General features: G+C 70.1%; 54 protein-coding genes, 1 tRNA gene, 1 pseudogene and 2 riboswitches (1 of these 58 only partly in view). Of the genes and pseudogenes, 23 read left to right on the forward strand and 33 right to left on the reverse strand.

Going from position 1 to position 55,872, the window contains the following annotated elements; all coding sequences use genetic code 11:
• Positions 1-337: 337 nt before the first annotated feature.
• Entirely contained in the window at positions 338-1,465 is a 1,128-nt protein-coding gene (locus tag IF00_RS0134070; RefSeq protein ID WP_030324856.1) for an ROK family transcriptional regulator, read from the reverse strand.
• Between the two features lie 85 nt (positions 1,466-1,550).
• Here IF00_RS0134070 and IF00_RS0134075 point away from each other — a divergent pair, with 85 nt between their 5' ends.
• On the forward strand, positions 1,551-2,639 hold the full coding sequence (locus tag IF00_RS0134075) for a Gfo/Idh/MocA family protein (protein ID WP_030324858.1): 1,089 nt from the start codon (positions 1,551-1,553) through the stop codon (positions 2,637-2,639).
• Entirely contained in the window at positions 2,636-3,118 is a 483-nt protein-coding gene (locus IF00_RS0134080) for a heme-degrading domain-containing protein (protein ID WP_030324982.1), read from the forward strand. The genes IF00_RS0134075 and IF00_RS0134080 overlap by 4 nt, the downstream gene beginning before the upstream one ends.
• Here the strand turns inward: IF00_RS0134080 and IF00_RS41745 are convergent.
• The 5 genes and pseudogenes from IF00_RS41745 to IF00_RS0134105 form a co-directional block, all read right to left on the reverse strand.
• A complete protein-coding gene (locus IF00_RS41745; RefSeq protein ID WP_051820763.1) occupies positions 3,090-4,580 on the reverse strand; it encodes a choice-of-anchor A family protein in 1,491 nt (496 codons plus the stop codon). The two genes, IF00_RS0134080 and IF00_RS41745, sit on opposite strands and share 29 nt — an antisense overlap.
• Positions 4,581-4,711: 131 nt before the next feature.
• The gene (locus tag IF00_RS0134090) at positions 4,712-5,569 is read right to left on the reverse strand and encodes a fumarylacetoacetate hydrolase family protein (RefSeq protein WP_030324860.1); all 858 of its coding nucleotides are present in this window, start codon (positions 5,567-5,569) and stop codon (positions 4,712-4,714) included.
• Between the two features lie 336 nt (positions 5,570-5,905).
• Positions 5,906-6,616, reverse strand: a pseudogene (locus tag IF00_RS0134095) (YidC/Oxa1 family membrane protein insertase); the annotation flags it as partial.
• 92 nt (positions 6,617-6,708) lie between these two features.
• Positions 6,709-7,005 carry a DUF6412 domain-containing protein gene (locus IF00_RS0134100; RefSeq protein ID WP_030324864.1) on the reverse strand — a complete coding sequence of 99 codons (297 nt, stop codon included), beginning with the start codon at positions 7,003-7,005 and terminating at the stop codon, positions 6,709-6,711.
• A gap of 86 nt (positions 7,006-7,091) precedes the next feature.
• A complete protein-coding gene (locus tag IF00_RS0134105; protein ID WP_037639717.1) occupies positions 7,092-7,631 on the reverse strand; it encodes a winged helix-turn-helix transcriptional regulator in 540 nt (179 codons plus the stop codon).
• Positions 7,632-7,728: 97 nt separating this feature from the next.
• Between IF00_RS0134105 and IF00_RS0134110 the strand changes: the two genes are divergently transcribed.
• Complete coding sequence (locus IF00_RS0134110; protein ID WP_030324866.1) at positions 7,729-9,144, forward strand: MFS transporter; 1,416 nt, start codon at positions 7,729-7,731, stop codon at positions 9,142-9,144.
• Between the two features lie 171 nt (positions 9,145-9,315).
• On the opposite strand, the gene IF00_RS0134115 is transcribed toward IF00_RS0134110, so the two are convergent.
• The gene (locus IF00_RS0134115; protein ID WP_030324871.1) at positions 9,316-10,122 is read right to left on the reverse strand and encodes a class E sortase; all 807 of its coding nucleotides are present in this window, start codon (positions 10,120-10,122) and stop codon (positions 9,316-9,318) included.
• A 63-nt stretch (positions 10,123-10,185) separates the two neighbouring features.
• Here IF00_RS0134115 and IF00_RS0134120 point away from each other — a divergent pair, with 63 nt between their 5' ends.
• The 10 genes from IF00_RS0134120 to IF00_RS0134160 all read left to right on the forward strand — a co-directional run bounded on the left by IF00_RS0134120 (position 10,186) and on the right by IF00_RS0134160 (position 23,906).
• Positions 10,186-11,190, forward strand: a complete 1,005-nt coding sequence (locus IF00_RS0134120) for an SEC-C domain-containing protein (RefSeq protein WP_030324872.1) — start codon at positions 10,186-10,188, stop codon at positions 11,188-11,190.
• A gap of 82 nt (positions 11,191-11,272) precedes the next feature.
• Positions 11,273-11,743, forward strand: a complete 471-nt coding sequence (locus IF00_RS44245; RefSeq protein WP_280922635.1) for a very short patch repair endonuclease — start codon at positions 11,273-11,275, stop codon at positions 11,741-11,743.
• 218 nt (positions 11,744-11,961) lie between these two features.
• Positions 11,962-14,508: a Z1 domain-containing protein gene (locus IF00_RS0134125; RefSeq protein ID WP_030324874.1), complete on the forward strand. Its 2,547-nt coding sequence runs from the start codon at positions 11,962-11,964 to the stop codon at positions 14,506-14,508.
• On the forward strand, positions 14,505-15,530 hold the full coding sequence (locus tag IF00_RS0134130) for a PD-(D/E)XK motif protein (protein ID WP_030324875.1): 1,026 nt from the start codon (positions 14,505-14,507) through the stop codon (positions 15,528-15,530). The genes IF00_RS0134125 and IF00_RS0134130 overlap by 4 nt, the downstream gene beginning before the upstream one ends.
• Positions 15,527-17,509 carry a hypothetical protein gene (locus IF00_RS0134135; RefSeq protein ID WP_030324877.1) on the forward strand — a complete coding sequence of 661 codons (1,983 nt, stop codon included), beginning with the start codon at positions 15,527-15,529 and terminating at the stop codon, positions 17,507-17,509. The genes IF00_RS0134130 and IF00_RS0134135 overlap by 4 nt, the downstream gene beginning before the upstream one ends.
• Positions 17,506-18,402 carry a hypothetical protein gene (locus IF00_RS46535; RefSeq protein WP_209439829.1) on the forward strand — a complete coding sequence of 299 codons (897 nt, stop codon included), beginning with the start codon at positions 17,506-17,508 and terminating at the stop codon, positions 18,400-18,402. Before IF00_RS0134135 ends, IF00_RS46535 begins: the two co-directional genes overlap by 4 nt.
• Positions 18,402-20,159, forward strand: coding sequence for a DNA cytosine methyltransferase (locus tag IF00_RS47880; protein WP_342451063.1), 1,758 nt, complete (start codon positions 18,402-18,404; stop codon positions 20,157-20,159). The genes IF00_RS46535 and IF00_RS47880 overlap by 1 nt, the downstream gene beginning before the upstream one ends.
• A 9-nt stretch (positions 20,160-20,168) precedes the next feature.
• Entirely contained in the window at positions 20,169-21,521 is a 1,353-nt protein-coding gene (locus IF00_RS0134150) for a DNA cytosine methyltransferase (RefSeq protein ID WP_051820764.1), read from the forward strand.
• A gap of 1,266 nt (positions 21,522-22,787) precedes the next feature.
• Positions 22,788-23,567, forward strand: a complete 780-nt coding sequence (locus IF00_RS0134155; RefSeq protein ID WP_209439830.1) for a hypothetical protein — start codon at positions 22,788-22,790, stop codon at positions 23,565-23,567.
• Between the two features lie 36 nt (positions 23,568-23,603).
• Positions 23,604-23,906 carry a hypothetical protein gene (locus tag IF00_RS0134160; protein WP_030324891.1) on the forward strand — a complete coding sequence of 101 codons (303 nt, stop codon included), beginning with the start codon at positions 23,604-23,606 and terminating at the stop codon, positions 23,904-23,906.
• A 55-nt stretch (positions 23,907-23,961) separates the two neighbouring features.
• Here the strand turns inward: IF00_RS0134160 and IF00_RS0134165 are convergent, their stop codons facing one another.
• The 4 genes from IF00_RS0134165 to IF00_RS0134180 form a co-directional block, all read right to left on the reverse strand.
• Positions 23,962-25,230 carry a DUF445 domain-containing protein gene (locus IF00_RS0134165; RefSeq protein WP_030324893.1) on the reverse strand — a complete coding sequence of 423 codons (1,269 nt, stop codon included), beginning with the start codon at positions 25,228-25,230 and terminating at the stop codon, positions 23,962-23,964.
• Between the two features lie 12 nt (positions 25,231-25,242).
• Positions 25,243-26,238, reverse strand: coding sequence for an ABC transporter ATP-binding protein (locus IF00_RS0134170; RefSeq protein ID WP_245234707.1), 996 nt, complete (start codon positions 26,236-26,238; stop codon positions 25,243-25,245).
• 9 nt (positions 26,239-26,247) lie between these two features.
• The gene (locus IF00_RS0134175) at positions 26,248-27,024 is read right to left on the reverse strand and encodes an ABC transporter permease (RefSeq protein WP_078944964.1); all 777 of its coding nucleotides are present in this window, start codon (positions 27,022-27,024) and stop codon (positions 26,248-26,250) included.
• Between the two features lie 88 nt (positions 27,025-27,112).
• Positions 27,113-27,913 (reverse strand): ABC transporter permease, encoded by an 801-nt coding sequence (locus IF00_RS0134180; protein ID WP_030324896.1) that lies wholly within the window; start codon positions 27,911-27,913, stop codon positions 27,113-27,115.
• A 204-nt stretch (positions 27,914-28,117) separates the two neighbouring features.
• On the opposite strand from IF00_RS0134180, the gene IF00_RS0134185 reads away from it, so the two are divergent.
• Positions 28,118-30,382 carry a transglycosylase domain-containing protein gene (locus tag IF00_RS0134185; RefSeq protein ID WP_030324898.1) on the forward strand — a complete coding sequence of 755 codons (2,265 nt, stop codon included), beginning with the start codon at positions 28,118-28,120 and terminating at the stop codon, positions 30,380-30,382.
• 25 nt (positions 30,383-30,407) lie between these two features.
• On the opposite strand, the gene IF00_RS0134190 is transcribed toward IF00_RS0134185, so the two are convergent.
• The 3 genes from IF00_RS0134190 to IF00_RS0134200 form a co-directional block, all read right to left on the reverse strand.
• On the reverse strand, positions 30,408-30,728 hold the full coding sequence (locus tag IF00_RS0134190) for a DMT family transporter (RefSeq protein ID WP_030324901.1): 321 nt from the start codon (positions 30,726-30,728) through the stop codon (positions 30,408-30,410).
• A 33-nt stretch (positions 30,729-30,761) separates the two neighbouring features.
• Positions 30,762-30,830: riboswitch (guanidine-III (ykkC-III) riboswitch) on the reverse strand.
• Between the two features lie 50 nt (positions 30,831-30,880).
• A complete protein-coding gene (locus IF00_RS0134195) occupies positions 30,881-31,219 on the reverse strand; it encodes a GroES family chaperonin (RefSeq protein ID WP_015033852.1) in 339 nt (112 codons plus the stop codon).
• Positions 31,220-31,265: 46 nt separating this feature from the next.
• Positions 31,266-31,586: a DUF3618 domain-containing protein gene (locus IF00_RS0134200; RefSeq protein WP_030324903.1), complete on the reverse strand. Its 321-nt coding sequence runs from the start codon at positions 31,584-31,586 to the stop codon at positions 31,266-31,268.
• Between the two features lie 152 nt (positions 31,587-31,738).
• Between IF00_RS0134200 and bcp the strand changes: the two genes are divergently transcribed.
• The 3 genes from bcp to IF00_RS0134215 all read left to right on the forward strand — a co-directional run bounded on the left by bcp (position 31,739) and on the right by IF00_RS0134215 (position 33,969).
• A complete protein-coding gene (gene bcp / locus IF00_RS0134205; protein ID WP_030324905.1) occupies positions 31,739-32,212 on the forward strand; it encodes a thioredoxin-dependent thiol peroxidase in 474 nt (157 codons plus the stop codon).
• Between the two features lie 121 nt (positions 32,213-32,333).
• The gene (gene proP, locus IF00_RS0134210) at positions 32,334-33,833 is read left to right on the forward strand and encodes a glycine betaine/L-proline transporter ProP (protein WP_030324906.1); all 1,500 of its coding nucleotides are present in this window, start codon (positions 32,334-32,336) and stop codon (positions 33,831-33,833) included.
• Positions 33,834-33,885: 52 nt separating this feature from the next.
• Positions 33,886-33,969 (forward strand) — tRNA-Leu (locus tag IF00_RS0134215).
• A 54-nt stretch (positions 33,970-34,023) separates the two neighbouring features.
• On the opposite strand, the gene rdgB is transcribed toward IF00_RS0134215, so the two are convergent.
• From rdgB to IF00_RS0134235, 4 genes are all read right to left on the reverse strand, one after another.
• Positions 34,024-34,626, reverse strand: coding sequence for an RdgB/HAM1 family non-canonical purine NTP pyrophosphatase (gene rdgB, locus IF00_RS0134220; protein ID WP_030324907.1), 603 nt, complete (start codon positions 34,624-34,626; stop codon positions 34,024-34,026).
• An 8-nt stretch (positions 34,627-34,634) separates the two neighbouring features.
• A complete protein-coding gene (locus IF00_RS0134225) occupies positions 34,635-35,042 on the reverse strand; it encodes a hypothetical protein (protein ID WP_030324908.1) in 408 nt (135 codons plus the stop codon).
• A gap of 63 nt (positions 35,043-35,105) precedes the next feature.
• Complete coding sequence (gene rph, locus IF00_RS0134230; protein ID WP_030324909.1) at positions 35,106-35,837, reverse strand: ribonuclease PH; 732 nt, start codon at positions 35,835-35,837, stop codon at positions 35,106-35,108.
• A 177-nt stretch (positions 35,838-36,014) separates the two neighbouring features.
• Positions 36,015-36,287: a PTS sugar transporter subunit IIB gene (locus tag IF00_RS0134235; protein WP_073914414.1), complete on the reverse strand. Its 273-nt coding sequence runs from the start codon at positions 36,285-36,287 to the stop codon at positions 36,015-36,017.
• Between the two features lie 197 nt (positions 36,288-36,484).
• Between IF00_RS0134235 and IF00_RS0134240 the strand changes: the two genes are divergently transcribed.
• Positions 36,485-37,783 carry a PTS transporter subunit EIIC gene (locus IF00_RS0134240; protein WP_030324913.1) on the forward strand — a complete coding sequence of 433 codons (1,299 nt, stop codon included), beginning with the start codon at positions 36,485-36,487 and terminating at the stop codon, positions 37,781-37,783.
• Between the two features lie 311 nt (positions 37,784-38,094).
• Positions 38,095-39,360: a PTS transporter subunit EIIC gene (locus IF00_RS0134245; protein ID WP_030324914.1), complete on the forward strand. Its 1,266-nt coding sequence runs from the start codon at positions 38,095-38,097 to the stop codon at positions 39,358-39,360.
• A gap of 120 nt (positions 39,361-39,480) precedes the next feature.
• Here the strand turns inward: IF00_RS0134245 and IF00_RS0134250 are convergent, their stop codons facing one another.
• Entirely contained in the window at positions 39,481-40,233 is a 753-nt protein-coding gene (locus IF00_RS0134250; RefSeq protein ID WP_030324916.1) for an MBL fold metallo-hydrolase, read from the reverse strand.
• A 203-nt stretch (positions 40,234-40,436) separates the two neighbouring features.
• On the opposite strand from IF00_RS0134250, the gene IF00_RS0134255 reads away from it, so the two are divergent.
• The gene (locus IF00_RS0134255; protein WP_030324918.1) at positions 40,437-40,943 is read left to right on the forward strand and encodes a type II toxin-antitoxin system PemK/MazF family toxin; all 507 of its coding nucleotides are present in this window, start codon (positions 40,437-40,439) and stop codon (positions 40,941-40,943) included.
• Between the two features lie 159 nt (positions 40,944-41,102).
• Here the strand turns inward: IF00_RS0134255 and IF00_RS0134260 are convergent, their stop codons facing one another.
• From IF00_RS0134260 to clpS, 10 genes are all read right to left on the reverse strand, one after another.
• Entirely contained in the window at positions 41,103-42,053 is a 951-nt protein-coding gene (locus tag IF00_RS0134260) for a PLP-dependent cysteine synthase family protein (RefSeq protein WP_030324919.1), read from the reverse strand.
• 5 nt (positions 42,054-42,058) lie between these two features.
• Positions 42,059-42,337 carry a MoaD/ThiS family protein gene (locus tag IF00_RS0134265; RefSeq protein ID WP_030324921.1) on the reverse strand — a complete coding sequence of 93 codons (279 nt, stop codon included), beginning with the start codon at positions 42,335-42,337 and terminating at the stop codon, positions 42,059-42,061.
• A 92-nt stretch (positions 42,338-42,429) separates the two neighbouring features.
• Positions 42,430-42,546, reverse strand: a complete 117-nt coding sequence (locus tag IF00_RS47885) for a putative leader peptide (RefSeq protein WP_315986240.1) — start codon at positions 42,544-42,546, stop codon at positions 42,430-42,432.
• A 44-nt stretch (positions 42,547-42,590) separates the two neighbouring features.
• Entirely contained in the window at positions 42,591-43,376 is a 786-nt protein-coding gene (locus IF00_RS0134275) for an ABC transporter ATP-binding protein (RefSeq protein ID WP_030324923.1), read from the reverse strand.
• Positions 43,373-44,455, reverse strand: coding sequence for a FecCD family ABC transporter permease (locus IF00_RS0134280; RefSeq protein WP_051820765.1), 1,083 nt, complete (start codon positions 44,453-44,455; stop codon positions 43,373-43,375). Before IF00_RS0134280 ends, IF00_RS0134275 begins: the two co-directional genes overlap by 4 nt.
• Positions 44,456-44,806: 351 nt before the next feature.
• On the reverse strand, positions 44,807-45,796 hold the full coding sequence (locus IF00_RS0134290; RefSeq protein WP_030324927.1) for an ABC transporter substrate-binding protein: 990 nt from the start codon (positions 45,794-45,796) through the stop codon (positions 44,807-44,809).
• 42 nt (positions 45,797-45,838) lie between these two features.
• Positions 45,839-45,972, reverse strand: a riboswitch (cobalamin riboswitch).
• Positions 45,965-46,393 carry a M67 family metallopeptidase gene (locus tag IF00_RS0134295; protein ID WP_030324929.1) on the reverse strand — a complete coding sequence of 143 codons (429 nt, stop codon included), beginning with the start codon at positions 46,391-46,393 and terminating at the stop codon, positions 45,965-45,967. (Overlaps the previous riboswitch by 8 nt.)
• 123 nt (positions 46,394-46,516) lie before the next feature.
• Complete coding sequence (locus tag IF00_RS0134300; protein ID WP_030324932.1) at positions 46,517-47,944, reverse strand: amino acid permease; 1,428 nt, start codon at positions 47,942-47,944, stop codon at positions 46,517-46,519.
• 333 nt (positions 47,945-48,277) lie between these two features.
• Entirely contained in the window at positions 48,278-48,859 is a 582-nt protein-coding gene (locus IF00_RS0134305; protein ID WP_030324934.1) for a DUF2017 domain-containing protein, read from the reverse strand.
• Positions 48,859-49,164, reverse strand: a complete 306-nt coding sequence (gene clpS / locus IF00_RS0134310) for an ATP-dependent Clp protease adapter ClpS (protein WP_030222252.1) — start codon at positions 49,162-49,164, stop codon at positions 48,859-48,861. Before clpS ends, IF00_RS0134305 begins: the two co-directional genes overlap by 1 nt.
• A gap of 111 nt (positions 49,165-49,275) precedes the next feature.
• Here clpS and IF00_RS0134315 point away from each other — a divergent pair, with 111 nt between their 5' ends.
• Together IF00_RS0134315 and IF00_RS0134320 are read left to right on the forward strand one after the other, a co-directional pair.
• Positions 49,276-50,604 carry a nicotinate phosphoribosyltransferase gene (locus tag IF00_RS0134315; protein ID WP_030324935.1) on the forward strand — a complete coding sequence of 443 codons (1,329 nt, stop codon included), beginning with the start codon at positions 49,276-49,278 and terminating at the stop codon, positions 50,602-50,604.
• 111 nt (positions 50,605-50,715) lie between these two features.
• Positions 50,716-51,315, forward strand: a complete 600-nt coding sequence (locus IF00_RS0134320; RefSeq protein ID WP_030324936.1) for a nicotinamidase — start codon at positions 50,716-50,718, stop codon at positions 51,313-51,315.
• A gap of 29 nt (positions 51,316-51,344) precedes the next feature.
• Here IF00_RS0134320 and IF00_RS0134325 read toward each other — a convergent pair whose 3' ends face one another.
• Together IF00_RS0134325 and IF00_RS0134330 are read right to left on the reverse strand one after the other, a co-directional pair.
• Positions 51,345-51,656, reverse strand: coding sequence for a hypothetical protein (locus IF00_RS0134325; RefSeq protein ID WP_030324937.1), 312 nt, complete (start codon positions 51,654-51,656; stop codon positions 51,345-51,347).
• 133 nt (positions 51,657-51,789) lie between these two features.
• Positions 51,790-54,228 carry an immune inhibitor A domain-containing protein gene (locus tag IF00_RS0134330; RefSeq protein ID WP_030324940.1) on the reverse strand — a complete coding sequence of 813 codons (2,439 nt, stop codon included), beginning with the start codon at positions 54,226-54,228 and terminating at the stop codon, positions 51,790-51,792.
• 333 nt (positions 54,229-54,561) lie between these two features.
• Between IF00_RS0134330 and IF00_RS41750 the strand changes: the two genes are divergently transcribed.
• Positions 54,562-54,840: a hypothetical protein gene (locus tag IF00_RS41750; RefSeq protein WP_037639724.1), complete on the forward strand. Its 279-nt coding sequence runs from the start codon at positions 54,562-54,564 to the stop codon at positions 54,838-54,840.
• A 57-nt stretch (positions 54,841-54,897) separates the two neighbouring features.
• Here the strand turns inward: IF00_RS41750 and IF00_RS44250 are convergent, their stop codons facing one another.
• Both IF00_RS44250 and IF00_RS0134345 read right to left on the reverse strand, forming a co-directional pair.
• A complete protein-coding gene (locus IF00_RS44250; protein WP_030324944.1) occupies positions 54,898-55,683 on the reverse strand; it encodes an RDD family protein in 786 nt (261 codons plus the stop codon).
• Positions 55,684-55,793: 110 nt separating this feature from the next.
• Positions 55,794-55,872 carry the 3' portion of an RDD family protein gene (locus IF00_RS0134345; RefSeq protein WP_078944958.1) on the reverse strand. 1,481 nt of this gene lie beyond the right edge of the window, so 79 of the gene's 1,560 nt are visible here — the last part of the coding sequence; its start codon lies off the right edge, out of view; its stop codon occupies positions 55,794-55,796.

Below are 55,872 nucleotides of genomic sequence, written 5' to 3' on the forward strand. Positions count from 1 at the left end.
TGTCGGGGGCGGCCTGCGCCGGGGCGGGAGCCGTCGTGGGGGTCGCCGGGGGGGCCGGTGCGGCCAGGGCGGGGGACGCCAGGGCCAGGTGGGCCGTCGCGGTGACCGCCAGTGCGGCTGCCGCGGTGAGGGCGCGGGGGCTGCGCGGTCGCAGGGGGGCGGATGCCATGGGGCCGGGCCTTTGCTGCTCGCGGACGTACGGGGCGGCCGCGACGCTGCCATGCCGCAGGGGCGGGGGCCGGGCAGCGACACCGGGTCCACCCCCGGACGGCCCGGCCGATCCGCCCGATCGGCCTACTGTCGTACCTACCGCTTTACCTCTCTGCCTACTTCCCGACTACTTCCCGAAGATCGGAGTGAGGACCAGCCACGCGGCCCCTTCCGCCACCGTGTCCCGCTCCCCCGCCACGCTCACCGGGGCCGGCAGGCCGAGCCCGGCGAGGACCTCCCGCACCCCTCCCGCGAACACCTCGGGCGCGGCGAGGACGAGCCTGCCGCCGAGCAGGACCTGGTCGATGTCGAGGAGCCGTACGACGTTGGCCGCGCCCGCGCCGAGGATGCGCGCGGCCCCGGCCGCGTCGCCGCGCGCCACCGCCGCGAGGCACAGGACCTCCAGACAACCGCGCCCGCCGCAGCCGCACGGGGGACCGTCGAGCTGGACGGTCTGGTGGCCGAGCTCGCCGGCACCCGTCCTGTCCCCCCGGAGCGGCGCCCCGCCGAGGACGAGGCCGGCGCCGAGCCCCGTACCGAGGTGGACGTACGCGAAAGAGCCGGGGGCGGCGGGGCGGACGGCGAGGCCCAGGGCGGCGGCGTTGGTGTCCTTGTCGAGGACGACGGGCAGTCCGAGGCGCCGGGCCAGCTCCTCGCGGACGGGGTGGCCCTCCCACTCGGGGAAGCCGGTCACGCGGCCCGGGACTCCCGCACGGTGGTCGAGCGGCCCGGGCATGGCGACACCGACGCCGAGGACGGAGGTGGGGGCGGGAGCGGGGGTGGGGACGGCGGGAGTGAGGGTGGGGGTGCGTTCGTGCGCGGGTTCCCGCGCGGGTTCGACGGCGCCGGCCGTGGGGCCGGACAACAGCCCCCGCACCTCCTCCGTCACCGCGTCCAGGACGGGCCCCGCGCCCGCCCCCAGGTCCAGGGCGCGCGTGCGCCGGGCGACGACGGTGCCCGCGAGGTCGGTGAGGAGCGTGGTCAGCTCGTCGCGGTCGAGGTGGACGCCGACGGCGTACCCGGCGGTGGGGACGAGCCGCAGGACCGTCCGGGGTTTGCCGCCGGTCGAGGCGCGGTGGCCGGCCTCCGTGGCGAGGCCCTCGGACCGGAGCCGTGCGGTGATCTTGCTGACGGCCTGCGGGGTGAGCCCGGTCCGCTCGGCGAGCTCGAGGCGGCTGATCCCGGTCTCGTCCGCGGTGCGCAGCAGGTCGAGCACGAGCGCCGCGTTGGGGCTGCGCAGGGCCGGCACGTTCACTCCACCACTCCGATCAGGTCCGCCTTCACCTGCCCATTGTCGCTGTCGCTTGCACTTTGGCAACAGCGTTGCTTAAGTGGCGTTCATGACTGGCACCCCCCGCACTCCCCTCCGCGTCGGCCTCGTCGGCTACGGCCTCGCGGGTTCCGTCTTCCACGCCCCGCTGATCGCCGCGTCCGAGGACCTCGTCCTCGCCGCCGTCACCACCGGCAACCCCGAGCGCGCCGCCGAGGCCCGCGCCGCCCACCCGGGCGTCCGGGTCGTGGCCACCCCCGAGGAACTGTGGGCGGACGGGGCGGCGGACGAGCTCGACCTGGTCGTCGTCGCCTCCCCCAACAAGACGCACGTCGCGATCGCCACGGCCGCCCTGGAGGCGGGCCTGCCGGTCGTCGTCGACAAGCCGCTGGCCGGGACCGCCGCCGAGGCCCGAGCCCTCGCGGTCCTCGCCGAGGAGCGGGGCCTGCTGCTCTCCGTCTTCCAGAACCGCCGCTGGGACAACGACTTCCTGACCCTCCGCCGGCTCCTCGACGAGAAGGCGCTCGGCGACGTCCAGCGCTTCGAGTCGCGGTTCGAGCGCTGGCGCCCGCTGCCCAAGGGCGGCTGGCGCGAGTCCGGCGCGCCGTCGGAGATCGGCGGCCTGCTCTACGACCTGGGCAGCCACGTCGTCGACCAGGCCCTGGTCCTCTTCGGCCCGGTGGTCTCCGTGTACGCCGAGTCGGACGTACGCCGGCCGGGCGCCGAGGCCGACGACGACACCTTCCTCGCCCTCACCCACGCGAACGGCGTCCGCTCGCACCTGTACGTGAGCGCCACCACCGCCCAGCTGGGCCCCCGCTTCCGGGTGCTCGGGCAGCGCGCGGGCTTCGTGAAGTACGGCCTCGACCCGCAGGAGGCGGCCCTCCGCGAGGGGCTGCGCCCCGTGCCGGGCACGGTGTGGGGGATGGAGCCGGAGGAACTGTGGGGCCGGCTCGGCTCCGGCGAGTCGCCGCTCACCGGCGGCGGGACCCCGGTCGAGTCGCTGCCGGGCGACTACCCGGCGTACTACGCGGCCGTCGCCGCCGCCCTGCGCGGCGCCGGCGAGAACCCGGTGACGGCGCAGGAGGCCGCGGCCGCGCTCGACGTCCTGGAGGCGGCGAAGCGGTCCGCCCGCGAGGGGATCACGGTGACGCTGTGAGCGCCCAGGAAGTGAGCGAACTGGAAGCGCAGGAGGCCCGGCTGGTCCTCCCCCGCTTCACGTACGAGGACGCCTGGACGCTCGGCGGCCTGCTCGTCGGCATGGCGCGCGAGCGCGAGGCGCCGGTGGCGATCGACATCCGGCGCGGGCCGCAGCAGCTCTTCCACTGCGCGCTGCCGGGGTCGAGTGCGGACAACGACGCCTGGATCGACCGGAAGCGACGGGTCGTCGAGCGGTACGGCGTGAGTTCGTTCCTGGTCGGCGCGCGGTTCCGCGCCAAGGGGACGACCTTCGAGGCGTCCTCCCGCGTCGACCCCGACCGGTACGCGGCGCACGGCGGCGCGTTCCCGGTCGCGGTCGAGGGCGCGGGCGTGATCGGCTCGGTCACGGTGTCGGGACTGCCGCAGGCCGAGGACCACGCCATGGTCGTCGAGGCACTGGAACGCCTGCTCAGCTCGTACGCCTCCGCCGCCGGCTGACGAGGACGAGTGCGCCGCCGCCGAGGGCGAGACCGACGGCGGTGGCGCCCATGACGATCTTCCCGGTGCCGGCGCCGGTCTCGGAGAGTGCGCCGTCGGGGCCGTGGTGGCCGCCGCCGTCGTCGCCGTAGCCGCCGTCACTGCCCCCGTTGTCGCCGTAGCCGCCGTCACTGCCGCCGTTCGCCGACCCGCCGGTCGTGTGATCGGTGTGGGTGGGCGTGGGCGTGGGGTCGGTCGGGGTGGGAGTCGGGTCCGTGGGAGTCGGGGTCGGCTCGGTCGGCGTCGGGGTCGGGTCCGTAGGTGTGGGCGTGGGGTCGGTCGGGGTCGGCGTCGGGTCCGTGGGAGTCGGGGTCGGGTCCGTCGGCGTGGGTGTGGGCGTGGGCGTGCCGCCCCCGCAGGACGGCAGGTCGCCGTTGAACGGATAGGCGTGGAGCTCCTGGCCACCGCCGCCGGTCGTCTCCGAGGCGTGCGTCAGGTTGCCGGTCGTGAAGAAGCGGCCGTTCATGCCCGGCATCGTGATCGTCGTCGTGCTGCCCTGGTCGCCGATCAGCACACTGCCCGCGAACTGGGCCGTGCCCTCGAACCTGACGGTGGTGGCGTCGGGGAAGTTCCAGAGCACCCGCTCGCGCAGCCCGTCCGGCAGCTGGTTGATGTACGAGTCGACGGTGCGGTCGGCGCCCAGGAGGTTGACGAGGACGGTCGCGCCGGCCGGGATCCTTTCGAAGCGGATGCCCTGCTGGCGTCCGCCCATGGTCTCCAGATCGAACGCGACGTTGAAGACCTGCAGCTTCGACGTGCCGTCACCCGTGAAGACGGTCTCGCTGTTGTGGTTGACGGCGGTGCCGGTGGCGGGGCGGGAGGCGCCGTTCACGTACGCGTAGCACTGACTGGCGTCGGTGAGCTGATCGCGGAGCGCGGTGTACGGGGCGGCGGCATCGGCGCTGTGCACCGCGGGCGGGGCGACCGTGCCGGAGAGCGCGCCCCCGTACCGTACGACGCCGCTGACCGAGCCCTCCTCGGCGAGCAGGCGCTGGCCGGTGGCGACCGTCAGGTTCCTGCCGACGGTGAGGAAGTCGGTGCCGTTGTCCGGCGGGATGCGTGAGCCGACGCCCGCGACGCCTACGTTGTAGACGCTGGACGCGCCCGCGCGCTTCCTCATGTCGAAGCCGCCCAGGACGACGACCTTGCCCTCGGCCTCGGCGGCGGCCTCGCGGACGAGCATGTCGCCGCCGACGTAGACGTTGATGTTGTTGTCGCGGTACTTGACGGTGCCGCTGCCGATGTCGGGATACGGGCCGGTCGGGCAGTTGCCCGGGAGGCAGGGGCCGAGCCCGCCCGGCAGCGGGTCGGCCCAGCTGTTGACGGCGAGCGCGCCGACGAGGGCAGTGGTGGCGACGGTGGAGGCGGCGATGACGGCGAGACGGCGCCGGTCGCGTCGTCGTTCGTGCGTGAGGGGTTCCATATCCGGCAATATGCAAAAAAGGGTATGAAAAAGGCGACGCCCCACGCGGGGCGTCGCCGTTTTCCGTCTTCCCGAGTGCCGACTGCCGACGTGCGGCCGCCGTCTTCCCGCAGGAAGCACGCGATCGGGGGTCAGGCGCTCTTGAGCTCCTGCCGCTGCCGGCCCAGGCCGTCCACCTCCAGCTCGACGACGTCGCCGGGGCGCAGGTAGGGCTTGGGCTCCGGCTGCCCCATGGCGACCCCCGCGGGGGTGCCGGTGTTGATGATGTCGCCCGGGTAGAGGGTCATGAACCGGCTGACGTACCGGACGACCTCGGCGACGGGGAAGATCTGGTCCGAGGTGTGTCCGTCCTGCTTGAGCTCGCCGTTGACCCAGAGACGCAGGCCGAGCGCCTGCGGGTCCGGCACCTCGTCGGCGGTGACGAGCCAGGGGCCGAGCGGGTTGAACGTCTCGCAGTTCTTGCCCTTGTCCCAGGTGCCGCCGCGCTCGATCTGGAACTCGCGCTCGGAGACGTCATGGGCGACGGCGTACCCGGCGACGTGCGCGAGGGCCTCCTCGTCGGTCTCCAGGTAGCGGGCGGTGCGGCCGATGACGATCGCGAGCTCCACCTCCCAGTCGGTCTTCACCGAGCCGCGCGGTACGAGCACGGTGTCGTCCGGGCCGACGACGGTGTCGGCGGCCTTGAGGAAGACGACGGGTTCGGCGGGGGTGGCCTGGCCGGTCTCGGCGGCGTGGCCGTGGTAATTCAGCCCGATGCACACGACCTTGCCGATCCGGCCGACGGGCGGGCCGACGCGCAGCCCGGTGGCGTCGAGCGCGGGCAGCACGCCGGCGCCGGCGGCGGCCCGCACCCGGTCGAGGGCGGAGGCGTCGGCGAGCAGACTGCCGTCGATGTCGTCGACCAGCGCGGACAGGTCGCGAAGCGTCCCGTCCTGGTCGAGCAGGGCGGGACGCTCGGCTCCCGGCGGGCCGACACGCAGCAGCTTCATGGACTTCTCCCTGTGGTCGAGGCGGGCCCGGGAAAGGGCCCTGAGGTACCCCGGCCGATGGAGTGCGGCCATCGGAGGATTGGTCGATCCTCCAAGACATCGGGTCACTCTGCAAGACCCCGTTCAGCCACTGGACCCTTACGCACGAGTAGCAAGCGGCGCCCGCCCCTTCTTCACACCCTTCGCCGCACCCTTCGCCGCACTCTTCGTCGCGCCCTTCGTGGCGCCCTTCGACGCGCCCTTGGTCGCACTCTTCGTCGCGCCCTTGGCCGCGCCCTTCGACGCGCCCTTGGTCGCACCTTCCCTCTCCTCCCCGTCCCCCTGCTCGCCCTTCTCGCCCCGACCGGGGTGCTCCCGGAAGAGAAGGGTGCGCTCGACGGCGGTCCAGGTGGTGCTGGTGACGACGTAGAGGGCCGCGGCGAGGGGAACGACGGCGACCGTGATCAGGGTGGCGAAGGAGAGCAGCGGCATCACCTTGGCGATGGCACCCGCGCCCGGCGTGGGCTGGCCCAGGTCCAGGGGCTGGGCGGCGAGCTGCGCCTTCGTACGCCGGTACGTGTACGTGGCCACGGCGGCGACGAGCGCGAAGAGGACCAGGTAGACCCGGCCGGCCGGGCCGAAGGGGCCGCCGTGCGAGAGGGCGTCGGCCCAGTGGTCGCCGAGCGGGGCGGCGAGAAGGGCGTGCCCGGCCATCCGGTCGCCGGCGAACAGGTGGTACATCAGCAGGAACGCGGGCGCCTGGAGCAGGCTGGGCAGGATCCCGGCGAACGGCGAGACCTTCTCCCGCGCGTGCAGCTCCGTCACCGCCTTCCGCAGCCGCTCGGGGTTCTTGGCGTGCTTCTTGCGGAGCGCGGCGAGCTCCGGCGCGATCCGGGTGCGCGCCTTCTGCCCGCGGGCGGAGGCCCGGGACAGCGGGTGGACCGCGAGCCGTACGAGCATCGTGAAGAGGACGATCGCGGCGGCCGTGGCGGTGGTGGCGAAGAGCGGTTCGAGCAGGGCGGCGAGCCGCTCGACCAAGGAGCCGAAGGCGGAAAGGATGACGGACATGGGGGAGCCCTCCGTGGGGTCTCGTCGTGCCGGGGAGATGTCGTTCTCGGCATGACGGATCCGCGAGAGGCAGGTCCGGTGTGGGGGTGCTCCTACGCGGCCGTCGGGAGGGGACGGCCGGGAGCGCGGGGTCTGCGCCGTCCCGCGGCGTCGGGATCGCGCTGGGGCAGGAAGGCGGTGCGCCGCTCGCGGTCGCGGATGGCGGTGCGCACGGCGGTGGGCGGCACGGCCGGGGCCGTACGGGCTCCGAACAGCGCGCAGACGACGGTGGTCGCGGCGAGCGCGACGGCGGCGGAGACGCCACCGCCGTCGGAGAGCAGCAGATCGGCGAGCGCGAGGAGGAAGAACAACGGCGCGAGTACGCGCAGGACAAGACTCCTGGTCGTCATTCCGCCACCCCCTCTCCCGCGTACACGTCGTTGCTCACCGAGAGGACGTACGGAGCGGCCCAGGAGTTCCCGCCCCCGGGCCGTGTTCAGAGTTTCGCGTGATCCAGGGCGACGAGGAGCCGGCGGGGTGCGAGCAGGGCGCGGCCGACCGGGTCGGCGGGGTCCCGGTCGAGCCCGTCACCGGGCCGCATCTCGACGTCGGCGGGCGGTACCGGGACGCGGCAGGCCGGGCACTCGCCGTACGGGCCGAGTTCGGTGCCGCAGTCGGCGTGGTGGAAGTGGCGCACCGCCACGGCTCCGGGAACCTCGGCCCGCCCCCAGGCGCCGAGCGAGCGCAGGACGGGCCAGAGGGCGAGTCCGCGGTCGGTGAGCACGTACTCGTCGCGCGGGGGCGACTCCTGGTAGCGCCGCCGGTCGAGGACACCGGCCTCGACGAGGGCCTGGAGGCGGGCGGCGAGGACGGCGCGGGGCGCGCCGAGGTGCACGAGGAAGTCGTTGTAGCGGCGGACGCCGTAGAAGGCGTCGCGCACGACGAGCAGCGTCCAGCGCTCCCCGATGACTTCGAGGGCGCGGGCGATGGAGCACTGCTGGTGGGCGTAGTCCTTGCCGAGAGCCATGGAATTCATCGTACCCAATCCAGGTTCACTGAATGAACCTTCCTGGTACCTTGACCGTCTCGCACCGAGTTCGTTCACCGAACCGACGGGTGGAAAGGTCCCCGCCATGCCCCAGCCCGCGTCCCCCGCCCACACCCACATCCCCGCCCCGACCCACGACCTCCGCACCGGCACCCGCACCCGCCCCGGGGCCACGCTCGCCGTCACCGCCGCGGCCACCGCCGTCGCGCTGATGAACTACACGGCCCCGATGCTCACCCTCCCCGACATGGCCGCCGCCTTCGGGACCCCGGTCTCCGCCCGGGCCTGGCTGCTCAACGGCACCCCGCTCGGCCTCGCCGTGCTCCTCCTGGTGGCCGGCAGCCTCGCCGACGCGCACGGCCGCCGCCGCGTCTTCCTCCTCGGCACCCTCGCCCTCGGTCTCACCACCGCCCTCGGCGCCTCCGCGGGCTCCACGGCCACCTTCACCGCGGCCCGCATCGCCCAGGGCGCGGCGAGCGCGGCGGTCCTCGCGGGCAGCCTCGGCCTGCTGGCCCAGGCGTACCCGGCGGGCCGGGACCGGATCAGGGCGACCGGGATCTGGGGCGCGTCCGTCAGCGCCGGCATCGCACTGGGCCCGCTCCTCGCGGGCGCGCTGAGCCTGGTGGACTGGCGGCTCGCGTACGAGGTCCTGGGCGCGGCGGCACTGGTGGTCGCGGCGGCGGGGGCCCGCCTGCCGAGGGCGGACGAAGCACCCCCGGCCGGCTCACGCACCCGCCCCGACCTCGCGGGCGCGACGGCCCTCGGCCTGGCCCTGGCGGCCCTGCTCACCGCGCTCACCCTCGGCCGGGACGGCTGGCTGCGCCCCCAGGTGGGCCTCCTGCTGCTCGCCTCGCTCGCCCTGACGGCACTGTTCGTACTGGTCGAGCACCGGAGCCGGACGCCCATGGTGGATCCGGCGCTGCTGCGGCGGCCGGCCTTCCTGGCGTCGACGCTGGGGGCGCTGTTCACGGGCCTGGCGGTGATCGGCCTGTTCAGCGTGGTGCCGGCGCTGCTCCAGGGCGGCGGGGCGGGTGCCGGGATGTCCCCCCTGGGCGCGGCCTGGCTGTTCGTGCTCTGGTCGGGCACGGCGTTCGTCGTGGCCCTGCAGGCCCGCCGGCTCGCGGGCCGTCTCTCCGCCCCGTACCAACTGGCCCTGGGTTTCGTCCTGTCGGCGGCGGGGGTCCTGGCCCTGCTGGGCGGCCTGGACGGCCCGGCCGGCTCCTGGCCCCGCCTCCTCCCGGGCCTCCTGGTGGCCGGCGCGGGCAGCGGCCTCCTGAACGCCGCCCTGCCGCGCCTCGCGGTCGACTCCGTACCGCCGGAGCGCGCGGCGATGGGCTCGGGCGCCAACAACACCGCCCGCTACATCGGCTCCTCGGCGGGCGTGGCCCTGATGCTGGCACTGGCGACGGCGGGCCCGGACACGGCGGTCCTGGTGGCGGCGGCACTGGCCCTGACGGGCGCGGGACTCACGCTGACGCTCGGCCGAAAGGGCTCACGCTGACGCGCGGACGACGGCGGCGTCGGTGAACTCCTCGCGAGACGCGACGACGGACACGGCGAAACCAGCGGAACTGGCGACCCGTCACCCATAGGGCAAGGGCGCGGGCGACGACAGGAGTGACCGGCGTCGCCCCGCACAACCGGAGAACGGACATCACCCGGCCAAGGGTGACTACGGGACCAGCTTCGCCCAGACGACGAGCCGGTAGGCACTGCTGAACTCGGGGGTGCAGGTGGTGAGGGTGAGATAGGCGCCGGGGGCGTCGTACCCGTACGAGGGCGAGACGATCGACCGCGGCACGGCCCGCACGACCCCCACGTCACGGGGAGCGGTCCGGGGCAGGATCCGATCGACGCGATAGGTGTACGTGGCCCCCCGGGTCCGCACGGAGATGACATCCCCCCTGGCCAGCCGGTTGATGTACCGGAAGGGTTCGCCGTGGGTGTTGCGGTGCCCGGCGAGAGCGAAGTTCCCGGTACGGCCGGGAGCGGCGGTACCGGGGTAGTGCCCGACGTACCCCTTGTCGAGGACGGACCGCTTGGAGACGCCGTGGGCGACGGGAACGGTGAGGCCGAGGCGGGGGATGCGGAGGACGGCGAAGGCGGCGGTGTCGCGCCCGTCCGGGACGGAGCCGGCGGTGGGACGACGGGCGGGACCCTCGGAGGGGGCGACGGGCTCGACGGAGGGGACGCCGGGACGGGGAGGACCGGACGGACCGCCGGTACCCGTGGCGGCGGCAGGGGCGGGAGGAGAGATGTCCCACTCCCCCCACTCCCGCTCAAGGACACGCACCTGCTGAAGGGCCTCGGCGCGGGCCTGCCGGTTGGTCCACCAGAGCTGGTGCACCACAAGCAGCAGAACGACAACGCCACAGGTGACGACGGTCTCGGCGGCGATCCACAGCACGCGCGCACCGGTACGGCGCCGCCCTCGCGACTGGACGACGACCGGCACCCGCTGCCCCACCCTGACCCGCACGCGGGGCACGATAAGCGCTGAGGCGCCAACTCTCCAGGCCCGTACAGCAGTACGGTGGAGAGCATGCGCCCCGACACGCCTGCCGCCCACACCACCGAAGCCGAGCGCCTGCTGCGCACGGCAGCGCAGTACCCGGGAGACCGGGAACCCCTGTACCTCCAGGCCGCGGCACACCTGGAACTGGCGGGCGACCGCCAGGCAGCGACGGCCCTCTACGACACGCTGCTCTCCTCCTCCCCCACGAGCCCCCTCCTGATCAGGTCGCTGAAGGCGGCGAACCTGTGGGAGTACGGCCACGAGGCGGAGGCCCGCGCGATCATCGAAGGCGTCCGGAGCGCACGGCCCACGGACGCGGCACCGTGGGAGATCGCGGCGGAGACGCTGGAGGCGCACGACGAACTGGAGGCGGCGGAGAAGACGCTGACGGAAGCGGCGGCGCTGCTTGTCACGTCCGCGGAACTCCCCCACGCGACGCAGTCGCTCCTCACGACCCGCCACCGCATCCGCCGCATGCTGGCCCTGCCGCACGACGACTGGGACGACCAGGCGGACCTCCTGCACACGGCGGACGTCCCGCTGGACGAACTCCACGACCCGAAGCGCCTGTGGTCACTGGGCTCGGAGGACCCGGCGGAACTCCAGGCGGAGATCACCCGCCTCCGCTCGGAACTGGGCACCTACCGCACGGCCCTCTCCCGCCCGTTCCCGGTGGCGGTCCTGCACTGGCCGGAACCGGAACTGGACGAGCTCCTCACGGCGTACCCGGAACTGGAGGCGGAGTACCCCACGTACCGCGCCCACCTGACGGACATCGAGGCCTCCCTCCGAGAACTCGCCCAGGCGGGCACCCCGAACCTGGGCATCGTCCGAGCCACGGTCCCCTCGTACGAAGCCTTCGCAGCCTCGGAATCCACCCACCCGTCGAACGCGGACCTGCTGCCCCAGTACGCGACGACCCTGGCGGCCCGGGGCCGGGCTACGGGGTGGCCGCCGGCACGGGGCGAGGGGTGCTGGTGCGGGTCGGGGAATGCGTATGGGGAGTGCCACGGGCGCGAAGTGCAGGAGTAGGTCCGAGGCGGCACCCCTGCCTGGGGCTGGATCCCAGGCACGTCTGTATCGTGCGGCGGCATACTCGACCATGAGGGATCAGATGACCGGCGACTCCGTAGCCAAGCTCCCCGAAGGCTCGTGGGCTTCGAGCCCGGGGACCCGCCGGAGTATGCAGTCGAACAAGGGCCGCGACACCAAGCCCGAGCGGGCTCTGCGAAGCGCAGCTCACGCCCTCGGTCTCCGATACCACGTCTCCAAGCGGCCGATTCCGGCCATCCGGAGGACCGCAGACCTTGTGTTCACCCGAGCACGTATCGCGGTTTTCCTCGACGGCTGCTTCTGGCACGTATGCCCTGAACATTTCACCGTCTCGCGGACAAATCCGGAATATTGGGCGGATAAGGCCGAGAAGAACCGGGCGCGCGATAGACAGACAGACAGACTCCTCCAAGAAGCCGGATGGGCTGTTCTCAGGGTGTGGGAGCACGAGGACCCTCTTCAGGCGGCAGCCCGACTGAAGGCGCTCTACGATCACCGCATCGCTACTGAACGTGACAGAAACATGCGTTGAACGGCAACGGATCCATCGTGTTTCAGCCACAGATCGGTCGCTTCCATACCAGCTGTGAGACCGATGCCCTTTTTCATGAGCCGCGACACCCAATAATGTGTGACCTTGAACAAAGGTGACGTGCCGGCACTCTGCTCAGCAGATGCCCCCCACGACGTCGGAGCGCCCCTGGGTTCATTCGACCTCAAGCGCACGAGACAGGGGAGCGGTCACTGCCCATGACCGATGCATTCAGCGGCATGTACGACACATTCAAGGCTCTCCTGGACTCGTTCCCCCCTTCGGAAGCGGTCAAGCGACTGGAGCAGCTCGGCATCGGCGCGGAGATCATCCAGCAGATCCGAGACCGTCACGAGCAGCAGACCGTACGCATCAAGGAGCTGGAGGAGCCGCACGCGGTCGTCCTCGGCAACCGCGACACCTGGTACACCGGGCCGCATGCCAAAGACAAGTGCTGGCCTGCGATCGTCGACACCCTGCGCAAAGACGGATGGCCGGAGGACCCCGCCATCAAGTCCTTGGACGATTCGTCCACCCGCGTCGTCTCCTTGCTGAACCACCCCAAGGAGAAGTCCTACTCGACACGCGGGCTCGTCGTCGGGTACGTACAGTCGGGCAAGACGACCAACTTCACCTCCGTCATCGCCAAAGCGGCCGACCGAGGCTACAAGCTCTTCATCGTTCTCGCCGGCGTCCACAACGGGCTGCGACGACAGACCCAGGCACGTCTGGTGCAGCAGCTCGTCGAGCCGAACGCCGCGATGTGGTCGCAGTTGACGGGTCTCGACCGGGACTTCACTCCCCAGGAGAACCCCGCCTCCTACTTCGGCAAGAGCAACGGGACGCGCGTGCTGTGCGTGGTCAAGAAGAACGCGACGGTGCTGCGCAAGCTCTTCCGGTGGCTTGAGGCGGCGTCCGACTACCTCAAGGACTGCCCGACGCTGATCATCGACGACGAGGCCGACCAGGCGACGGTGGCGACCAAGTCGATCAATCCACTGATCCTGAGCATCATGAGCACCCTTCCGAGGTGCGCATACGTCGGGTACACCGCCTCGCCCTTCGCGAACCTGCTGATCGACCCGGGTGCAGAAGACCTCTATCCCAAGGACTTCGTAGTCAACCTGCCCAAACCTGACGGGCACTTCGGCACCGAGGTCCTCTTCGGCCGCTACGCCCTCGACGGCGAGGACCCCGAGCAGGTCGACGACGGCCACGACATGATCCGATCCGTACCCGAGGACGATGTGCCCTGTGTGCGCCCCATGACGAAGGCGGACGCCGAGGGATTCGAACCGGTCATCACGGACACCCTGCGGACGGCGATCGAGTACTTCTGGCTGGCCACCGCAGCACGGCGTGTTCGCAGCACTGGAAACCAGCACAACACGATGTTGATCCACACCAGCGTCAAGACCACCGTGCACGACAGTTTCCGTAGACCGCTCGAGCACCTGCGTGATCGCACCGCCGCGTCGCTGTCTGACAGCGCCCTCCTGCTTCGACTGCGCAGTCTTTGGGATCGCGAGACCGCCCAGGTTCCGGCTGAGGAATTCGGAGAGACCAAGGTTCCGTTCGAGGCGCTGCTGCCTGAGCTGCCCGAGGTGCTCAAGAGTTGCCGCATCATCATGGACAATTCGAACAGCGAGTATCGCCTGGACTACGAGAACGGTCCGGTCACCGCGATCGCAGTGGGCGGCAATACCCTGTCTCGGGGTCTGACCCTCGAAGGCCTGTCGGTCAGCTACTTCGTTCGGGCCGTTTCGGCGTACGACACCCTGCTTCAGATGGGACGTTGGTTCGGCTTCCGGAACGGGTACGCCGACCTCCCCCGGATCTGGATGACGGACGAGCTGGCCGAGTGGTTCCGGCACCTCGCCACCGTCGAGACCGAAATGCGCCGCGACGTCGACATCTACATGACCGAGGACGAGACTCCACTCACCTTCGCGGTACGTCTGCGGACACACCCCGCCCTCCGCGTGACGGCGGCGGCCAAGATGCGTGATGCCGTGACGGCGGCGTCCTCCTACGGCGGCAAGCGTGTCCAGACCCACTACTTCCACACCGACAGAGAATGGCTGCGCGGAAACATCGACGCCGCCCGTGATCTGGTGGGTGCCTCGGTCGCGAACGCTGTCACGGCGGAGGAGAGGCCCTCGGAGGGCCGGTTCGTTTATCGCGACGTGCCCTACGACCTGGTCGTCGACTTCCTGTCCTCCTACCGATTCCACGAGCAGTCCCCGGAGAACGATGCCGAGCTGCTGACGGGCTACATCCGGAAGCGGGTCTCGGCGGGATCGCTACGCCGGTGGAACGTCGCAATCGTCGGCAACCCTCGCGGCGAGGACTTCGAATTCGCTCCCGGTGTCTCCGTGGGACGCAACACTCGCGCGCGACTCTCCGTGCCGAATCCGACCCCCGGTCTCGCCGACATCAAGACCCTGATGAGCCGCCGAGACGCCGCAGTGGACCTCGACGGGGACGTCTCGACCTTGAAGGAGAAGGGCATCATGGATCGCCGCCGTGCCGAACTCCCCGACACCGGCCTGCTGGTCCTCTACCCGATCGACAAGGTCTCGGCGCCGAGCCCCTCGAAGCTGAGGCGTGAAGCGTTGAACGCCGAAGAGCACGTCATCGGCGTGGGCCTGGTCTTCCCGGCTCCCCTGTACGACAGCACCGTCGAGAAGTACATTTCGGCCGATCTGTCGAAGATCCGCATCGAGGACGAGGACTACAGCATCCTCGACAGCGACGACGCATGAGCGAGGAGATACTGCGGAGTCTCGTCGAGGAACGCTGGGCCGCACTCGAGGCCGAACAGACCACGGGTGAGCGCCGCCTCCGCGTCTCTCACCTCCCGATCGTCGTCGAGCACGACAACCCACTGGCGGTGGCCGTAGACCATCACGGATTCCGCCATGTCCTCGTACCGATACCGGCCCATCGCCGAGTGCGGCCCGGACTGGACGGGCCTGCGCTTCAGCTGCGCAAGCGCCCGCTGGAGGATGACGAGACCTACCAGACATACGCGGATCTTGCATGCCTACGCAGCGATCTCAACGATCTCTTCACCGAGCTGTGCGTCGACGTCTTGGGCACTACCGAAGAGCATCCGGAGAATCCACTCAAGGCCCTCCATCATGTCCTCGACCGCTGGAAGGAACTCTTCCGCACTCAGGACAGCCCTCTGAGCGGCGAGCAGCTCGCCAGCCTCTTCGGTGAACTCACCGTCCTCTGCCACCTGTTGGAGATGGATCCGAGTGCGCATCGCCTATGGCTGGGGCCTGAGCGTCATCGGCACGACTTCTCATCCGGGTCCACGGCCATCGAGGTCAAAACCGGCACCGCCACTGGGCGAAGGCCTCGCATCCACGGACTCGGCCAGCTCGATCGGCCGAACGACGGGTCGCTGACCCTCGTTTGGTTCCGCCTGCAGCCCATACCCGGTGGCTCTCTCGGTGCCTCCGTAGTCGAGCTTGTCGATCGGGCCCGCAGTCTCTGCGACGACGAGGGCTCGCTCCTCGAACTGCTCGCGACCGCCGGGTACCGCTCCGCGGACGCCGATCGCTACTGCGGCGCGCGGTTCCTCATCGAGGAGGAGAGGTGGTATCAGGTGGGTCCCGGCTTTCCCGGCCTCACAACCGAGGCCCTCGTGGAGGCGGGGCTGTCGGTGTCCGTCCAGAACGTCGAGTACACGATAGATCTCTCTGGCGACATCCCCGCTCCGATGACGGACGACGAGGTGTCACGAGTGATCGACGACATCGTTCAGGAGGTGCGGTGATCGAGCCCCGCTGGTTCTCCCAGCCGTACCCGCCGGAAGGGGCAAGCGCCGCCGAAGGCATCCGCAATCAACTCGGTCGCCCTGAGCTGGACCTGCTCACCATCCTCGTGCGTGAGTCGGCTCAGAACAGCTGGGACGCCCGCTCCACGACATCCACGGATCCTGTCGACTACCGCATCGACGTGTCCACCGTCGGCCCCGCCCACATCGGCACGTGGCGCGAACTCCTCCTCGCGGGCGCACCGGCGAATGCAGACGAATTTCCACTGCGCGACACGATCAGGCATGGCTCGGTCCGACTCCTGTCCGTGTCAGACCGTGGGACCCGCGGACTGGGGGGCCCGACCCGCGCCAACGACGCCGTAGGGAGCGATCGGGACTTCGCCTCGTTCATTCGCAACATCGGGGAGCCCCGTGACACGGCTCTGGGCGGTGGAACCTACGGCTTCGGCAAGGGCATCTTCTACCTGCTCTCGAAACCAGGGACGATTCTCGTCCACACGCGATGCCGCACTCCACACGGCGAGCTTGAGACGCGGCTCATCGGATGCACCCTCTGGAAGAGCCACGTGGCAGTCCAGAACGGGGCGAGCCGTCGTTTCACAGGTCGGCACTGGTGGGGCGACGCCTCCGGAGACGTGATCGAGCCGCTGATCGGGACACAGGCAGACACAGTGGCGCGTCGCCTCGGGCTGAGACCGTTCGCCGGCGATGAGACTGGCACGACAGTCGTCGTCATCGATCCGAGCCTGGACGAACTGGAGCCCTCCCAGGCCGCGGACTATCTGGCCGAGACCATCGCCTGGCATCTCTGGCCGAAGATGATCTCTACCGGCGGCAACCCCGCCATGCGGTTCTCCGTCACCTGTGACGGAGTCGATCACCCGGTCCCGGACCCGCGGGAGACCGCTCCCCTCGACATGTTCGTCTCCGCCTACGAGGCGTTGAACGGGCCCGACGGTCGCAGCCTGGAGTGCCTCAGGCCCAAGCGTCTTCTCGGTCGCTTCGGGGCGGTGAAGCGCATTCGGCCACCCGTTGAGCCAAGCCGCGCGGGACGCATGCTGAACATCGAGACGCTTGTTCATCATGTCTGTCTGATGCGTCCGGCCGAGCTGGTCGTGACCTACCGGCCAGGCCCGAAACCTCCGAGCGAGAACCATGCGTACGCGGGAGTCTTCCGGGCCGACGAGTCCATGGACGACGTGTACGCCAAGGCCGAGCCTCCCACGCACGACGCCTGGAATCCGCAATCGCTGGAGCGTCCTGAGAGCACGTTCGTCCACACGACGTTCCGCCGCATCGACGAAGCGCTCGATCAGCTGCTCTCGCTCGGCGGAGTCGCTCGCCCCGGTGCACGCAGCGTGGCACTGGGAGCGGCAAGCACACTGTTCTCGGGGCTGGTCGGTGGCGCCTGGGGTGTAGGCGGAGCAACCGCCTACACCAAGCCCGGAAGCACCGCCACACGCTCCGGCGCGCAGGAGGCTTCAGGAAAGAGAATTGGAACGACGGCCTCGACCGGCGGCGACTCCCACAGCGCCGCGTCAGGACGGGGCTCGGGAGCCGCCCACGAGACCTGGAATACGAACGCCGAAGGCATCGACTTCGCCGACACGAACGAGACAGGCGTTCCCGGACGCCGCAGGCGGCCGAGAGTCCAGTATGTCGGCGATCCCTACTTCGACGATCGCGGCGACCTGACGGTGCTCGTTCAGGAGTTCCGCCTACCCGTGCCCATATCGCAGCGGGTCCATGCCGACTTGGCCGTCGCGCTGCTTGGAGTCGGCGGCCGCGAGACGGATCCGCCGATCGGGGCGCAGATGCCGACGCTTGTGGGCTGGGAGGACGTCGACGGGCACCTGCATACGTCGGATACCTGTGTGATCGACGGCGGCGAATCCGTCTGGCGCGCCATTGTCCAACCCGCGCCGGACACGATGACCGAGATCGGCATCAGAGTGGAGGCGGTGAGCACACCATGAGCCGGCGTGTTCTTCCGTACCGCAGCCCGTCCGAAGACGTCGTCGATGCCGAACCGTGGCGGCTCGTCGTCGACGACGGCGAAGTGCCCCTACCCGAGGCACTACCGCATTGGGACTACCGCATGGACCTGACCCTCCGGAGAACCGTACGTGTCGACCTCGATCGCGTTCGTGCCCAGTGCGGACTTCCTGAGGAGACCGTGCTGATGCTGGCCACCGTGTGGACGGCCAGCGGCTCGAATCTGAGCGGCCCGGGTCACCGGACGCGACTCTCCGACCGCGGCGTATGTGTTGTGGAACTGGAGGTTCGACTGCCTGGAGCCGACCTGGGCGGACTCCTCGTCCTCGACACGGCTCTTGTTCTCGCCGAACGTCGGAGCGACGGCCGGCCGTCGTCCCCCCGTCGCGCGGGCTCCGTCCTGTGGAGCGAACGAGAATCGGTTCGCCTTCAGGGCGACGCACCGCAGTTCCCCATGGCCGTCATCGACTTCGCCAATACGTCTTTTCCGGACGGCGCCGCCTGGCATCTACAGATCAGCGGCGGCATGGAGAGCGCCACAATGGGTTCCCTCCTGCTCCTGGTCAACGAACAGAACAAGGTCACCACTGCGGCATTCGAAAACGCCCACAAGCCGCGCGCTGTCGACCAGGTCGTGCTCTCTGCGGTGTACGCGGACGCAGCTCGCATCATGATTGAATACGCCCTCGCCCATGAGGACTTCTCAGAGGAATCCGACTACGCCGAGGACTCCGTCGGCGCCACGCTTCTGAGTCTGTTCGACCAGCTCTTCCCGGACCAGTCCATAACCGACGTCCGGCTGCGCCGTCTGCAGTCACCGGCGATCTTCGCCTCGGACCTTCAGGCCGCCGTCAAGATCTTCGAGGTGTCGTGATGAGCCTTCTGTATCCGCGTCTGCTGCCCCAGCAGGCCAGGCAGCTCTACGAGGAGTACCGGGATCTCTCGATCTCCGAACTCACCGAGCGGGTGTCCTACTCACATCCGTCGGCGGTATACGTCGCCACCGGCGGCGACAGGGTTTCGACGGAGCGGCTCAAAGAGCTGCGCGGGGCCGTCGTCGAGCTCGCCGAACGCTCGGGCTTCCCTCACTCGTCCGACCGTGCCCGCAATGCCGAATTCGATCTCGGGCTGGCCGCGCTCCTGCATGCAGAGATGGGGATGGTCCCTGCGGAGGCGGCTTCCCGCGACGCATGGGCCTTCCTCGCAATCGCCGTACTCCCCGATGTCGCGTACTGGCGCTATCCGCATCCCCCGCGGGACCGCGTCCTAGGGACGGATCTCACCCGGCACGTCTTCGGCCGGCTCTGGTGGCGGGGGCAGTTGGTGCGCTCCTCTGACGCGTCGGATCCGTACGGCGCTCTCAAGATCCTCGGCGAGGCCGCCTTCGATCAGATCTATGCCCGCCGTGCCGCTCTGGGCGGAAGTCCGCACATGGTGCGTGCCATTCTCCGCGTCTGGAACGACCTCGACCTTCAGGGGCTGAACGAGCGCGACACATTCCGCGACTTTCTCAAGCGGCTGCTTCGACTCGCCCCCTTCGTGCTCTTCGACGGCATCGAAGGCGGTGACCTGGACGACGAGCTTCGTGCCGTGGCGCAGGAGTCCGTCGACGCTCAACGCCCTGCCCCTGCTCCCGCTCCCGCTCCCGCTCCAGCTCCAGCTCCAGCTCCAGCGACGAACATCCGGTTCAAATCGATAGAGATCTGCGCCGGAGCAGGGGCCCAGGCGCTGGGACTTGAGCTGGCGGGCTTCGATCCGTTGCTCCTCATCGACAGCAAGGCCGATGCATGCTTCACCATCGACCTCAACCGCCCCGGCTGGGATGTCGTCTGTATGGATGTCGTGCAGTTCCATGCTGATATGCGTCCGGACGTCGTCGGCGTCGATCTTCTGAGCGGCGGATTGCCCCGTGTGAAGTCACCCGCCACGGTAGGACGCGCTGAAGACACGGAAGAGCGGCGCGTCCTCAGAGCTGCGGTCGAGTTGGCGTGCTCGATCAAGCCGAAGGCCGTGCTTCTGGAGAACGTGCCGGATCTGGTGGAGAGCCCCGCCTTCGAGGTGGACCGCGCCTGGATCGAGGCGGAGCTGATCAGCGCGGGCTACCGCTCGAGCTGGCGAGTCCTCAACGCTTCGAACTTCGGCGTTCCGCAGAATCGGAGCAGCGGCTTCTTGATCGCGCTGCGAGATCCTTACTTCTCACGTTTCAAGTGGCCAGACGGACACGAAACCGCACCGCCGACAGTCGGTGCGGTGCTCGGCCCCTCGATGGCCTCGAACGGCTGGCCCGGCGTGGAACAGTGGATCAAGAACGCCGATCGCATCGCACCGGCCTTGATCGGTGGTTCCGATCGTCGTGGGGGTGCCGATCTCGGGCCCACCGGCAGCAAGAAGGCGTGGGCCTCTCTGGGGGTGAACGGGAACAGCCTTGGCGACGAACCACCGAGCCCCGACTTCCCGGCCGTCGACCATCCCAAGCTGACAGTCGAGCAGGCCGCGATGATCCAGTCGTTTCCCACAGACTGGCACTTCTCTGGCGGCAAGACGTCCAGGTACCGTCAGATCGGTCACGCCATGCCGCCTCCTCTGGCAACGGCGGTCGGACTTGCCATCGCAGCGGCTCTACGAAGCTAAGATCGCACCATGCGCGCGTCCCGTCCCACCTCCCCTGGGCCCATCACCGTCCTGGACCTCTTTGCCGGCTGCGGCGGCTTCACCCAGGGGTTCCATGAGTTCAGGCCGGACGGGATGGCCGACGACGGACCTGTGTTCCACAGCGTCGCGGCGGTGGAGCACAACAAGGCGGCGGCTGCCACGTACGCGATGAACTTCGGCAGCGGCCGACCTGACAAGAGCCTTCCTGAGGCTCGCGTCTACTTCGGCGACATCGAGGAATGGAAGCCGACGAAGGAGACCCTTCACGCGGATGTCATCGTCGGAGGCCCCCCGTGCCAAGGGTTCTCCGCCTTGAATCGCAGGAAGAAGGGCAGTGAGCGCAACCGCCTTTGGGAGGAATACGTCCGCATCGTCGCGGAAGTCCGACCGAAAGTCTTCGTCATCGAGAACGTCGACCGCTTCCTCAAGTCGGATGAATTCCAGAACCTGCTGAATGAAGTGCGCCCAGGGGGGCTCCTCGCGGACTACCGGCTCGTCGACCCTCCGGGACACCAGCCGTCCGATACCGAGGAAGGCAAGACTCGCCGCTACCTCCTCAACTCCGCGGACTACGGAGCGGTTCAAGCGCGGCGTCGTGCGATCGTCATCGGTGTGCGGCGCGATATCGAAGGCGGCCACTCGATGGCCTACCCGCCTCAGACGCATTTCCGCCCCCCCAAGGGGACAACCGAGACGCCCGCCCAGCCGCTCGACGGATTCGACGGAGGCGTCCGGTCTTGGAACGCCGTAGACAGCGTATTCGCGGAATCAGACGAGATCCCTCTCAGGGGAACCGAGCTTCCCGACAGCAAGGACCACGTCGCCGAGGTGGATTCTGTAGTACCTGGAGTCTTCGAAACCAACGACCTGCACATCCGCCGCAACCCCGAGATCCTTTCACTCGCGCGCTACGGCGCGATTCCGCGCGGCGGAAACCGCAAGAATCTGCGTGGCAAGTGGTTCACAGTGAACGAATCCGGAAAAATCGAGTACCTCACGGAGCCGAATCCGCCGGGAGTGACGACTCCCGTGGTGCCCCTGTCCACCGATAGCTGGGATAGTCACAACACCGGCTCAGGAGACGTCATGGGACGTCTTCGCCGCGGAGAGCCGTCCGTCACGATCAGAACCGAGTTCTTCAAGCCCGAGAAGGGCCGGTACCTGCATCCCGAATTGAACCGCCCGATCACTCACTTCGAAGCCGCCCGCATTCAAGGATTCCCTTCCACATTCCGATGGTGCGGCTCCAAGACGGAAATCGCCATGCAGATCGGAAATGCGGTTCCGATTCCCCTCGGCAGAGCAATAGCGTCGGCCATCTACTCCTTCCTGCGCAGCTGACATCGAGCCAGGGCGTTATCCGGCCGGCAGGGGCAAGGCCTGACCAGACCACACGTGGCGCCGCGCGCCTCGGGCTCCACTCTCATAACCGGCTGGGGCAGTGTCCCGTCCCTGACGGCGGTGTCGTCATCCGCCGGGCGGCTCTGTCAGCGTGAGCTTCTCGAGTTCTTCGGCTCCCAAGTGTCGCCCCGCCCCAGCCGTGGCGAAGGACGTACACAGTGTCGCCGCGGACGTCGGTCACGATGACCTGCCTGTCGGCGACCTCGTCGCGCACCGCATCGCCCACCAGGGGCTTCCCGGCCTTCACGCGTTGCGAGGCGTCCTCGGTAAACGAATCCAGGCCCCAGCGGGCCAGCGCTGTTCGAACCAGACGGCGAGACGCCGGCGCTCCGCGCCTCGCGCGGGAGGGGGCCTGGGAGTAGGTGTAGTGACCTGTGGGGCGAGACGCGGCAGTCGCTGCGTCGACCGCTGCGGCCGACGGAGGTACGGCTCACGCCGACAGCTCCCACCACCCACGAACACAGACCAGCGGGGCCTGAAGCCCCACCCCGGGACGGCGGTCGGCCGCTGAGCCAAGCCCGGCCGCCCCATTCGACAACCGCGCACCCCGAACCCACGGAACCGCGTCCACCGACCCCGACCGCGAACCCAGCCCCCACCCACCGGCCCGCACGCGCACGCCGACCCCCGACACTGCCCGGGCCGTCCGCGCGGCCCCGCCCCCGGCCGCCCTCCGAGTGTGAAAAGGCGGCCTCCGTCGCCGGGTCAAGGGTGCAGCGCAGCGGAATCGGCGAAGCCGACGCGACGAAGGAGCGCCCTTGACCCGGCGGCGGAGGACGCCACACTCGGAAAGAGGGCGCCCGCGCGCCCGAGGTGGAGCTGCCGCCCAGGTCTGCCGCGCTTGCTCTTCACCCACACGAGCGCTCTTCACTCAGCGCGCCCGCCTGGACACGATCCGTGCGGTACCTTCGCGCAAAACGGCCCCCGCCGATGGTTGCAGCCATCTGCGAGGGCCTGAACCACTAGTGGAAACAGGCCTCCACCGTGATCTACCGGCACTTTAACGCGCCCTCCCACGCCTTCAGTCAGTTCTCGCACGAGATCATTCGGCATCCTCGGCTCAGTTCCGACGCCGTTCGACTCCTGACCTGGCAGCTTTCCCTCCCCCGCGACGCGCGCGAGTCCCTTTCCGCGACCGCCCGACGTGCCCGGATCGGAGGATGCGCCTTCACCCGCGCCAAGAGGCAGCTCAAGGAGGAGGGATTCGTGCATGAACGGCGGGTTCAGGGGGCCGGCGGTCGCTGGGTCACCCAACAGCTCGTCTCCAGTACCCCGTTGACCTCCGACGCGGCCGCCAAGCTCCTCGCCCGGACACCCCTTCCCGGCTGCACGGACCGCGTAACCCCGCAGGTCGTACCGAGTCCCCGGAAACCGGCCGCCGGTCCGCCGACCACCCCGGCGACCGACGGTCATCCAGACAAAGACCTCAAGGAAGACACCCCCAACCTTCCGGCCGAGCCGGCCGAGGCCGTCGATGAGCCTGCGTCTGCGCCGGCACCCGCGCCTGCACCCGCGCCCTCCGGCGGAACGCCCACCAGCCCTCACCTCGAAGACGCCCGCGCCCTCGTCGGCGCGCTGCCTCTCCTCTCCCCCGCCCTGCGGCACATCCCGCCCGGCATGCGTGACGAACTCGCCCGCCTCGCCGCCCGCTGGCTCGACGCCGGGCACTCGTCCGCCGACGTCCACGAGCGCGTCCTCCGCGGCCTGCCCGGCGCCGGGACGCCCGTTCACCGACCCGGTGGCCTCGTCCGCCATCTCCTTCGCGACGTCCCACCCCGCACCCTGCCGGCTCCGCCCCCACCTGCCCCCACCCGGATCCGGCTCTCCGTCCGCCTCGAAGGCACCCGCGAGTGCACCGGCCACCACACCCAGCCCATGCTGTTCCGGCCGCTCGCCGACGAGAACCTGTGCGCCGAATGCGCCACCCCCACCCCGAACGAGCCGATGCCGATGCCCGAGAGGGATCACGTTCACACCCCCTCGTAGGCTCGTAGGACGACCCGTCGAACCGAAAGGCCCGCCATGCCCCGCATCCCCTCCCCCGTCATCGCCGCCGCCGGGCTCGTAGGCGGTTACGCCGTCGCCCGGTGGACCAAGAAGCGGCCCCTCGGGGGTGCGGTGCTCGCCGTGGCGGGTGGGGTCGCCGCGAGGGAGTGGCAGCAGGTCGGTGGGGCCAAGGTGGCTGCCGGGCTCGGGGCCGCCTACGTCGCCGCGTTCGCCGGGTCCCACCCGCTCGCCAAGAAGATCGGCGCCTGGCCCGCCGTGTTCTCCGTCGCCGGGGGCATGGCCGCCGCCTCCTGGGCCGTCACCCGCGACCGGGGCTGACTCCTCGCCGGGCCGTCACCAACGGGAAGCCAAGGCCTCCGGCAGCCCGCCCCCCTCAGCCCCCCGCCGCGTGGCTCACCGTGTAGATCAGGAGGCCCGCCAGCGCGCCCACCACCGTGCCGTTGATGCGGATGAACTGGAGGTCGCGGCCGATGTTCGCCTCGATCTTCTTCGACGTCTGCGTGGCGTCCCAGCCCGCGACCGTGTCCGTGATCAGGGACGTGATCTCGTGCCGGTACGTCGTGACCACGTAGGCCGCCGCGTCCTCCGCCCAGCCCTCCACCTTCATCTGGAGGCGGGCGTCCGTCGACAGGCGGTTGCCCAGGGAGATCAGGGACGCGCGGGCGCGGAGGCGGAGTTGGCTGCGGTCGTCCTCCGCCGCCGCGATGATCAGGTTGCGGACCGAGGACCAGGCCGAGGCGATGATGTCCTGGATCTCCGGGCGGGCCAGGAGGTCCGACTTCAGGCGTTCCACGCGGGCCCGGGTGTCCGTGTCCGCCTGGAGGTCGGCCGCGAAGTCGGTCAGGAAGCGGTCGATCGCTCCGCGCGCCGGGTGCCCCGGCATGTCCCGCATCTCCGTCACGAAGCGGAGGAGCTCCTTGTAGACGCGTTCGCCGATGCGCCTGTCCACGAAGCGGGGGGTCCAGCCCGGCGCGCCGCCCTGGACCGCGTCCATCACCGAGTCGCCGTGGGTCACCAGCCAGTCGTGCGCCCTGGTGCACACGAGATCCACCGCCCGGCGGTGCGCCCCGTCCGAGACGATCTTCTCCAGCGTCTTGCCGAGGCCCGGCGCGATCTCCGCCGCCTCCGCCCGCCGGGTGATCGCCTCGCCCACGACCGCCTGCACGTCGGAGTCGCGGAGGACGGTGAGGGCGCCTCGGAGGGCTGTGGAGAGCTCCGCCGTCACCCGGTCCGCGTGGGCCGGATCGGCCAGCCACGCGCCGAGGCGTTTCCCGATGCCCAGCGCCGCCAGCCTGCCCCGTACGACATCGGCCGACAGGAAGTTCTCGCCCACGAACTGGCCCAGTGACGCTCCCAGCTGGTCCTTCTTCGTCGGGATGATCGCCGTGTGCGGGATCGGCAGGCCGAGTGGGCGGCGGAAGAGGGCCGTCACCGCGAACCAGTCCGCCAGCGCGCCGACCATGCCGGCCTCCGCCGCCGCCGCGACGTATCCCGTCCAGGCCCCCCAGCCCGCGTTCTCCGCCCAGGTGGCCAGGGCGTAGATCACCGCCACGGCGAGCAGCAGCGCCGTCGCCAGCGACTTCATCCGGCGGACGCCTCTGCTCTTCTCCTCGTCCGCCGCCGTGTACGAAAAACTCACCATGGGCCTGACCTCCTACATCAGGGACTCCCGGCGCTCGTCCCGAGTTCCCCCGTACATCTTCGCGATCACCGTCTCGATGTCCGGTTCCCGCACCGAGAGGTCGATCAGCGGGTACGCGGCCGCCACCTCCGCCACGAGGGGAGCCGCCGATGCCGTGGCCGGGAAGGCGAGCCACTGGCGGGGGCCCTCCGACCGTACGAAGCGGGCGCCGGGGACGTCGATCGGCGGCAGCTCCCGCTCCAGGTCCACCACCAGGAGCCGCTCGCTCTCGCCCACCGCGTGGAGGCCCGACAGTTTCCCGTCGTACATCAGCCGCCCGTGGTCGATCACCATCACCCGCGAGCACAGCTGCTCGATGTCCGTGAGGTCGTGGGTGGTCAGGAGGACCGTCGTGCCCTGTGTGGTGTTGAGGTGGCTCAGGAACTCGCGCACCCTGGCCTTCGACACCACGTCCAGGCCGATCGTCGGCTCGTCCAGGTACAGGACCTCCGGGTCGTGGAGGAGGGCCGCCGCGATGTCCCCGCGCATCCGCTGGCCCAGCGACAGCTGCCGGACCGGCACGTCGAGCAGCTCCCCCAGTTCCAGGAGTTCCACGCACCGGTCCAGGTTCTCCCGGAAGCGGGCGTCGGGGATGCGGTACATCCGGTGCATCAGCCGGTACGAGTCCTTCAGCGGCAGGTCCCACCAGAGCGTCGTCCGCTGGCCGAAGACCACCCCGATCCGTTGCGCCAGACGGGTGCGCTCGCGCGCCGGGTCGATGCCCGCGACCCGCAGACGGCCGCCGCTGGGGGTCAGGATGCCGGTCAGCATCTTGATCGTCGTCGACTTGCCCGCGCCGTTCGGGCCGATGTAGCCGACCATCTCCCCGCGCTCGACGGCGAAGCTGATGCCGTCGACCGCTCGTACCTCGCTCTTCTCGCGGCGGAAGAGGCCCGCTGCCTTTCTGCGGACCGTGAAGACCTTCTCCAGGTTCTCCAGTTCGATGAACGGCTCGATGTGCGACGTCACCTTCTGCCCTCAGCTTCCCGTCGATCGGTACGCACGGACCCCGGCCCGCCACGCAAGTCCCGCCACGCCGCACAGCACCGCCGCCACCAGAGGTGACGCGAACGCCGCCCACTCCGGCACCCCCGCCGGGGCCGGCCGGTCCAGCACGTACAGCGCCGGCAGCCAGTTCACGAACGCCAGCGGTACGACGTACACCACACCCCGCACCAGGTCCTGCGCGAAGATCGTCGGCGGGTACTGGAGGAGGGTGTTCCCGCCGTACGTGAACGAGTTCGTCACCTCCGCCGCGTCCTGGATCCAGAACAGCACCGACGCGCCGACGACCATCACCGCCCCGAAGATCACCGCCCCGCTCACCACCGCCACCGGCAGCAGCAGCACCTTCAGCGGCGTCCACGCCACGTCCAGCAGGCACAGGCTCCAGATCAGGACGACCAGCCCCTGCGCGACGCGGCCGAACCGCTTCAGCGCGAACTTGTCCCCGGCGATCTGCGCGAGCAGCGGCGCCGGGCGCAGCAGGAACGTGTCGAGCGAGCCGTCCCTGACCCGCGCCCCCATCCGCTGGAGCGAGCCCATCGTGAGGTCCGCGATCCCGAAGGCCGTGCCCGCCGTCCCGTACAGCAGGGCGACCTCCGCGAAGGCGAAGCCGCCCAGGCCCTTGACCTGACCGAACATCAGCAGGATCGCGACGAAGTCGAAGAACGTGACGCAGAAGTTCGTGAAGAGCGTGATCAGGAAGGACGCCCGGTAGGTCATCGTCGAGCGGATCCACATCCCCGCGACCATCCGGTACGTCCGCCAGGAGTCGCCCAGGCGGCCGGGAGTGGGACCCGGGCCGTACGCGCCTCCGGACCGCACGCGTGTACGCGTCGCCTCAGCCACCCTGGACGACCACCTTCCGCGTCGCCGCCGCCTGCACCGCCCGGCCGACGACCAGCAGTACCAGCGCCCAGCCGCCCTGGAAGGCGTACGCCCGCGCCAGGCCCCAGCCCTCGTACGTCCCCAGGTACACATCGGCCGGCACCTGGAGCAGCGACGCCCACGGCAGGGCCCGCGCGACCTCGCCGAGCGCGCCCGGGAAGACGTTCAGCGGGAGCAGCATCCCCGAGAAGAACAGGCCGCCCAGCCAGGCCACCTGCACCACGCCCTGGCCGTCGAGCAGCCAGAACGCGCTCATCGCCACCACGTACCAGAGCGCGAAACCGACCGTCGAGCCGAGCGCCACCGCCACCAGGAAGGCGAGCCACGAGCCGGGCCCGGCCGGCAGGGTGAAGCGGAAGGCCAGCCAGCCGAGGGCCATGGGGGCGACCCCGCGGCCGAGCAACTGGTAGGCGGACCTGCCCAGATTGGCCGAGAACCACCAGGTCTGGAGGTCGGCCGGGCGGTAGAGGTCGACCGCGATGTCGCCGGTCCTGATCCGCTCGATCAGCTCGTTCTCGAAGCCGCCGCCCATCATCCCGCAGACCGTGAGCAGGGCCTGTCCGATCCACACGTACGCGAGCGCGTCGTCCATCGAGTAGCCGCCGAGGTGCGGGCGCGCGTCCCAGAGGGCGATGTACGTGTACGACAGGACGAGGCCGAAGACGGAGTTGGTGAACACCCCCGCCGCCGTCGCCACCCGGTAGGTGGCATGGCGCCGGAAGCCACCGGCGGCCACCGTCGCGTACAGCCGCAGCATGCGGCTTCTCCTCCCCAGTCCGTGAAGCACCGAAGTCCTTGAGAGCGCCGAGGTCCGCGAAGCGCCGACGTGCGCAAAGGACCCGAAAAACGCCGAAGCGCACGACCCTAGCGAAGGACGCCGTCGTGCCGCGACCGGATTTCCCGTCACCTTCGGGTCGCATTCAGGAGTTTCGTCACCCAAGGGGCAATATGGGTTGCCATGCCCCCTTCCTCCGGTACGAGCGACTCCGACGCCCCCCGGCCGGCCCGCCCCACGGGCTGGGAGCCGAGGGACCCCACCCTCTCCACTCCCCCACCGCACAGACCGAAGCGCCGCCCCCGCCGCCGCCTGCGCACCCTGTTCGGGCTCCTGCTCCTCGGCACCCTGCTGCTCGTCGGCGCCTTCGCCGCCGGGTACCTCCTGGTGGAGATCCCGCCCGCCAACTCCGCCGCCCTCGCCCAGTCCAACGTCTACCTCTACCGGGACGGCAGCACCCTCGCCCGCGACGGCGAGGTCAACCGCGAGAACGTGCGGCTCGACCGCGTCCCCCTCACCGTCCGGCAGGCCGTCCTCGCCGCCGAGGACCGCGACTTCCACACCTCGCGCGCCGTCGACCCCAAGGCGATGGTCCGCGCCGCCTGGAACACGGTCACCGGCAAGGGCCGCCAGTCCGGCTCCACCATCACCCAGCAGTACGTCAAGAACTACTACCTGGGCCAGGAGCAGACCCTCAGCCGCAAGGCGAAGGAGTTCTTCATCGCGATCAAGCTCGGCCGTGAGAAGAGCAAGGAGGACATCCTCCAGGGCTACCTGAACACCAGCTACTTCGGACGCAACGCGTACGGCGTCCAGGCCGCCGCCCGCGCCTACTACGGCAAGGACGTCGAGGACCTCGACACCGCCGAGGGCGCGTACCTCGCCTCCGTCCTGAAGGCCCCCAGCGCCTACGACGTCACCACCCACCCCGAGAACCGCGCCAAGGCCGTCGCCCGCTGGAACTACGTCCTCGACGGCATGGTCAAGGAAGGCTGGCTCACCCGCGCCGACCGCGCCGCCGCCCGCTTCCCCACCCCGCAGACCGCCCGCCCCGCGACGGGCCTCTCCGGCCAGCGCGGCTACCTCGTCCAGGCCGTCGAGGAGTACCTGACCGAGCACGGGATCGTCGACGAGAAGACCCTCGCCGGCGGCGGCTTCCGCATCACCACCACCCTCGAACCCGCCAAGCAGGAAGCGCTCGTCCAGGCCGTAGAGGAGCAGGTCATCTCCCGGCTCGACCCGGCGAGCGCCCCCGCCGACCGGTACGTACGGGTCGGCGCCGCCGCCGTCGACCCGGCCGGCGGCAAGGTCCTCGCCCTGTACGGCGGAGTCGACTACACCCAGCAGTACGTCAACAACGCCACACGGCGCGACTACCAGGTCGGCTCCACCTTCAAGCCCTTCGTCTTCACCGCCGCCGTCCAGAGCGGCGCCCAGACCCAGCAGGGCGAACCGATCACCCCCCACACCGTGTACGACGGAAACAACCGGCGCCCGGTCGAGGGCTGGAACGGCACCCCGTACGACCCCGCCAACGAGGACGACGAGAGCTACGGCGAGATCGCCGTCGGCGCCGCGACCGACCTGTCGGTGAACGCCGTGTACGCCCAGATGGCCGTCGACGTCGGTCCCGGGCACGTACGACGGACCGCGGTCGCCCTCGGCCTGCCCGGCTCCACCCCCGACCTCACCGCCTCCCCCTCCATCGCGCTCGGACCGGCCACGGCGAGCGTCCTGGACATGGCGACGGCGTACGCGACCCTCGCCGCGCACGGCAGGCACGGCACGTACTCCCTCGTCGAGAGCCTCAGCAGGGACGGCCAGGAGCTGGCCGTACCGACCCGGGAGTCCCGGCAGACCGTGAGCCGGGAGGCGGCCGACACCACCACGGCCATCCTGCGGAGCGTCGTCGAGACGGGTACGGGAACGGCCGCGCAGGCCGCCGGACGGCCCGCCGCCGGCAAGACGGGCACGGCGGAGGACGACAAGGCCGCCTGGTTCGCCGGCTACACCCCGGAACTCGCCACGGTCGTCGCCCTGATGGGCCAGGACCCCGAGTCGGGCCGGCAGGAACCGCTGTACGGCGCACTCGGAGAGGCCCGGGTCAGCGGTGGCGGGGCGCCCGCCGAGATCTGGGCCCAGTTCACCCGCGATGCACTCGCGGGTACGGCACCGCGCGACTTCGAGCTCCAACTGATGCCGGGGGCGGAGGACATGCCGCCGGTCCCGCCCGTCCCTGATGCCTCTGAAGCCGCTGACGCCTCCGCTGCCGCCGCTGCCCCTGACGCCTCCGGCGCTCCCGAGGCCTCGGGAGCACCCGACGCCTCGACCGCCCCTGATAACCCAGGTGCTCCTGAGGCCCCCGAGGAGTCGTACGAGCTGGGCGAGGCGGGCCCGGGAGCGGCGTCGCGCGGCCCCCGGCCGCCTCGCGGCACTCCCGGTCAGTGACCCCCGGCCGCCCCGCGGGCGCCGGTCAGTGACCCGAGGTCGCCTTCAGGCCCACGACGGCGACCAGCAGCAGACAGACGAAGAAGATCCGGGCGGCGGTCGCCGGCTCACCCAGCACCACCATGCCGAGCACCGCCGCACCGGCCGCGCCGATACCCACCCACACCCCGTAGGCCGTACCGATCGGCAGGGTCTTCGCGGCGTGCGACAACAGCACCATCGAGGCGACGATCCCGACGCCGGTGAACACGCTGGGCCAGAGCCGCGTGAAGCCGTCGGTGTACTTCATCCCGATCGACCAGCCGACTTCCAGCAGACCCGCGACGACAAGAAGAACCCAGGCCATGACGACGACACCTCCGCGAGACGGAACAACAGGGGTGCGTCGTCTTGTCGGGATCCCGGTACGGCGCGTCTCGTCGGGTGTCTCCAGGCTAGCAAAAAACGACGGAAGGCCTTGGTGACCATGGTCACCAAGGCCTTCCGAGGCATTCAGGGTCAGAGATACAGCCCGGTCGAGTCCGTCGTCCCCTGGAACCGGTCCGCGGCCACCGCGTGCAGATCACGCTCCCGCATCAGGACGTACGCCACGCCCCGCACCTCGACCTCGGCACGGTCCTCGGGGTCGTACAGCACACGGTCGCCGATCTCGACGGTACGGACGTTCTGACCGACCGCGACCACCTCGGCCCAGGCAAGGCGACGGCCGACGGCGGCGGTCGCCGGGATCAGGATGCCGCCGCCGGAGCGCCGTTCCCCCTCCGGGGAGTCGGTGCGGACCAGGACGCGGTCGTGGAGCATCCGGATGGGCAGCTTGTCGTGCGTGTTCTCGCTCACGGTGTGAACCTACCTGCCCGGGTACGGCACCCGAGGCGGCGACGGGTCATCGCCTGCCCTTGCGGGAGGAGGCGGCGAGCAGCCCGATGATCGCGACGGCGACCAGGGCCGCCGGCACCACGCGCTCCAGGCGGGGGGCGCCGTCCTCATGAGTGAAACGTGCCTTCACGTCCGAGACGACCCGGTTGACGGCGACGAAGGCGCGTCCGGCGGTCTGGTCGACCGTCGAGGCGACCTTGGCCTTCGCGTCCCCGATGATCGTCTTCGGATGCATCCGAATGCCGATCTCGTCGAGAGTGACGGCGAGCTGCTCGCGCCGGCGGACGATGTCCGCCTCGATCTGCGCAGGGGTCCTGGCCTCCGACACCGCGCTGCCTCCGTAGTCGTGATCCGGGTGGGTCGTGATCCGGTCGTTGATCGGTCCTTGTGGACAGTCTGTCAGCTCTGTCGCCACCGGGCTGTCCCCGACCCCCATTAGGCTCTGAATGCGTACGCGAACCATCCCGAGGAGAGCCAGCCATGAGCGAGCGACTGCAGCCCGGCGACACCGCCCCCGCCTTCACCCTGCCCGACGCGGACGGCAACGAGGTCTCCCTCGCGGACCACAAGGGCCGCAAGGTCATCGTCTACTTCTACCCGGCGGCGCTGACGCCCGGCTGCACGAAGCAGGCGTGCGACTTCACGGACAACCTGGACGTGCTGGCGGCGGCGGGCTACGACGTCATCGGCGTCTCGCCGGACAAGCCGGAGAAGCTGGCGAAGTTCCGCGAGAAGGAGAACCTGAAGGTCACGCTGGTCGGCGACCCGTCGAAGGAGATCCTCGAGGCGTACGGCGCCTTCGGCGAGAAGAAGCTGTACGGCAAGGTCGTGACGGGCGTGATCCGCTCCACGGTCGTCGTGGACGAGGACGGCAAGGTGGAGCACGCCTTCTACAACGTGAAGGCCACCGGCCACGTCGCCAAGATCCTCAGGGACCTCTCGATCGAGGCCTGACCGCCCGCCCGGGAAGGGGACGGCGTGACCCACGTCCCATTCCCGGGCGGATTCCGTTTGTGAACGGCCTGACCGTACAGAAGGTCCTCTGGAGTTTTTCCCGGAGAGAGGACGTACGGCCATGCCGGCCACAGACCGCGACGGCCCCGTCGCCGATCCCGAGGCCCAGAGGCGTCATCCGCTGCTGTTCAAGGCCGTCATCCGGCGACGGCAGCCCAGACTGCGGCGCACCGACATCACGGTCACCGACGAGGCGGCCGTCAAGCGGGCCGTGAAGGCGGCCTCGCTGGGCAATGCCATGGAGTGGTTCGACTTCGGCATCTACGCCTACCTCGCGGTCACCCTCGGCCATGTCTTCTTCCCGTCGGGCAACGACACCGTCCAGCTGCTGTCGTCCTTCGCGACGTTCGCGGTCGCCTTCCTGATCCGCCCGCTCGGCGGCATGGTGTTCGGCCCGATGGGTGACCGGCTGGGCCGTAAGAAGGTCCTCGCCCTGACGATGATCCTCATGGCCGTCGGCACCTTCGCGATCGGCCTGATCCCGTCGTACGCCTCCATCGGCTTCTGGGCGCCGGCCCTCCTGGTCTTCTTCAGGATGCTCCAGGGCTTCTCCACCGGCGGCGAGTACGGCGGCGCCTCTACCTTCATCGCCGAGTACGCCCCCGACCGCCGCCGGGGCTACTTCGGCAGCTTCCTGGAGTTCGGCACCCTGGCGGGCTACGTCGCGGCGGCGGGCCTGGTCACGGCACTCACCGCGTGGCTCGGCTCCGACACCATGGAGGCATGGGGCTGGCGCGTGCCGTTCCTGGTCGCGGGCCCGCTGGGCCTCGTCGGCCTCTACCTGCGACTGCGGCTCGACGAGACGCCCGCCTTCCAGAAGCTGGAGAGCGAGTCGGCGCGCGCCTCCGAGGCGGCGGACGCGGTGGAGACCTCCACCAAGGGCGACCTGGCGAAGATCTTCCGGCAGCAGTGGCCGACGCTGATCCTGTGCATCGCGCTGGTCGGCGCGTACAACATCGCCGACTACATGCTGCTGTCGTACATGCCGACGTACCTCTCCGACGAGCTCGGCTACAGCGAGACGCACGGCCTGCTGATCCTGCTGCTCGTGATGGTCCTGCTGATGCTGATCATCACTCAGGTCGGGCGTCTGAACGACCGTTTCGGACGGAAGCCGGTACTGATGGCGGGGATGCTGGGCTTCCTGTTCCTGTCGCTGCCCGCGTTCCTGCTGATCGGCCAGGGCGGCGTGCCCGCGATCACGGCGGGCATGCTGATGCTCGGCCTGTCCCTGGTCTGCATGCTCGGCACGATGTCGGCGGCGCTCCCGGCGCTCTTCCCGACGGACGTCCGCTACGGCTCCCTGTCGGTGGGCTACAACCTGTCGGCGTCGCTGTTCGGCGGTACGACCCCCCTGGTGATCACGGCCCTCATCGGCGCGACCGGCAGCAATCTGATGCCGGCGTACTACGCGATGGGCGCGGCGCTCGTCGGAGTGATAGCGGTCGCCTGCATGAAGGAGACGGCCCGACAGCCCCTGGAGGGTTCGCCGCCGTCGGTGGAGACGCCGGAGGAAGCGGCGGAACTGGTGATGTCCCAGGCTCCGGAACCGAGGTTCTGACCCCGTCGCCCCCTGAACCGGACGGGCGGTGACCGCTACGATGGCGGTGCATGCGGCCGTGTCGTAACTGGCAGCCGAGCTGGGTTTAGGTCCCAGTGGGCGAAAGCCCGTGTGGGTTCGAGTCCCACCGGCCGCACCGGGTAGTGAGGGGCCGTCCGAACCGGACGGCCCCTCACTGTGCTCGGAGGCCTCAGCCCAGCAGCTCCCTCACCACCGGCACCAGCGCCCGGAACGCCTTGCCCCGGTGGCTGATCGCATTCTTCTCCGCCGGGGTCAGTTCCGCGCAGGTGACCTCGTGGCCCTCCGGCTGGAGGATCGGGTCGTAGCCGAAGCCGTTCGTGCCCTCGGGGGCGTGGCGGAGGGTGCCCGGCATCGTGCCCTCGACGACGCGTTCCGTGCCGTCGGGCAGGGCCAGGGCCGCCGCGCAGGCGAAGTGGGCGCCTCGGTGTTCGTCGGCGATGTCGGAGAGTTGGGCCAGCAGGAGGTCCAGGTTCGCGCGGTCGTCGCCGTGCGTGCCCGACCAGCGGGCCGAGAAGATGCCGGGGGCGCCGTTCAGGACGTCGACGCAGAGGCCGGAGTCGTCGGCGACGGCCGGCAGGCCGGTGGCCTGGGCGAGGGCGTGGGCTTTGAGGAGGGCGTTCTCGGCGAACGTGACGCCGGTCTCCTTGACGTCGGGGATCTCCGGGTACGCGTCCGCGCCGACGAGTTCGAGGTCGAGGCCTGCGTCGGCGAGGATCGCGTGGAGTTCGGTGATCTTGCCCGCGTTGCGGGTGGCGAGGATCAGACGGGTCATGCCACCGATTATCCCGGGGTGCAGACCTTGCCGATCTCGGTGGCCGCGTCGGTGATGGGGGTGATGTCCGGCGTCGTGTCGCCGTTCTTGACGGCGGTGCGGACGGTGTCGACGCCCTTGGTGAGGTCGTCGACCGCCTTGGAGAGGTCGGCGTTGTCCGTGGTGTTCTTGAGGTTGCCCAGTTCCGTGGAGATGGAGTTGAGGGATTCCTCGATCTGGGCGGCGTCGTTCGAGGCGTTGGAGACCGCCTGCTGAAGGTTGCTCACCGAGGTGGCTATCGCGTCGGCGGTCTTGACGCAGTCCATTGCTTTGTCGAGGGCTCCGCAGCCGCTCAGGACGGTGGTGAGTGCGGCGGCCGTGGCCACGGCGAGTGCGAGACGGCGCTTCAAGGCGGGTCCTCCCCCAGGTGCGTACATACGAACGACGGACGGGCGCACGGAGCTTATCCGTACGCCCGCCCGTCAGGACGCAGTGCGGGGTCAGAGGGTTCCTTCGAGGGCCTTGCGCTGGATCTCGGCGAGTTCGGCGCAGCCGCCGGACGCGAGGTCGAGGAGGGCGTTGAGCTCGTCGCGGTCGAAGGGCTCGGCCTCGGCGGTGCCCTGGACCTCGACGAAGCGGCCGTCGCCGGTGCAGACGACGTTCATGTCGGTGTCGGCGCGGACGTCCTCCTCGTAGCAGAGGTCGAGGAGGGGGACGCCGTCGACGATGCCGACGGAGACGGCGCCGACGGTGCCGGTGAGGGGCTTGCGGCCGGCCTTGACGAGCTTCTTCGTCTGGGCCCAGGCGACGGCGTCGGCGAGGGCGACGTACGCGCCGGTGATGGCGGCGGTGCGGGTGCCGCCGTCGGCCTGGAGGACGTCGCAGTCGAGGACGATGGTGTTCTCGCCGAGCGCCTTGTAGTCGATGACGGCGCGCAGCGAGCGGCCGATGAGGCGGGAGATCTCGTGGGTGCGGCCGCCGATCTTGCCGCGGACGGATTCGCGGTCGCCACGGGTGTTGGTGGCGCGCGGGAGCATCGAGTACTCGCCGGTGACCCAGCCTTCGCCGCTGCCCTTGCGCCAGCGCGGGACGCCTTCGGTGACGGAGGCGGTGCAGAAGACCTTGGTGTCGCCGAAGGAGATGAGGACGGAGCCCTCGGCGTGCTTGCTCCATCCGCGTTCGATGGTGACGGGGCGGAGCTGTTCGGGGGTACGGCCGTCGATACGAGACATGGGACGAGCCTAGCGGGATGCGGGGAGGGGCCCGTCGCCCTGCCGGAGCCGCACGGGACGGCGGGCCGTCGCCCTGCCGGAGCCGCACGGGACGAGGGGCCCGTCGCCCTGCCGGAGCCGTACATGACGAAGGGCCCGTTCCCCTGCCGGAACGGGCCCTTCAGCTGATGCGGCTGCTTACATCATGTCTTCGATGTCGGCGGCGATCGGGTCGGCGTCGGTGCCGATGACGACCTGGATCGCGGTGCCCATCTTGACGACGCCGTGGGCGCCGGCGGCCTTGAGGGCGGCCTCGTCGACCTTGGACGGGTCCACGACCTCGGTGCGCAGGCGGGTGATGCAGCCTTCGACCTCTTCGATGTTCTCGATGCCGCCGAGCCCGGCGACGATCTTCTCAGCCTTGCTGGCCATGTGTTTCTCCCTGTCCGTTCCGTTCGCGCGTACGCGAATCTCGGCGCACCTGTGGTCCGCTTTGTCACGGTAACCCACGGTTGGCCCAACTTCGCGAGCGAGTGCCGCCGTTCTGCCGAAGGATGACGATCACCGGCGGCCTGTCCTCAGTGGGCTCCGGGGAGCCTATCGCAACTGGTCTACACCAGTGTGCAACGAGACGCGGACCCGGCTTGTTCCGGGCAGGGAGGACGCCGATGAGTACCGACAGCGCTGCGGCGCAGCCGAAGAAGTCCGTGTGGGGCGGACTCTTCCAGGGGCTCCAGAAGATGGGCCGCAGCCTCCAGCTCCCCATCGCCGTCCTCCCGGCCGCCGGCATCATCAACCGGCTCGGGCAACCGGACGTGTTCGGAGCGGACGGTCTCGGCTGGGACAACGTCGCCGCGGTGATGGCCGGCGCCGGTGGCGCGCTCCTCGACGGCAACCTCGGTCTTCCGCTGCTCTTCTGCGTCGGCGTCGCCATCGGCATGGCGAAGAAGGCCGACGGCTCGACCGCACTCGCGGCCGTCGTCGGATTCCTCGTCTACTACACGGTCCTGCGTCAGTTCCCGAAGGACTGCCCCACGGGCACGAAGGACATCGGGGGCGCCTGCCTGGCGCCGGGCGACGCCTACGCCGCCTACACGTACCAGAACCCGGGGGTCTTCGGCGGCATCGTCATGGGCCTGCTCACCGCGTACCTGTGGCAGCGGTACCACCGGACGAAGCTGGTCGACTGGCTGGGCTTCTTCAACGGCCGCCGCCTGGTCCCGATCATCATGACGTTCGTGGCGATCGCGTTCGCCTCGCTGTGCCTGTGGATCTGGCCGCCGATCGGTCAGGGCCTGGAGAACTTCAGCGACTGGCTGGTCGGACTCGGCTCGTGGGGCTCGGGCATCTTCGGTCTGGCGAACCGGGCGCTGCTCGTCATCGGCCTGCACCAGTTCCTGAACGTGCCGATCTGGTTCCAGTTCGGCACCTACGAGAAGCCGGACGGCACGGTGGTCCACGGCGACATCCCCATGTTCCTCGCGGGCGACCCGAACGCCGGCCAGTTCCTGACGGGCTTCTTCCCGATCATGATGTTCGCGCTTCCGGCGGCCGCGCTGGCGATCACCCACTGCGCCAAGCCGCACCGGCGCAAGGAGGTCGGCGGTCTGATGCTGTCGGTCGCACTGACCTCGTTCGTCACCGGCATCACCGAGCCGATCGAGTACTCGTTCCTCTTCATCGCCCCGCTGCTCTACGCGATCCACGCCGTGCTCACGGGTGTGTCGATGGCCGTGACCTGGGCGTTCGGGGTGAAGGACGGCTTCAGCTTCTCGGCCGGTCTGATCGACTACGTGATCAACTGGGGCCTCGCGACGAAGCCGTGGCTGATCATTCCCATCGGTCTCGCGTTCGCGGTCGTGTACTACGCGATCTTCCGGTTCGCGATCACCAGGTTCAACCTCCAGACCCCCGGCCGCGAGCCGGACGAGGTCGGGGACGAGATGGAGCGGGAGAACGTCAAGTGAGGCGGCGCGACAACGTCATGTAGCGCCGCGGTCACCCTGCACAGCCTGACCGTTTCGGGGCTTTCGCCCCTCGCGTAAGACCCGCGAAAGGCCCCTGGACCTGACGGTCCGGGGGCCTTATGTCGTGCATTTCCAGCTATGGCTGAGCACACAAAATTCGCAGGTTCCTTATCTAAGTCTCACGTGCTACAACTGGTCTACACCACTCATTGGTGTAGACCACGCGGTCCAGACCACCGCGTTCCACGAGACGTCGCCGTCCCCCCTTTTCACTGTCCTCTGGCGGCGCCTTGCCTTACTGGAGGAAGTTGATGAGTACGGCCACCGCCCAGGCCGCCGCTCCCGCGAAGAAGCGCGGATCCGGCCTGTTCCAGGGCCTGCAGAAGGTCGGTCGCAGCCTGCAGCTGCCGATCGCCGTGCTGCCGGCCGCGGGTATCTTGCTCCGTCTCGGCCAGCCCGACGTCTTCGGAAAGGACGGACTCGGCTGGGACAAGGTCGCCTCCGTCTTCGCCACCGCCGGCGGCGCGGTCTTCGACAACCTGCCCCTGCTCTTCTGCATCGGTGTCGCCATCGGCTTCGCCAAGAAGGCGGACGGCTCCACCGCCCTGGCCGCGCTCGTCGGCTTCCTGGTCTACAGCAACGTGCTGAAGGCCTTCCCCATCACCGACGCCGTCGTCAACACGACCGCCAACAAGGGTGTCGACGTCGCCGCGACGTTCAACAACCCGGGCGTCCTCGGCGGCATCCTGATGGGTCTGCTCTCCGCGGTCCTGTGGCAGAAGTTCCACCGCACCAAGCTGGTCGACTGGCTCGGCTTCTTCAACGGCCGCCGTCTCGTCCCGATCATCATGGCCTTCGTCGGCACCGCCGTCGGTGTCGTCTTCGGTCTGGTCTGGGAGCCCATCGGTGAGGGCATCTCCAGCTTCGGCGAGTGGATGACCGGCCTCGGCGCCGGTGGCGCCGGCCTCTTCGGCCTCATCAACCGCGCGCTGATCCCCGTCGGCATGCACCAGTTCGTGAACACCGTCTCCTGGTTCCAGATCGGTGACTTCACCAACGCCGCCGGCGAGGTCGTCCACGGTGACCTCAACCGCTTCTTCGCCGGTGACCCGAGCGCCGGAATCTTCATGTCGGGCTTCTTCCCGATCATGATGTTCGGCCTCCCGGCCGCCGCCATCGCCATCGCCCACGCCGCTCGCCCCGAGCGCCGCAAGGCCGTGATGGGCATGATGGTCTCCCTCGCGCTGACCTCCTTCGTCACCGGCATCACGGAGCCGATCGAGTTCACCTTCATGTTCATCGCGCCGGTCCTGTACGCGATCCACGCCGTCCTGACCGCCGTGTCCATGGCCGTCACCTGGGCCTTCGGTGTCCACGCGGGCTTCACCTTCTCGGCCGGCGGTATCGACTACCTGCTGAACTGGAACCTCGCGACCAAGCCGTGGCTGATCATTCCGATCGGTCTCGTCTTCGCGGCGATCTACTACGTGGTCTTCCGCTTCGCGATCACCAAGTTCAACCTCCCCACGCCGGGCCGTGAGTCCGACGAGGAGATCGAGGACCTCACCAAGGCGTGAGCCTCACCCGCAGCACGGAAGGGCCCCGGAACCGTACGTACGGTTCCGGGGCCCTTCCCGTTGTCGCGCTTCCCGTGACCGGTCTTCCGTGGCCGGTCTTCGTGGTCGTGGAGGGCGGCCTCAGATCTCGTAGACCGCGCCCGGTCGCGCCAGCTCCGACGGGCCCGAGTACACCTGACGGGCGTCCGCCAGGTTCTGCTCGCCGTCCGTCCACGGCGGGATGTGGGTGAGGACGAGCCGGCCCACCGAGGAGCGGGTCGCCTCGGCGCCCGCCTCGCGGCCGTTGAGGTGGAGGGCCGGGATGTCCTCCTTGCCGTGGGTGAAGGAGGCCTCGCAGAGGAAGAGGTCGCTGCCCTCGGCGAGCTTGTGCAGCGACTCGCAGACCCCGGTGTCCCCGGAGTACGTCAGCGAGCGGCCGTCGTGCTCGACCCGGATGCCGTACGCCTCGACCGGATGGCACACCTTCTCCGTACGGACGGAGAACGGGCCGATCTCGAAGGCGCCCGACTTCAGGGTGCGGAAGTCGAAGACCTCGCTCATCGAGGTGGGCGAGGGCGTGTCCGCGTACGCCGTGGTCAGGCGCTGCTCGGCGCCCTCCGGGGCGTAGACGGGGATCGCGTCGCAGCGTCCGCCCTCGTGCCGGTAGTAGCGGGCGACGAAGTACCCGCACATGTCGATGCAGTGGTCCGCGTGCAGATGACTGAGGAAGATCGCGTCGAGGTCGTACAGACCGATGTGTCGCTGCAGCTCGCCCAGGGCGCCGTTGCCCATGTCGAGGAGCAGCCGGAAGCCGTCGGCCTCGACGAGGTAGCTCGAACAGGCCGAATCCGCGGACGGGAACGACCCGGAGCAGCCGACGACGGTGAGCTTCATGGAGCGTGAACCTCCGTGGACGGATACGGAAAGCGCGCTGAGGAAGGGGGAGGCTGTGCGGTCTGTCGAGCGTAAGGCGCTCCAGGGCCTGTCGCTCCTTTGCGGTGGCCCGTTGTGGGCGAACTCACGGGCTCTGTCACCGGTTCGGATGGATGGCGGGCCGCGTCGGCGACGTGAGCCGCGCACCGGTACCGTCTTGAGGTATGGACACGTCGTGGTGGCCCGCGCTGGTCGCGGTCGTGGTGATCGCACTGGTGGTGGCGCTCGCCGACGGGTGGCGGCGGTCGTCGCGCCGCCCGTCGGGACGTCCGTCGGGGCGCCCGTCGGGACGGACCCGCCCGCCGGCCGGGCCGACGCGGCCGGCCGGTCGGCCCGCCGGACCGCGGAAGGCTCCGTCGCGGTTGCCGCGGGCCGCGGAGATCTGGTGGGCGGACGTGCCCTTCGAGGACGGGCCCGGGTCGAAGGACCGGCCCTGTCTCGTGCTGTCGGTACGGGGGGACAGCGCGCTCGTCGCCAAGATCACCAGCAAGTACCACGACGAGCGGCCGGGTGTGATCGCACTGCCGCCGGGTGCGGTGGGGGATGCGCAGGGGCGGCCGAGCTTCCTGGAGACGGATGAACTGCGGGAGGTTCCGGTCTCGGAATTCCGGCGGAAAGCGGGGACGGCGGACCCGGTCCTGTGGGACCAGGTCCGCCATCTGGCGCGTTAGCGTCGCGCGGGCCTTCGGGGCGCGGGGCCCCCTGATGCTGGGCCCGCTGGTGCGGGTTCAGGCGACGGCGCCCGCGTGCGGCCGAGTGCGCCGTTCCGTTGTGCCCGCCCGATCCGCCCTGGCTGATGGCCCGCAGCCGGAGGGCGGGATGGCGAAGGCCTACGCCCAGAGCTGGCCCTGGACCGCCGCGATGGCCTCCTCCGTGGTGGCCGCCGTGTAGAGGCCGGTCGAGAGGTACTTCCAGCCGCCGTCCGCGACGACGAAGGCGATGTCCGCGCTCTCGCCCGCCTTCGCCGCCTTGTTGCCGACGCCGATGGCCGCGTGCAGGGCCGCGCCCGTGGAGACGCCCGCGAAGATGCCCTCCTGCTGGAGGAGTTCCCGGGTACGGGTCACGGCGTCGGCCGAGCCGACGGAGAAGCGGGTGGTGAGGACGGAGGCGTCGTAGAGCTCCGGCACGAAGCCCTCGTCGAGGTTCCGAAGGCCGTAGACGAGGTCGTCGTAGCGCGGCTCGGCGGCGACGATCTTGACGTCGGGCTTCTGCTCGCGCAGGTAGCGGCCGACTCCCATGAGGGTGCCGGTGGTGCCGAGGCCCGCCACGAAGTGGGTGATGGAGGGCAGGTCGGCGAGGATCTCGGGGCCGGTGGTGGCGTAGTGGGCGCCCGCGTTGTGCGGGTTGCCGTACTGGTAGAGCATCACCCAGGTCGGGTTCTCGGCCGCGATCTCCTTGGCGACGCGTACGGCCGTGTTCGATCCGCCCGCCGCGGGGGACGAGATGATCTCGGCGCCCCACATGGAGAGCAGCTGGCGGCGCTCTTCGCTGGTGTTCTCGGGCATGACGCAGACGATGCGGTAGCCCTTGAGCTTGGCCGCCATGGCCAGGGAGATGCCGGTGTTGCCGCTGGTCGGCTCCAGGATGGTGCAGCCGGGGGTGAGACGGCCGTCCTTCTCCGCCTGCTCGATCATGTGGAGCGCGGGGCGGTCCTTGACCGAGCCGGTCGGATTGCGGTCCTCCAGCTTCGCCCAGATGCGGACGTCGTCCGAGGGCGAGAGCCGGGGGAGGCGGACGAGCGGCGTGTTGCCGACCGCCGCCAGCGAGGAGTCGTAGCGCATGTGGATCAGACCATGCCACCGGCGACGGCCGGCAGGATCGTGACGTTGTCGCCGTCGGTGAGCTTGGTGTCGATGCCGTCGAGGAAGCGGACGTCCTCGTCGTTGAGGTAGACGTTGACGAAGCGGCGGAGCTTGCCGTCGTCGACGATGCGGGCCTCGATCCCGGCGTGGCGGGACTCCAGGTCGGCGAAGAGCTCGGCGAGGGTGCCGCCGCTGCCCTCGACGGCCTTCTGGCCGTCGGTGTAGGTGCGGAGGATGGTCGGGATGCGGACCTCGATGGCCATGGCGTGGGCTCCTGTCGGAAGTGGCGTGATGGGCGCGCTGCTGGGGCCCCCGCGCGGAGGGGGGTCGTACGTAAGTGCGCTCGGCCGGTCGCTCAGAGCGCAGCGCGGGACGAACAGATCGCGCTGGCGAGGCGGCACAGGTCGACGTGCAGGCGCGCGACGAGCAGAACTGTGCCCGGAGTCTCTTCGCTCACGTCGTGGGAAACCATGGGCTCATCGTATCGATTCCCGGTCCGGGTTTCGGAATGTGATCTCACATGGTGGATGATTCCTGACCGCCTGCCGGACTGTGCTGGAAGAGGACGGTGGGACTCCCCGTCCTCGGATGCGGGATGACCTCGGCATCCACCCCGTAGACCGCCTCCATGAGGGCGGGGGTGAGGACCTCGGCGGGTGTGCCGCCGGTGACGAGCCTTCCGCGCTCCAGGACGTAGATCCGGTCGCAGTACGCCCCCGCGAGGTTGAGGTCGTGCAGCGCGAGCAGGTTGGTGGTGCCCAGGGTACGGACGAGGGCCAGGACGTCGAGCTGGTGGCGGATGTCCAGGTGGTTGGTGGGTTCGTCGAGGACGAGGAGGGCCGGGTCCTGGACGAGGGCCCGGGCGACCAGGGCGCGTTGGCGCTCGCCGCCGGAGAGGGTGGGATACGGACGGTCGACGAGGTCGGCGAGACCGACGCGGGCGAGGGCGTCCTCGGCGCGCTCCCGGTCGGCGCCGGTGTCGCCCTCCCAGAACCGTTTGTGCGGGGAGCGGCCGAGGGCGACGAGTTCGCCGACGGTGAGTTCGAAATCGAGGGCGCTGTCCTGCGGGACGGTGGCGACGCGGCGGGCGCGGGCCTTGGGGCCGAGGGCGTGGAGGTCGTCGCCGTCGAGGAGGGCGCGGCCCGCCGTGGGGGTGAGGGTGCCGTAGACGCAGCGCAGAAGGGTGGTCTTGCCGCTGCCGTTGGGTCCGATGAGGCCGACGGTCTCGCCCGGGCGGACGGTCAGGTCGACGGAGCGGAGCCGGTTCTCGTACGAGAGGCCGTGCAGGCGCAGTTCGGTCACAGCTGTGCTCCTTCCGGACGGCGGCGCATCAGCCAGAGGAAGAACGGGCCGCCGGTGAGGGCGGTGAGGATGCCGACGGGGACGTCCTGGGGCGCGGCGACGGTCCGGGCGCCGAGGTCGGCGAGGACCAGGGCGAGCGCTCCGCCGAGCGCGGCGACCGGGAGGAGCCTGCGGTGCGGGGCGCCGACGGCGAGGCGGGCGGCGTGCGGGGCCATCAGGCCGACGAAGCCGACGGCTCCGCTGGCGGCGACCATGACGGCGGTGACGAGGGAGGCGAGGACGAAGACGGCGGCGCGGAACCGGGCGGTGTCCAGGCCGAGGACGGTGGCGCCCTCCTCGCCGACGAGGAGCAGGTCGAGCGGGCGGGCGAGGGTGAGGAGGGCGCCGACGCCGACGGCGAGGACGGCGGCGGGCAGGACCAGGGTGTCCCAGCGGGCGCTGCCGAGGCCGCCGAGGGACCAGTACATGGCCTCCTGGAACTGCTCGGGTCGTCCGGCGACGACCAGGAGCAGGGTGGCCAGGGCGGACAGGATGTAGGAGACGGCGACTCCGGCGAGGACGAGCCGGGTGCTGGTCAGGGTGCCGCCGCGGCGCGCGAGCCCGTAGACGAGGACGAGGGAGAGCAGGGCGCCCGCGAAGGCACCGGCGGGCAGGGCGAGCGTGGTGGTCACGCCTCCGACGAGGCCCACTCCCCCGCCGGCGACCAGGACGAGGACGGCTCCGGCGGAGGCGCCGGAGGAGATCCCGAGGAGGAAGGGGTCGGCGAGCCGGTTGCGGACGAGGGCCTGGAGGACGGCGCCGACGACGGCGAGCCCGGCGCCTACGACCGCGCCCAGCAGGACCCGGGGAAGCCGTACGTCGAGGACGATCGTGCGGTACGGGGAGGGGTCGGCGGCGCGGCCGGTGAGGGCGTCGAGGACCTGGCCGGGCGGGATGCGGACGGAGCCGAGGGCGAGCGAGGCGGTGGCGGCCGCGGCCAGGGCGAGGAGAAGCCCGGCGACGACGACCGCGTACCTCAGGGGCCCGCCACCGGCCCGCGCCTGCGCGCCACCCGCCCGCGCGGGCCGGCCGCCCGGCAGGGCGGTCGGACCCGGCAGGGCGGTCGAGCCTGGCAGGGCGGTCGGACCCGACGGGTCGGTCGGACCCGGCAGGGCGGTCGGGCCCAGCAGGGCGGTCGGACCCGACGGGTCGGTCGGACCCGGCAGGGCGGTCGAGCCCGGCAGGGCGGTCGGACCCTACGGGTCGGTCGGACCCGGCAGGGCGGTCGGACCCGGCAGGGCGGTCGAGCCCGGCAGGGCGGTCGGGCCCCGAGGCCGGGGTGGTCGGTGTTTCCGGGCGCGGTGGGGCGGGCGGCTTTTCCGGGACGGCCGGGGCGGTGGCGGGAGGGCCGGGGGGCTCTTCCGGTGCGCCCGCCGTGCGGGTGCCCGCGGTCATCGGGCCGGGTGGAGCTGGGCCGCCAGCTTGTCGACGGCCGCGGGGACGCGGACGCCGAGGACCGTGTCGGAGAGCGGCATGACGGCGAACCGGCGGTTCTTGATCGCGGGGACGTCCTTGAGCGCCGGGTCGTCGAGGAGCCGCTTCTTCTTCTGTTCGACGGTCGTGGAGCCGTAGTCGTAGATGACGACGACCTCGGGCCTGCGGGCGACGACCTGTTCCCAGGTGGCGTCGCCGAAGGCCTTGTCGAGGTCGGCGAAGACGTTCCGTCCGCCGGCGCGGGTGATGAGCTCGTTGCCGATGCCCTTGCCGCCGGCGGTGAAGGCGGTCTTGTCGCCGCTGTCGTAGACGAAGACGGAGACGGGTGCGGTGCCCTTGAGGCGCTTCTCGGTGGCGGCGACGGTGGTCCGCGCCTCCCGGACCCACTTCTCGGCCCGGTCGGGGACGCCGAACGTGCGGCCGACCTCGTCCACTTCGCGGTAGAGGTCGTCGACGGAGGGCGAACCGGACGGGCAGTACTCGGTGTTGAGCCGGGTGTCGATGCCCGCGCGCTTCAGGTCGTCGCGGCTCCGGCCGTCCTTGCTCGCGAAGGCGGAGGAGTAGCCGCCGTACACGAAGTCGGGTCCGGCGGCGAGCAGGGCCTCCTTGGAGGGGTACTCCTTCGCGAGGACGGGGACGGAGTCGTACGCCTTCTTGTAGGCGGGGAGGATCGCGTCGTCGAGGTAGGCCGTGCCGACGAGCGACTTCTCCAGGCCGAGGGCGAGCATGACCTCGGTGACGTGCTGGTTCATGGTGACCGCGCGCTTCGGCGGGGCCTTGAAGGTCGTCTTCACACCGCAGTTGGAGACGGTGTACGGGAATCCCGGGGCGGCCTCGGCGGCGGGGGTCTCCCCCGCGGGGGCCGAGCAGGCGGCGAGCAGCGGGAGCAGGGCGGCGGCGGACAGCAGGGGCGTCAGGGGCAGCCGGGTGCGACGGGTCCAGGACATGACGGAACGTGCCTCCTCCGGGGATTTCCACGTCCCCGATCGGTGGTGAGAAGGCGGCAGGTCAGTTCCTGGCTTCCGTCTCCCGCAGGAGGCGGTCACAGTGGCGGGACCGTGCCGGATTCGCACCGGCTTCCTGGGTCCTGCCGCCCGTAGGTCCCGGCCAGTGTCTCAGGCGTCGTACTCCTCGACGACCTTGACCTCTTCCTCGGTCACGACGCCGTCGACGATGGTGAAGGAGCGGAACTGGAAGGGGCCGGCGCCGTCGCTGTCCGCGGTGGAGACGAGGACGTAGTGGGCCTGGGGCTCGTTGGCGTACGAGATGTCCGTGCGGGACGGGTAGGCCTCGGTCGCGGTGTGCGAGTGGTAGACGATGACGGGCTCCTCGTCCCGGTCGTCCATCTCGCGGTAGAGCTTGAGCAGGTCCGCGGAGTCGAACTCGTAGAAGGTGGGCGAGCGGGCGGCGTTGAGCATCGGGATGAACCGCTCGGGGCGGCCGGTGCCGACCGGGCCCGCGACCACGCCGCATGCCTCGTCGGGGTGGTCCGCGCGCGAGTGTTTCACGATCTGGTCGTACAGGGCCCGGGTGATGGTCAGCATGCCGACAGGATAAGCCGACGGGCCGTTCCGTACCGGGGAGTGGTACGGAACGGCCCGTATGCCGAGACGGTCGAGGTCAGAGCCGTTTGGGGACGGCCCGGGGCGACCGCCCGTGGGGTCCGGTCAGGACCGCTTGGCGAAGGCGGCGCCCTCGGGGTTGCGGGACTTCAGGACCAGGTAGGAGACGCCGAGGATGAGACCCCAGACCGGGGCGGCGTACAGCGAGACCCGGGCGCCCTCGTCGATGCCCATCATCACGATGACCATGCCGATGAAGAGGAGCGCGAACCAGCTGGTGTACGGGGCTCCCGGGGCCTTGAAGGTGGACTCGGGGAGCTCGCCGCGGTTGGCCTTGGCGCGGTAGCGGATCTGGCAGACCAGGATCATGATCCAGGCCCACATGCCGGAGATGGTGGCGAAGGAGACGACGTACTCGAAGGCCTTGCCGGGGGCGACGTAGTTGATCCAGACGCCGACCAGCATCAGCGAGGCCGAGAAGGTCAGGCCGAGCAGCGGGGTGCCGCTCTTGGTGAGCTTGGTGAAGACCTTCGGGCCCTGGCCGTTGAGCGCGAGGTCGCGCAGCATGCGGCCGGTGGAGTACATGCCCGAGTTGCAGGAGGACAGGGCCGCGGTCAGCACCACGAAGTTGACGATGGCGGCGCCGACGCCGAGGCCCATCTTCTCGAAGGCGGCGACGAACGGGGAGACGCCGGGCTGGAACTCGGTCCACGGGACGACCGACAGGATCATGATGAGCGCGCCGACGTAGAAGACGGCGATGCGCCACGGCACGGTGTTGATGGCCTTGGGCAGGACGGTCTTCGGGTCCTTGGACTCACCGGCGGTGACGCCGACGAGCTCGACCGCGAGGAACGCGAACATGACGATCTGCAGGGTCATCAGCGTGTTGCCGATGCCGGTGGGGAAGAAGCCGCCCTGGTCCCACAGGTGGGTGACGGAGGCGGTGTCGCCGGCGTCGGAGAAGCCGATGGTGAGGATGCCGGCGCAGATCAGGATCATGCCGATGATGGCGGTGACCTTGACCATGGAGAACCAGAACTCCAGCTCACCGAAGAGCTTCACGGAGATCAGGTTGGCGCCGTAGAGGATCACGGTGAAGACCAGTGCGGAGATCCACTGCGGGATGTCCCACCAGTACGTCATATAGGTGGCCGCGGCGGTGACTTCGGTGATGCCGGTGACGACCCAGAAGAGCCAGTACGTCCAGCCGGTCACGAAGCCCCAGAACGGGCCGACGAACTCCCGTGCGTACTCCGCGAAGGAGCCGGACACGGGGCGGTACATGAGGAGCTCGCCGAGGGCGCGCATGATGAAGAAGATGACCAGGCCCGCGATGGCGTACGCGAGGATCAGGCTGGGTCCCGCCTTGGCGATGGCCTTGCCGGCGCCGAGGAAGAGGCCGGTGCCGATGGCCCCGCCGATCGCGATCATCTGGATCTGCCGGGCGCCGAGGCCACGCTGGTAGCCCTCGCCGCCGTCCACGGCCCCGTCGGTGCCGTCGTGCTGCTTGTCGACCTGCACAGAGGTCATGGTGGTGCGCCTTTCTCCATGCTGATCCGCGCGACTGCGAGTGCGTCTGCCGCGGATCAGATCCTGATCCCCCCGGATGTGGATGGAGTGCCACCGGCGGTCAGCCGGTCCAAGCGCCCTCGGGAACAGGGGTGGCGTCCCCGAGCGGTCGTGAAGATTTATCACGGGGCGGGCCGTGATCGAGGGAGTTGGATGTGGCGCACGCCACAGAAAACGGCGGGCGAAGGAGACTCAAGACGGCAAAGCGGACGCTCTGATAACGCATTCGTTATCCGGATTTGAGCGTCCGCTGAGCGAACACCCCGTTACCGAGGGGTGCCCGGAGGGGTGGCGTCAGTACATCAGGGTCTCGACGAGGGACTCCTGGAGCGCCCCCAGCCAGAGGTATGCCATCACCATCGGCTTGCGCGGGTCGGAGTCCGGCAGCCGGTACAGCTGCTCGCCCTCGTCGTCGGTGACCTCCAGGCGGGTGCCGATGGTCAGCCGGAGGTCGTTGAGGGCGCCGAGCCAGGCACGGGACTCGTCCGGGGTCAGCTTCAGGACGGCGCCGCCCTCGCCCGCCGCGTCGGCGGAGAGCGCGTCGAGGGCGCGGACGACGCCGAGGGCGTCCTCGCGCTTGCGGGCCCGCAGGTCGTTCTCGGTGAAGCGGCGGAAGTCGGAGGCGGCCGCCCGCAGCTCCTCGCTGTCGTCCCCGTACGCGTCGGGGAAGAGGCGCTTGAGGGCGGGGTCGGACGGCGGCTTGCTGGGGCCCTCGGCAAAGAGCGCGGCCAGCGGGTCGGCGTCCTTGGCGGGCTCGTCGCCCGGCCCGATCAGCTCCATGAGCTGGACGGCGAGGGAGCGGAGGATGGAGATCTCGACGTCGTCGAGGGCGACGGCCGCTCCGCCGCCGGGCAGGGTCTCGAAGCGCCCGGCCATCAGCCGCGGTCCTGGGTGAGGGTCGCCCAGAGGCCGTAGCCGTGCATCGCCTGCACGTCGCGTTCCATCTCCTCGCGGGTGCCGCTGGAGACCACCGCGCGGCCCTTGTGGTGCACGTCGAGCATCAGCTTGTGCGCCTTGTCCTTGGAGTAGCCGAAGTACGCCTGGAAGACGTAGGTCACGTAGCTCATCAGGTTGACCGGGTCGTTGTGCACGAGGGTCACCCAGGGCACGTCGGGTTCGACGACCGCGGAGACCTCCTCGGCCGATTCCGTACGTTCGATCTCAATAGGCGCGACGCTCACTCACCCCATGCTGCCACCCCGGAGGGCCCGTCGCACAAACGGGTCACCCGCCCGTCACCCGCTCGCCCCACTATTCGTCACTCTGACGATTTCTGCGCTAGCATCGCCGACATGAACGCTGCGGACCTTGGGCTGCCGGTGGACGTGCCGTCGACCGCGCTCTTCACCGATCAGTACGAGCTGACCATGCTCCAGGCGGCCCTCCGGGGCGGCACCGCCGACCGACGCTCGGTCTTCGAGGTCTTCACCCGGAGACTGCCCGAGGGCCGGCGCTACGGCGTCCTCGCGGGCGTCGGCCGGGTCCTCGACGCCGTCGAGAACTTCCGTTTCGACCCCGCCGTCCTGGGCTTCCTTCGCGAACGCGGCATCGTCGACGAGCCGACCCTGGAATGGCTCGCCCGCTACCGCTTCACCGGTGACATCTGGGGCTACCCCGAGGGCGAGGTGTACTTCCCCGGCTCGCCCGTCCTGCGCGTCGAGGGCTCCTTCGCCGAGTGCGTGCTCCTGGAGACGGTGATCCTCTCCATCCTCAACCACGACTCGGCCATCGCCGCCGCCGCCTCCCGCATGTCGGCCGCGGCCGGCGGGCGCCGCCTGATCGAGATGGGCGCCCGGCGCACCCACGAGCTGGCGGCCGTCGCCGCCTCCCGCGCCGCGTACGTCGGCGGCTTCGACTCCACCTCGGACCTCGCGGCCGGCTTCCGCTACGGCATCCCGACCGTCGGCACCTCCGCCCACGCCTTCACGCTCCTCCACGACAGCGAGCGCGACGCCTTCCGCGCCCAGGTCGAGACCCTCGGCCGCGGTACGACCCTCCTCGTCGACACCTACGACGTGGCCGAGGCCGTGCGTACCGCCGTCGAGGTGGCGGGACCCGAGCTCGGGGCCGTCCGGATCGACTCCGGCGACCTGCTGCTCGTCGCCCACCGGGTCCGGCAGCAGCTCGACGAGCTGGGCGCCCGGAACACGAAGATCGTCGTCACCTCGGACCTCGACGAGTACGCCATCGCCTCCCTCGCGGCGGCCCCGGTCGACGCGTACGGGGTGGGCACCCAGCTGGTCACCGGCAGCGGCCACCCGACCTGCTCCATGGTCTACAAGCTGGTCGCCCGCGCCTCCTCGGCCGACCTCAAGGCTCCTCTCACCCCGGTCGCCAAGAAGTCCCTCGGCGGCAAGGCCTCGGTCGGCGGACGCAAGTGGGCGGCGCGCCGGCCCGACGCGTACGGCGTCGCCGAGGCGGAGGTCGTGGGCACCGGCCCCGTGCCGCCGGAGCTCGCCGACCACCAGCTCCTGGTCGAGCTGGTCAAGGGTGGTGACGTGGTGGCCCGCGAGCCCCTGGAGGCCGCGCGGTCCCGGCACATCGCGGCCCGCGCCGGGCTGCCGATGTCGGCGATCCAGCTCTCCCGGGGCGAGCCGGTGCTGCCGACGGAGTACATCTAGGACACCCCCGGGCCCGAGACCCCACGGAGACCGGACCCGCCCCCTCCCGGTGGGCGGGCCGAGTCTCTAGGCTCGGTCCCACCCCTCCCCGACGCGCTAAGGACACCCGCCATGCACCGCGCATTGATCGTTGTGGACGTTCAGAACGACTTCTGCGAGGGCGGCAGCCTCGCGGTGACCGGCGGCGCGGACGTCGCCGCCGCCATCACCGACCTGGTCGGCCAGACGGCGGGCAGTGCCTACCGGCACGTGGTCGCCACCCGCGACCACCATGTCGACCCGGGCGCGCACTTCGCGCCGGCCGGTGAGGAGCCGGACTACGTCACCTCCTGGCCGGTGCACTGCGTGGCCGGCACGGAGGGGGTCGGGTTCCACCCGAACTTCGCGCCGGCCGTCGCCAGCGGGGCGATCGACGCCGTCTTCGACAAGGGTGCCTACGACGCGGCGTACAGCGGCTTCGAGGGGCACGACGAGAACGGGCGGACGCTGGCGGAGTGGCTCCGCGAGCGGGACGTCACCGAGGTCGACGTGGTGGGCATCGCGACCGACCACTGCGTGCGGGCGACGGCCCTGGACGCGGCCCGTGCGGGCTTCCGCACCCATGTGCTGCTCGACCTGACGGCCGGCGTCGCGAAGGAGACGACGGACCGTGCCCTGGAGGAGCTGCGGACGGCCGGTGTGGAGCTGACCGGCAAGCCCGTGGTGGCCTGAGCCGCCCCACGGGCCCGGACGGGCGGCTCTCAGGCCGCGGGTTCCCTGGGGAGGGACCGTACGGGGTGCCAGAGCTCCTGGGCGGCGCCGGGCGCCGATCTCCACAGCAGGCCGTCGGGGTGGTGGAGGACGGCCGTGATCTCGTCCGGGGTCGGCGGTTCGGTGTTGCCCCGGAGGTAGACCGCGCGCAGTCCGAGGTTCCGCAGCCGGGTCAGGGCGCGGGCACGGTTCGCGGCGTGGACCAGGAAGCGGACGGTGGCGCCGTCGCGGGCCGGGCTGGGCAGCCCTATCGCGACGACCACGCTGCCTCCCGGCAACTTGCAGAACCCTCCGTTGGGCATGCGGAACCACTCCCCCGTGGATCGACTGTCAATAAGAACATCGGTCTGAAGCGTCAGACGCACCTAAACACGATCGGCCGCCGCCCGCTAGAGGGGCGACGGCCGATCATGCTTTGACCTGCAGTTTTACCGATTACTTCGTAGACGGACCCACGCGAACCGTGATCGTCTCGCCGTTCTTCGGCTCCTTGACGACCTGGATCTTGGTGTTGGTGTCAGTTACCTGGACACCGGCGCGCGCCGTCTCCTGGAGCCAGTACGTGCCCTTGCGGTCGTCGAAGACCGGGTTGCCCGGCAGCGACGGGACGAACGCCGCGACGTCGGCCTTGTGGAGCAGGAGGCTGTCGGTCCGGTAGGTGCCGAAGGTGGAGTCGTAGGCCTGGACGCGGTTGCGCATCAGGCTGCCGTCCTTGAACTTCAGCGGGGTCGGGTGGGCGTCGACCGGAAGGATCAGACCCTGGCCCGGGTGGACCGCGGTGTTGTTGTCCTTCTGGGAGAGGTCCCACTTCCAGATGAGCAGACCGTTCTGGTACGGGTAGTGCTCGACCCAGCTCGCCTTGTCACCGGTGAACCCGAAGTTGTACGGGCCGACCTTGAGGGTGGCGTCGTACGAGACGTACTGGCGGTTCTCCGCGATGTAGTACTGCTCGTACTCCTTCGTGAAGCCCTTGCCGACCCGCGAGAAGCCCTTGGCCGCCCAGCCGTTGTCACCGTTCTCGGCGTTGTCCGAGAAGACGGTGGCACCGTCGGCGGTCAGCGTGATGGCGTCGGCCGTGAAGCCCTTGCCGCCGGCGCCGCCGTCCGTCTGGTAGCGGAAGCGGAGGTCGAACTTCTTGCCCGCGTAGGCGTCGAGGCCGTAGACGAGCTCCTTGTGCGTGCCCGAGACGTCGGTCAGCGCCGGGGCGCCGCTGGCGTCGCGCGGGAGCGGCTTGCCGTCGGCGGTGCCGTCCAGGGCCGTCCAGTTGGCGCCGCCGTCGGTCGACACCTCGGTGTAGAGGTAGTCGTAGTCGAGCTCGATGTCGTACCAGCCCTTGAGCTTCAGGGAGGCGGACGTCTTGCCCGTCAGGTCGACGGAGCGGGTCAGGGTGTTCTTGAGGTCGTCACCCATGTTGCTCCACCACTGCGTGGCACCCTCGGCGGGCGCGACGACATCGGTGGTGACGGCCTTCTTCGGCAGCTCGACGACGAGCGCCTGGGGGTTCTTGGTGTTGTACTCGGCCACGCCCAGCTTGTGGGTGGAGTTCCACTTGCGGGCCTCGTTGGCGACCTTGGTGTAGTTCAGCCAGCCGAGCTGCAGCTTGTCCCAGGCGTTCATGTCGCCGGGCAGGTCGCCGATGGCGTCCTTGCCGCGGCCGAGCCAGGAGCCGGAGGACATGAGCGACCAGAAGCCGGTCGAGTTCTCGGCGCCCTTGGCGCCGGAGGTGTCGTACAGGTCCGGCAGACCGAGGTCGTGGCCGTACTCGTGCGCGAAGACGCCGAGGCCGCCGTTCTCCGGCTGCATCGTGTAGTCGCCGACCCAGATGCCGGAGTCACCGATCTGCGTGCCGCCGGCCTTGTTGTTCGCCGGGCCGGTCTTGCCCGCGTTGGTGCCGTAGGCGTACCAGCGGTGGGCCCACAGGGCGTCGCCGGCCTGGGCGCCGCCGCCCGCCGACTCGTCCTCGCCCGCGTGGACGATCTGGAAGTGGTCGATGTACCCGTCGGGCTCGTTGAAGTTGCCGTCGCCGTCGAAGTCGTACCGGTCCCACAGGTCGTACTGCGCCAGGTCGGCCTTGATCTGGGCGTCGGTACGGCCCTTGGCCTTCTGGTCCGCGGTCCACGCCGTGACACCGTCGCGGACGGCGTCCCAGACGTTGGAGCAGTTGCTGTTGCCGCAGTAGTTCGAGCCGTAACGGGCCTCGTTGTACTCGACCTTGACCCAGTCGGAGACGCCGCCGTCGACCGAGTAACGGCCGGACGAGGTCTTCTCGTAGTAGGTCTTCAGCGACTGCTTGGGCTGTCCCTTGGCGTCCTTGCCGGTGCCGAAGTACAGGTCCTGGAAGTGCTGCTGGTTGTAGTCCGCCTGCCATTCCGTGGAGTTGTCGTGCGCACGGTCCGGCTTGGCTATCTGGTTGTGCAGGGGACCGGGCGTGCCGCCGAACTTCGGCTTCAGCTCGGTCGTCTCGTCGTCGGCGCGGTCGACGAGGGTGGTGGTGTCCACCTTGTCGCCGAACTCGACGAGGATCGTGAAGATCTTGTCGGTCTTCTCGCGGCCGAGCTCGACGTACTTCTTGTCGTCGAGCTTGACGACCTGGGAGCCGTTTCGGCGCTCCACCTTCGACTCGCCACTCAGCACCTGCTCCAGGGCAGCCTTGCGCTGCTGCTCCTGCTGCTCGCTGTAGGGACCCTCGAGGTCGTGGTCGACCGCCGTCTTGTCGATCCCGGCGCCGGGCGCCGGGTCGTGACGGACATCGGCCGGGTTCACGCTGCCGTGATTGTCCGCCCATGCGGTGGTGAAGGTCGAGGCGGTGGCGGCGGTGGCCGCGAGCGCCACAACAACTGCGGACGTTCTGATCGCCCGTCGTCTGTTGGTCACTTGATATGTCCTCCCCGGCGCCCGCGCTTCGGACCGAAGGTGGGGTGTCCGTCCGGCGGGTCGCGCGTCACAAGTGACGACATTCGACCGGAGGTACGCAAGAAAAGACAGATCTTGACTTGCACATACCAACTGCACTATGCGGGAGGTGAATTCCGATTATCGGACGATCGACGGGCACCTTACGGAGAAAAATCACACGACGCGTGACTCCGTGCGCCCCCCGTGCACCCCGTGCCCCCGCATCGTGGGTGAGGTCACGCTTACTTCGGCTCCGCCCGGGCATCCACGGTCTTAGAGTCGAACCGTTGTCCTGAGAGGGCGGTACGTGTCATGCAGCGTCCGAACGCCGCGCAACTCACCTGCGGTTCGGCCACCGTCGTTCTCACGACCGTCGCCCTGCTGCTGCTCTCCGGTACGACGACCACGCTCGGCATCGCGGTGATCTGCCTCGCCGGCCTGCTGCTCGGACTGCTCGTGGCCGTGACGATGCCCCTGCGGACGACGGGCGTCAAGACCACCGCACCGACTCCGGCATCCGCCGCACGCGAAGAGGTCCGGGTACCGACCGCGCGCGTGGGCGCGGGAGTCGACACCCGGACCGGTTCGTGACACCTCGTCCGTAAATGCGTCGTCACCGCCGGCTCCGCGCGGACGACGTCGGTTCGGCTACTGCGGGACGGAGACCACCACCGTCTTCGCCGCCTTGTCGTGCAGACCCTGCTTGTAGGGCTTGTCGACCAGGATCAGGATCAGCAGGAGCAGCGGCCACAGGCAGGCGCAGCAGATCAGGGCGGGGAGCCACAGGACGATCGCGCGCAGGAGCGACTGACTCATCGGCGGCGTCGAGCCGTCGTTGAGCATCGCGACCCGCAGCTTCAGCCATTTCTTGCCGAGGGTCTGGCCGTTCTTGGCGACCATCACCGTGTCGTACGCGACGAACGCGACGATCGTGATCAGCTGGAAGACCAGCTGGCTACCGCCGTTGAGGCTGTTGACCGTGTCGCCGAAGTCGTTGCCGTCCTCGGTCGCCCGCGAGTAGATCTTGAACGGGATGCCGATGATCGCCAGCGGGATCGCGATGATCAGCCAGTCGATGATGCGGGCGATGATGCGCTTGCCGGACTCGGCGAGCGGCGGCATCCCGGAGAGCGGATCGGTCCCTCCGTACCCGGCGCCGTAGCCGCCGTACGGGGGCGGGGGCGGCGGCGCGTTGTCGTACGGGGAGCCTCCCGGCGAACCGTACGGCGAACCGCCCGTGGGTCCGTACGGACTCCCGGGCGGCGGACCTCCCGGCGGCGGACCTCCCGGCGGAGGCCCTTCCGGCGGAGGCCCTTCCGGGGGCGGTCCGGACGGAGGCGGCTGGCCGGCGGAGGGCGGCGGAGGCTCCTGCGGCCTCTTGAGGAACGGGTCCTCCTCGGGCGGCTGGCCGGGCGGCGGCTGGTCGGTGCTCATGGGGGCAGTGCATCCCGGGCCGGGCGCCCCCGCAAGGAATCACCGCCCGTTCGGGGGACCCCCGGCCGCCGGGGGTCCCCCGCACCGGCCGGGGGCCGGCGGCCCGCGGATCAGCGCGCCACGAAGGTACGGGCGGCCTTGTCGTGCCAGCACTGCCGCCAGGGGCGGTCGAAGAGGCACCACAGGACG

It is taken from the genome of Streptomyces flavochromogenes (assembly GCF_000717595.1).
GTDB classification, from domain to species: Bacteria; Actinomycetota; Actinomycetes; order Streptomycetales; family Streptomycetaceae; genus Streptomyces; species Streptomyces flavochromogenes.

Coding starts and splice junctions, on each gene's coding strand:
- IF00_RS0134075 (WP_030324858.1), top strand. CDS start 1,551: ATGACTGGCACCCCCCGCACTCCCCTCCGCGTCGGCCTCGTCGGCTAC.
- IF00_RS41745 (WP_051820763.1), bottom strand. CDS start 4,580: ATGGAACCCCTCACGCACGAACGACGACGCGACCGGCGCCGTCTCGCC.
- IF00_RS0134090 (WP_030324860.1), bottom strand. CDS start 5,569: ATGAAGCTGCTGCGTGTCGGCCCGCCGGGAGCCGAGCGTCCCGCCCTG.
- IF00_RS0134100 (WP_030324864.1), bottom strand. CDS start 7,005: ATGACGACCAGGAGTCTTGTCCTGCGCGTACTCGCGCCGTTGTTCTTC.
- IF00_RS0134105 (WP_037639717.1), bottom strand. CDS start 7,631: ATGAATTCCATGGCTCTCGGCAAGGACTACGCCCACCAGCAGTGCTCC.
- IF00_RS0134110 (WP_030324866.1), top strand. CDS start 7,729: ATGCCCCAGCCCGCGTCCCCCGCCCACACCCACATCCCCGCCCCGACC.
- IF00_RS0134120 (WP_030324872.1), top strand. CDS start 10,186: ATGCGCCCCGACACGCCTGCCGCCCACACCACCGAAGCCGAGCGCCTG.
- IF00_RS44245 (WP_280922635.1), top strand. CDS start 11,273: ATGACCGGCGACTCCGTAGCCAAGCTCCCCGAAGGCTCGTGGGCTTCG.
- IF00_RS0134125 (WP_030324874.1), top strand. CDS start 11,962: ATGACCGATGCATTCAGCGGCATGTACGACACATTCAAGGCTCTCCTG.
- IF00_RS0134130 (WP_030324875.1), top strand. CDS start 14,505: ATGAGCGAGGAGATACTGCGGAGTCTCGTCGAGGAACGCTGGGCCGCA.
- IF00_RS46535 (WP_209439829.1), top strand. CDS start 17,506: ATGAGCCGGCGTGTTCTTCCGTACCGCAGCCCGTCCGAAGACGTCGTC.
- IF00_RS47880 (WP_342451063.1), top strand. CDS start 18,402: ATGAGCCTTCTGTATCCGCGTCTGCTGCCCCAGCAGGCCAGGCAGCTC.
- IF00_RS0134150 (WP_051820764.1), top strand. CDS start 20,169: ATGCGCGCGTCCCGTCCCACCTCCCCTGGGCCCATCACCGTCCTGGAC.
- IF00_RS0134160 (WP_030324891.1), top strand. CDS start 23,604: ATGCCCCGCATCCCCTCCCCCGTCATCGCCGCCGCCGGGCTCGTAGGC.
- IF00_RS0134165 (WP_030324893.1), bottom strand. CDS start 25,230: ATGGTGAGTTTTTCGTACACGGCGGCGGACGAGGAGAAGAGCAGAGGC.
- IF00_RS0134175 (WP_078944964.1), bottom strand. CDS start 27,024: ATGGTCGCGGGGATGTGGATCCGCTCGACGATGACCTACCGGGCGTCC.
- IF00_RS0134185 (WP_030324898.1), top strand. CDS start 28,118: ATGCCCCCTTCCTCCGGTACGAGCGACTCCGACGCCCCCCGGCCGGCC.
- IF00_RS0134190 (WP_030324901.1), bottom strand. CDS start 30,728: ATGGCCTGGGTTCTTCTTGTCGTCGCGGGTCTGCTGGAAGTCGGCTGG.
- bcp (WP_030324905.1), top strand. CDS start 31,739: ATGAGCGAGCGACTGCAGCCCGGCGACACCGCCCCCGCCTTCACCCTG.
- proP (WP_030324906.1), top strand. CDS start 32,334: ATGCCGGCCACAGACCGCGACGGCCCCGTCGCCGATCCCGAGGCCCAG.
- rdgB (WP_030324907.1), bottom strand. CDS start 34,626: ATGACCCGTCTGATCCTCGCCACCCGCAACGCGGGCAAGATCACCGAA.
- IF00_RS0134225 (WP_030324908.1), bottom strand. CDS start 35,042: ATGTACGCACCTGGGGGAGGACCCGCCTTGAAGCGCCGTCTCGCACTC.
- rph (WP_030324909.1), bottom strand. CDS start 35,837: ATGTCTCGTATCGACGGCCGTACCCCCGAACAGCTCCGCCCCGTCACC.
- IF00_RS0134240 (WP_030324913.1), top strand. CDS start 36,485: ATGAGTACCGACAGCGCTGCGGCGCAGCCGAAGAAGTCCGTGTGGGGC.
- IF00_RS0134245 (WP_030324914.1), top strand. CDS start 38,095: ATGAGTACGGCCACCGCCCAGGCCGCCGCTCCCGCGAAGAAGCGCGGA.
- IF00_RS0134250 (WP_030324916.1), bottom strand. CDS start 40,233: ATGAAGCTCACCGTCGTCGGCTGCTCCGGGTCGTTCCCGTCCGCGGAT.
- IF00_RS0134255 (WP_030324918.1), top strand. CDS start 40,437: ATGGACACGTCGTGGTGGCCCGCGCTGGTCGCGGTCGTGGTGATCGCA.
- IF00_RS0134260 (WP_030324919.1), bottom strand. CDS start 42,053: ATGCGCTACGACTCCTCGCTGGCGGCGGTCGGCAACACGCCGCTCGTC.
- IF00_RS0134265 (WP_030324921.1), bottom strand. CDS start 42,337: ATGGCCATCGAGGTCCGCATCCCGACCATCCTCCGCACCTACACCGAC.
- IF00_RS47885 (WP_315986240.1), bottom strand. CDS start 42,546: ATGGTTTCCCACGACGTGAGCGAAGAGACTCCGGGCACAGTTCTGCTC.
- IF00_RS0134290 (WP_030324927.1), bottom strand. CDS start 45,796: ATGTCCTGGACCCGTCGCACCCGGCTGCCCCTGACGCCCCTGCTGTCC.
- IF00_RS0134295 (WP_030324929.1), bottom strand. CDS start 46,393: ATGCTGACCATCACCCGGGCCCTGTACGACCAGATCGTGAAACACTCG.
- IF00_RS0134300 (WP_030324932.1), bottom strand. CDS start 47,944: ATGACCTCTGTGCAGGTCGACAAGCAGCACGACGGCACCGACGGGGCC.
- IF00_RS0134305 (WP_030324934.1), bottom strand. CDS start 48,859: ATGGCCGGGCGCTTCGAGACCCTGCCCGGCGGCGGAGCGGCCGTCGCC.
- IF00_RS0134315 (WP_030324935.1), top strand. CDS start 49,276: ATGAACGCTGCGGACCTTGGGCTGCCGGTGGACGTGCCGTCGACCGCG.
- IF00_RS0134320 (WP_030324936.1), top strand. CDS start 50,716: ATGCACCGCGCATTGATCGTTGTGGACGTTCAGAACGACTTCTGCGAG.
- IF00_RS0134325 (WP_030324937.1), bottom strand. CDS start 51,656: ATGCCCAACGGAGGGTTCTGCAAGTTGCCGGGAGGCAGCGTGGTCGTC.
- IF00_RS41750 (WP_037639724.1), top strand. CDS start 54,562: ATGCAGCGTCCGAACGCCGCGCAACTCACCTGCGGTTCGGCCACCGTC.
- IF00_RS44250 (WP_030324944.1), bottom strand. CDS start 55,683: ATGAGCACCGACCAGCCGCCGCCCGGCCAGCCGCCCGAGGAGGACCCG.